36 protein-coding genes (1 of these 36 running past the window's edge) are annotated in these 57,671 nt (G+C 54.9%); 19 read left to right on the top strand and 17 right to left on the bottom strand.

What is annotated here, in order from left to right:
- From Poly41_RS15405 to Poly41_RS35425, 3 genes are all read left to right on the top strand, one after another.
- Window positions 1-335 carry the 3' end of an outer membrane protein assembly factor BamB family protein gene (locus tag Poly41_RS15405; RefSeq protein WP_146527384.1) on the top strand. 979 nt of this gene lie to the left of the window's left edge, so the window shows 335 of its 1,314 coding nt (coding positions 980-1,314); its start codon lies beyond the left edge, outside the window; it ends in the stop codon at window positions 333-335.
- 82 nt (window positions 336-417) lie between these two features.
- A complete protein-coding gene (locus Poly41_RS15400; protein WP_146527382.1) occupies window positions 418-1,743 on the top strand; it encodes a Gfo/Idh/MocA family protein in 1,326 nt (441 codons plus the stop codon).
- 3 nt (window positions 1,744-1,746) lie between these two features.
- Window positions 1,747-1,878, top strand: a complete 132-nt coding sequence (locus Poly41_RS35425; protein ID WP_261344901.1) for a hypothetical protein — start codon at window positions 1,747-1,749, stop codon at window positions 1,876-1,878.
- On the opposite strand, the gene Poly41_RS15395 is transcribed toward Poly41_RS35425, so the two are convergent.
- Entirely contained in the window at window positions 1,875-2,120 is a 246-nt protein-coding gene (locus tag Poly41_RS15395) for a transposase (RefSeq protein ID WP_146527380.1), read from the bottom strand. The two genes, Poly41_RS35425 and Poly41_RS15395, sit on opposite strands and share 4 nt — an antisense overlap.
- The gene (locus tag Poly41_RS15390) at window positions 2,117-2,359 is read right to left on the bottom strand and encodes a transposase (RefSeq protein WP_146527378.1); all 243 of its coding nucleotides are present in this window, start codon (window positions 2,357-2,359) and stop codon (window positions 2,117-2,119) included. Before Poly41_RS15390 ends, Poly41_RS15395 begins: the two co-directional genes overlap by 4 nt.
- Window positions 2,360-2,824: 465 nt before the next feature.
- Between Poly41_RS15390 and Poly41_RS15385 the strand changes: the two genes are divergently transcribed.
- Window positions 2,825-3,613 carry an ABC transporter ATP-binding protein gene (locus Poly41_RS15385; RefSeq protein WP_197231368.1) on the top strand — a complete coding sequence of 263 codons (789 nt, stop codon included), beginning with the start codon at window positions 2,825-2,827 and terminating at the stop codon, window positions 3,611-3,613.
- Window positions 3,614-3,643: 30 nt separating this feature from the next.
- On the opposite strand, the gene Poly41_RS15380 is transcribed toward Poly41_RS15385, so the two are convergent.
- From Poly41_RS15380 to Poly41_RS15370, 3 genes are all read right to left on the bottom strand, one after another.
- Entirely contained in the window at window positions 3,644-3,934 is a 291-nt protein-coding gene (locus tag Poly41_RS15380) for a putative quinol monooxygenase (protein ID WP_146527375.1), read from the bottom strand.
- A gap of 63 nt (window positions 3,935-3,997) precedes the next feature.
- A complete protein-coding gene (locus Poly41_RS15375; RefSeq protein ID WP_146527373.1) occupies window positions 3,998-7,372 on the bottom strand; it encodes an efflux RND transporter permease subunit in 3,375 nt (1,124 codons plus the stop codon).
- Between the two features lie 116 nt (window positions 7,373-7,488).
- Complete coding sequence (locus tag Poly41_RS15370; protein ID WP_146527371.1) at window positions 7,489-8,781, bottom strand: efflux RND transporter periplasmic adaptor subunit; 1,293 nt, start codon at window positions 8,779-8,781, stop codon at window positions 7,489-7,491.
- 290 nt (window positions 8,782-9,071) lie between these two features.
- Between Poly41_RS15370 and Poly41_RS15365 the strand changes: the two genes are divergently transcribed.
- Window positions 9,072-10,943: a family 43 glycosylhydrolase gene (locus tag Poly41_RS15365; RefSeq protein WP_146527369.1), complete on the top strand. Its 1,872-nt coding sequence runs from the start codon at window positions 9,072-9,074 to the stop codon at window positions 10,941-10,943.
- 265 nt (window positions 10,944-11,208) lie between these two features.
- On the opposite strand, the gene Poly41_RS15360 is transcribed toward Poly41_RS15365, so the two are convergent.
- The 4 genes from Poly41_RS15360 to Poly41_RS15345 all read right to left on the bottom strand — a co-directional run bounded on the left by Poly41_RS15360 (window position 11,209) and on the right by Poly41_RS15345 (window position 23,445).
- A complete protein-coding gene (locus Poly41_RS15360) occupies window positions 11,209-13,884 on the bottom strand; it encodes a glycoside hydrolase family 127 protein (protein WP_197231367.1) in 2,676 nt (891 codons plus the stop codon).
- A gap of 239 nt (window positions 13,885-14,123) precedes the next feature.
- Entirely contained in the window at window positions 14,124-15,581 is a 1,458-nt protein-coding gene (locus Poly41_RS15355; protein ID WP_146527367.1) for a multiheme c-type cytochrome, read from the bottom strand.
- Window positions 15,582-15,757: 176 nt separating this feature from the next.
- Window positions 15,758-16,660 (bottom strand): alpha/beta fold hydrolase, encoded by a 903-nt coding sequence (locus Poly41_RS15350; RefSeq protein WP_146527366.1) that lies wholly within the window; start codon window positions 16,658-16,660, stop codon window positions 15,758-15,760.
- A gap of 164 nt (window positions 16,661-16,824) precedes the next feature.
- Window positions 16,825-23,445 carry a right-handed parallel beta-helix repeat-containing protein gene (locus tag Poly41_RS15345; protein WP_197231366.1) on the bottom strand — a complete coding sequence of 2,207 codons (6,621 nt, stop codon included), beginning with the start codon at window positions 23,443-23,445 and terminating at the stop codon, window positions 16,825-16,827.
- A gap of 627 nt (window positions 23,446-24,072) precedes the next feature.
- On the opposite strand from Poly41_RS15345, the gene Poly41_RS15340 reads away from it, so the two are divergent.
- From Poly41_RS15340 to Poly41_RS15325, 4 genes are all read left to right on the top strand, one after another.
- Window positions 24,073-26,532, top strand: a complete 2,460-nt coding sequence (locus Poly41_RS15340; protein WP_146527362.1) for a glycoside hydrolase family 2 TIM barrel-domain containing protein — start codon at window positions 24,073-24,075, stop codon at window positions 26,530-26,532.
- A gap of 555 nt (window positions 26,533-27,087) precedes the next feature.
- Window positions 27,088-27,303, top strand: coding sequence for a hypothetical protein (locus Poly41_RS15335; RefSeq protein WP_197231365.1), 216 nt, complete (start codon window positions 27,088-27,090; stop codon window positions 27,301-27,303).
- Window positions 27,303-27,608, top strand: a complete 306-nt coding sequence (locus Poly41_RS15330) for a type II toxin-antitoxin system RelE/ParE family toxin (RefSeq protein WP_146527360.1) — start codon at window positions 27,303-27,305, stop codon at window positions 27,606-27,608. The genes Poly41_RS15335 and Poly41_RS15330 overlap by 1 nt, the downstream gene beginning before the upstream one ends.
- 1,386 nt (window positions 27,609-28,994) lie before the next feature.
- Window positions 28,995-30,263 carry a glycoside hydrolase family 117 protein gene (locus tag Poly41_RS15325; protein ID WP_146527358.1) on the top strand — a complete coding sequence of 423 codons (1,269 nt, stop codon included), beginning with the start codon at window positions 28,995-28,997 and terminating at the stop codon, window positions 30,261-30,263.
- 53 nt (window positions 30,264-30,316) lie between these two features.
- Here Poly41_RS15325 and Poly41_RS34135 read toward each other — a convergent pair whose 3' ends face one another.
- The gene (locus Poly41_RS34135; protein WP_231615717.1) at window positions 30,317-33,643 is read right to left on the bottom strand and encodes a DUF5060 domain-containing protein; all 3,327 of its coding nucleotides are present in this window, start codon (window positions 33,641-33,643) and stop codon (window positions 30,317-30,319) included.
- A 563-nt stretch (window positions 33,644-34,206) separates the two neighbouring features.
- On the opposite strand from Poly41_RS34135, the gene Poly41_RS15310 reads away from it, so the two are divergent.
- A complete protein-coding gene (locus tag Poly41_RS15310) occupies window positions 34,207-36,459 on the top strand; it encodes an alpha-amylase family protein (RefSeq protein ID WP_197231363.1) in 2,253 nt (750 codons plus the stop codon).
- Between the two features lie 230 nt (window positions 36,460-36,689).
- Complete coding sequence (nadA, locus tag Poly41_RS15305; protein ID WP_231615681.1) at window positions 36,690-37,850, top strand: quinolinate synthase NadA; 1,161 nt, start codon at window positions 36,690-36,692, stop codon at window positions 37,848-37,850.
- Between the two features lie 31 nt (window positions 37,851-37,881).
- Here the strand turns inward: nadA and Poly41_RS15300 are convergent, their stop codons facing one another.
- Window positions 37,882-38,961: a beta-ketoacyl-ACP synthase III gene (locus tag Poly41_RS15300; RefSeq protein ID WP_231615680.1), complete on the bottom strand. Its 1,080-nt coding sequence runs from the start codon at window positions 38,959-38,961 to the stop codon at window positions 37,882-37,884.
- Window positions 38,962-39,213: 252 nt separating this feature from the next.
- On the opposite strand from Poly41_RS15300, the gene Poly41_RS15295 reads away from it, so the two are divergent.
- The 5 genes from Poly41_RS15295 to xseA all read left to right on the top strand — a co-directional run bounded on the left by Poly41_RS15295 (window position 39,214) and on the right by xseA (window position 45,018).
- A complete protein-coding gene (locus Poly41_RS15295; protein ID WP_146527351.1) occupies window positions 39,214-40,395 on the top strand; it encodes a S26 family signal peptidase in 1,182 nt (393 codons plus the stop codon).
- Between the two features lie 370 nt (window positions 40,396-40,765).
- Entirely contained in the window at window positions 40,766-41,050 is a 285-nt protein-coding gene (locus Poly41_RS15290) for a DUF485 domain-containing protein (protein ID WP_146527349.1), read from the top strand.
- On the top strand, window positions 41,047-42,969 hold the full coding sequence (locus Poly41_RS15285) for a sodium/solute symporter (protein WP_146527347.1): 1,923 nt from the start codon (window positions 41,047-41,049) through the stop codon (window positions 42,967-42,969). The genes Poly41_RS15290 and Poly41_RS15285 overlap by 4 nt, the downstream gene beginning before the upstream one ends.
- Before the next feature lie 10 nt (window positions 42,970-42,979).
- A complete protein-coding gene (dapF, locus tag Poly41_RS15280) occupies window positions 42,980-43,825 on the top strand; it encodes a diaminopimelate epimerase (protein WP_146527345.1) in 846 nt (281 codons plus the stop codon).
- Window positions 43,822-45,018 carry an exodeoxyribonuclease VII large subunit gene (xseA, locus tag Poly41_RS15275; RefSeq protein ID WP_231615679.1) on the top strand — a complete coding sequence of 399 codons (1,197 nt, stop codon included), beginning with the start codon at window positions 43,822-43,824 and terminating at the stop codon, window positions 45,016-45,018. The genes dapF and xseA overlap by 4 nt, the downstream gene beginning before the upstream one ends.
- 19 nt (window positions 45,019-45,037) lie before the next feature.
- Here the strand turns inward: xseA and Poly41_RS15270 are convergent, their stop codons facing one another.
- Window positions 45,038-46,813, bottom strand: coding sequence for an esterase/lipase family protein (locus Poly41_RS15270; protein ID WP_146527341.1), 1,776 nt, complete (start codon window positions 46,811-46,813; stop codon window positions 45,038-45,040).
- A 1,418-nt stretch (window positions 46,814-48,231) separates the two neighbouring features.
- Here Poly41_RS15270 and Poly41_RS15265 point away from each other — a divergent pair.
- The gene (locus Poly41_RS15265) at window positions 48,232-49,806 is read left to right on the top strand and encodes a hypothetical protein (protein WP_146527339.1); all 1,575 of its coding nucleotides are present in this window, start codon (window positions 48,232-48,234) and stop codon (window positions 49,804-49,806) included.
- A 25-nt stretch (window positions 49,807-49,831) separates the two neighbouring features.
- On the opposite strand, the gene cysN is transcribed toward Poly41_RS15265, so the two are convergent.
- From cysN to rsmG, 3 genes are all read right to left on the bottom strand, one after another.
- A complete protein-coding gene (cysN, locus tag Poly41_RS15260; RefSeq protein WP_146527337.1) occupies window positions 49,832-51,775 on the bottom strand; it encodes a sulfate adenylyltransferase subunit CysN in 1,944 nt (647 codons plus the stop codon).
- Window positions 51,776-51,876: 101 nt separating this feature from the next.
- A complete protein-coding gene (cysD, locus tag Poly41_RS15255; RefSeq protein ID WP_146527335.1) occupies window positions 51,877-52,788 on the bottom strand; it encodes a sulfate adenylyltransferase subunit CysD in 912 nt (303 codons plus the stop codon).
- Between the two features lie 84 nt (window positions 52,789-52,872).
- Entirely contained in the window at window positions 52,873-53,538 is a 666-nt protein-coding gene (gene rsmG, locus Poly41_RS15250) for a 16S rRNA (guanine(527)-N(7))-methyltransferase RsmG (protein WP_146527901.1), read from the bottom strand.
- Window positions 53,539-53,708: 170 nt separating this feature from the next.
- Between rsmG and Poly41_RS15245 the strand changes: the two genes are divergently transcribed.
- Entirely contained in the window at window positions 53,709-54,122 is a 414-nt protein-coding gene (locus Poly41_RS15245; RefSeq protein WP_231615716.1) for a gamma-glutamylcyclotransferase family protein, read from the top strand.
- Between the two features lie 26 nt (window positions 54,123-54,148).
- Here the strand turns inward: Poly41_RS15245 and Poly41_RS15240 are convergent, their stop codons facing one another.
- Complete coding sequence (locus Poly41_RS15240; RefSeq protein ID WP_146527333.1) at window positions 54,149-55,165, bottom strand: helix-turn-helix transcriptional regulator; 1,017 nt, start codon at window positions 55,163-55,165, stop codon at window positions 54,149-54,151.
- Between the two features lie 287 nt (window positions 55,166-55,452).
- On the opposite strand from Poly41_RS15240, the gene Poly41_RS15235 reads away from it, so the two are divergent.
- Window positions 55,453-56,982, top strand: a complete 1,530-nt coding sequence (locus tag Poly41_RS15235) for a sialate O-acetylesterase (protein WP_146527331.1) — start codon at window positions 55,453-55,455, stop codon at window positions 56,980-56,982.
- A 418-nt stretch (window positions 56,983-57,400) separates the two neighbouring features.
- Here Poly41_RS15235 and Poly41_RS34130 read toward each other — a convergent pair.
- The coding region (locus tag Poly41_RS34130; protein ID WP_197231362.1) for a hypothetical protein at window positions 57,401-57,671 on the bottom strand (271 nt) is incomplete at its 5' end.

Raw genomic sequence — 57,671 nt, 5'->3', positions numbered from 1 at the left:
ACCAAGGCACATCCGACAGTCCGTCGCCAGTGGTTTGGGAGGATTTCGTCTTCTTCATTTCAAACAATGGGATCGCTCGCTGCCTCGACCTCCACACCGGTCAAGAACATTGGAAAGAACGACTTGCAGGCGAGTACCGAGCTTCGCTACTCGCCGCCGACGGAAAGGTTTACTTTTTCAACATGGATGGATTGGCGACCGTCGTGTCTGCGTCAAAGGATTTTCGTCGGTTGTCGGAAAACCAATTGCAGGACCGAACCCTTGCTTCGCCAGCGGTTTCCGACGGAACCATTTTTGTACGAGGGCGGACATCGTTGTATTGTTTGAGCCAATAGTCCTTCTCGCCGGTTGCGTTAAGGTTTTGCGTGATTTGACATCCACCCGCTTGTTGCACCTCCTTTACCCCCGAGTTCTCGAATGACGACGAATGTTACCCGACGCCACATTCTGCAAGCTGGTACACAAACAGCAGCCGTTCTTGCTGCGGCTCAGGCAATGCCAGGAGTGTTTGCCGCAGAAACGTCAAAGCCAGAAACCGTCAACCTTGGCTTGATTGGCTGCGGCAGCATCATGAATCACCACCTGAAAGGATTGGTCAGCCGCAAAGAAGCCGTATCCATTTCGTGGCTGTGTGATGTCGACTCAGCTCAGGTTGATCGTACCGCGAAAAACATGGCTGGGTTTCAGCCCAAGGAAGCAAAGCGGACTGCTGAATTCGAAGACGTTTTGACCGATCCCGACGTCGACGCGGTTGTGGTCGCAACACCCCATCATTGGCATGCGCCGATCGCGATTGCAGCCATGGCCGCTGGCAAAGATGTTTATCTGGAAAAGCCAATCTCGCACGTTTACGACGAAGGACATGCGATCATTCGTGCTGCAAAGAAGTATCAGCGTGTGGTGCAACAGGGCAGCCAAATGCGAAATAGCCCTGTCACGGATCGCGCTGGCAAGCTGCTCGCCGACGGCGTGATCGGTGAGATCAAGATTGCCAAAGCTTGGACCGCAGAGATGCGAAACACGGTCAAGCCAGTCGCCGACTCCGCAGCACCCGAGCAAGTCAACTATGACCGTTGGCTTGGGCCAGCGCCCAAACGCCCGTTTAACCAACACCGTTTCCATGGAACCTGGCGGATGTTTCGCGACTATGCCAATGGAGAAATTGGCGACGATGGCATTCACGACATTGACATGGCATGCTGGGGTCTTGGCGTTGATTCCGCACCGACCCAAATCACGGCTCGTGGTAGCCGGATGATGCTGCATGGTCACGCCAGCGAATACCCGGACAACATGAATGTCAGTTGGCAGTTCGCAGATGGGCGGTTGCTCATCTACGAAAACTACCCGTTTACGTCCTATGGCATTCACGGATTCGACAACGGCAACATTTTCTACGGCACCGAAGGCTACATGATCTTTTCGCGGCGAGGTGCGTTCCGAGTTTTCCTCGGTCCCAAATCAGAACCAGGGCCAACGGAGGGCGATGTCCGCTCGGAACGAGGGTACGCGGAACATATGGCCGAATTCTTGAATGCGGTTCGCACCCGTGACCTCCATACCAAGGCACGTCCCGAAGTGGCCCATCGATCCTGTGCTCTCGTGCATCTTGCCGAAATCGCCTTTCGCACCGAAGGTCGTCTTGATCTCGATCCAGCCACCGAACGCTTCAAGGACTGCGACGAAGCCAACGCGCTGCTGAGCAAGGCTTATCGCGATCCTTACCGATTGCCCTCGGTCTAGCCGATGCTTTTCGTCCCGAGTGACAAGAAGGTTCGCAAAGCGGAAAAGAAACGTGAGCGGGCCAAACGCGATGCGGAAAGGCAGAAACGCCGACAACTTCGCGGCGCGGGTGAACAACAAAATGAGCTTGCTTAGAAGAATCTGTGGGTGAATTTTGGCTCGGGCAGCGCGCCAAGGTTGTGATAGAGCGATGTTTCGTAAGCTTCTGGGGTGCGAAAACCGTTGGATTTTCTGGTAATCCGTTTTAGCTTGTTGTTAAAACCTTCTACAACGGCGGATAACAACGTCCCTCCGGCTCGAGACCAGTTCAGCAGCAATTCGCGTTTCTTGCGGAGCGTCTTAGCAAATTCCTTCATCGGATCGATTTTGCTTCTCATCGCGCGAGTACACCAAGCAACAAGAAACTTACCTGCCGATGCATGATGTGAAAACGGTCCAGGATATGAATCGCGTGAGGCACCTTCTTGGCAATCACCTTCGCATTACAGGTTGCACAGTTCACTCGACGCATCGTCAATTCAATGCTCAGAGTCGAATCATTTTCAGCGAATTGAACATGATCGACGACAAAAGGCTTGTCGTTCGTTACGCGATTGAAGATAGTCTTTAGTTGCATCGAGTTGGCACTTGGTTACTGGAAGGTTTAGTCACCCATACCAATAATCACTTTGCCAGCCTGATGCATTTCCTTTCTTGAAAAATGGTTCGATTGAGCCCCTTCCGCCTCGCCGTCGCTTCGGCCCGCACCCTGCAATGGGTCGAAGCAATGGGTCGAAGCGACGGCGAGACGGTAGGGGCGGCCCCATTCTGCGGAGCCCCGAGCGAGTGTTTGAGCATCTGCAAAGGCACTCCAAATCACCGATCCCGAGTGCCAAATTCTCGGTGGTTTTCACCCACTAATTCGTCCGAGGAACATGTTTTTCCGGGGTTTCTGTTTGGACCTCCGGATCGAATAGCGTTCCTCATGCTCTTTCTGCCCTGAAATGCCTTGATAAAACCGGGAATCAGCATGAAGATGGCAAACCGCTACCCACCAATTCCGTGGGAGAGGCAAAGAATTATGTTCTACCGGAACCCCCTGATGTCGATCCTAGAACTCTCAGAAGTTAGCTACCGTGTTGGAGAGCGGTTCATTTTGGACCGGGTGAGTTGGCAGGTGCGTGCGGGACAGCACTGGGCGATCCTTGGAGCGAACGGTGCGGGCAAGACCACGCTGCTGCGAATCGCGTGTGGGTACCTCTGGTCCAATGCTGGCGGTGAGGTCACACGCTTGGGATGCCCGTTCGTCGATTTGAGTGAGTTGCGGAAGAGCATCGGTTGGGTCACGCTCGATATGCAGGCTAGAATACCTCGTGATGAGCCTGCGCTCGACACGGTCTTGAGCGGTCGTTTCGCGCAGATCGGGCTGCGGCGGAGATTGCTGCGTGACGAACTGCAGCCCCACCTGATCGATGAAGCCCACGGCCAGCTCGCCGCCTTGGATGCCGATGGCCTGGCAACGCAGGCCTTCGCTACGCTCTCACAGGGCGAAAAGCAAAAGGTGCTCATTGCTCGGGCTCGGATGGCCAAACCCTTGGTAATCTTTCTCGACGAACCGTGTAGCGGACTCGACCCCGGCGCTCGGGAAAAGCTGCTTGCCACCCTTGAACAGCTTGCTCAGCAATCGGACGACATTAGTTTGGTGCTCGTCACGCACCACGTCGAGGAAATCATGCCGTCGTTCGCCAACACTTTGGCAATGGCCGATGGTCGCGTTGTTGCCGCAGGCAAGACGTCTGACTTACTGACTGCCGATCTCTTAACCGATCTGTACCAAGTCGCGGCCCCACGGCTGGTTCACAGCGATCGGCGCGTTTGGCCAATCTGGTAGTCGCGGCCACGGTCCTTTTCCGATTTGGAGCTACCCGATTTTCGTCATTTCATTGACCGTGAATTCCTCGACCGCGCCATCGGTTGCAGCCAAGTAGTCCTTCAAAGGCTGCCCACCCATGTGTGCTTGCCACAGATCACGAGTTTCCCAGTTCTCGAAAAACATAAAGTGAGCTGGGTTTTCATGGTCCTGATGCAAGTCATATTGCACGCATCCCTCTTCCGCACGCGTCACGTCGATCAGCTTGAGAAGCTCTGCCTTGACGAGTTCCATTTTGTCGGCTTTGGCCTTGATGTTAGCGACGATTGTTAAGTTTGCCACGTTCTCATTCTCACTTGGGTTGTAAAGGGTAAAAAATACGTTTGTTTGCCGAAGCGGAGCGGGTCAAGGCTCTGCCACAGGCTTATTGCTCCACCACGCCACCACGTCCAGTGCGAGGCTAAACAGCAGCGGAATCACGAGCAGCGTGAAGACGGTTGCAAACGCCAACCCGCCAACAACGACCGATCCGAGGCCGCGATAGAGCTCGCTTCCCGAACCTGGGGCGATCACAAGCGGAAGCATCCCAAACACACTCGTGCAGGTCGTCATGAAGATCGGTCGGATCCGGGTGCGTACGGATTCGCAGATTGCCTGGCGCGGATTCATCGGCGCGACGTCACCTTCCGCTTCGCTGTGGTGGCCTCTCATGAAGTTAAGAGCTTGATGCACAATCAGGATAGCGTTGTTGACAACCACGCCGACCAAAATCACGAAGCCAAGCATGGTCAACACATCGAGCTGCTGAGTGGGATCTTCCCGATGCACGAGCCACAAACCGATAAATCCGCCAACCGTGGCAAGCGGAACCGTGAACATAATCACCAGCGGGTACAGGAAGTTCTCGAACAGCGCGGCCATTAGGAGGTAGGTAATGACCAGGGCTAGGAAAAAACGACTGAGCGCAACGCTGCCCAACGAGTCACGGTTCCAACCGCTCCAATGACCCATCAACGAAGTGCGCACTTCCGATAACCGGTCCGCGTTACCGGACAGAGAGACAAAGATGTCGTTGCCCATTTTTCCCTCGGCGCGAGCCTGTGCAACCACATCGAGGATCGTCGCCTGGGCTTGCTCCAACGCAACATGTTTGGGCGGCGTCACCGTCAACGCGATGGCTCGCTGCTGTTCAACACGACGAATCTCTTGCGAAGCTTCGGCGGGTACAAAATTCGCGATCTGGCCAAGCGGCACCATCACAACCGATCCGTTCGATTCGCGAACCGCGATCGGAAGTTCCGCAATCTCCTCGGGCGAAATTTCAGACGCGGGATCACGGATCAACAGCAAATCGATATTGTCGCCTTCAAAGTCAAAGTCACCGACAAACGAACCGTCAATCATCGATCGTGCTGAAATGGCCAGATCATTCACATTGATCTTCAGCCGCTTGGCGACCTCCTGTTTGATCTGCAGTTGTCGTTCCGGACCTGCTTCGTTGAAGTTGTCGGGTGATGTCCGCACCGAGAATTTGGAAAACTCTTCTTGCAAGCGTTCTTCAAGGAAGGAGCAAGCCGATTTGAGTCGGACCAGATCATTGCTGCTGACTTCAATATCGACCGCATTCGAACTGCCGGCGCCACGTCCAAAAATGGAAGCCTGCGACGTCACTCCCTTGCTCGCCGGAATCACGCTGAACGCCTTGTTGAAAATCGCAGCAACGGGCTCGACATTCGCCGGATCGTCACTGATGCCGATCATGAACACACTGCCGCGAGCGACCACGAAGAAGAATTCCTTCAGCGCCGGAATGTTATGAAACGCTTCGCCGGTACGAACATCGATCACGGGCCCATGTTGCGATGCCTCTGCGGCATTCTTAGCATTCCAAAACGGTTTGAGTTCCTTTTCGATCCGTTGGCCAACGAAAAAGTTTTCCATCACCGAATAACCGGCCGGCGTCGACATGCGACAAAACGTGAAGTTCTTGTTGCCGTTGGGAAGGTAACTGGCCGGGGGCATCAGCATGGCGCTCAGCCCGACCGATGCAGCCATCGTGATGCCAATGATCATAATCCGCAGCCAAGCACTGGAGAAACTACGAAACGTCAGCAGGTGAATCACTGCGGTCCAGCGGTCGCTGAGCCACGCGAACAGACGGGTTAGCCCAAACAGCCCGGCGACCATCCCATCGTCGCGACCCACGTCCACCGTGAGTTCGGAAACGTTGTCCGCGCGTTGCGAAGCCAAGCGACGCGACGCCTTGGCCGAGCCGCGAAGAAACAGAGAGGCAGCGGTTGGAATCACCGTAATCGAAACAACGAAGGATAAGGCGACGGCGGCACAGATGGCCAGAACAAGATCATAGAACAATTGGCCTGCTTCATCTTGAACGGTCAGCACCGGTGCGAAAACGGCGAGTGTCGTCAACGTTGACGCAAGAATGGCACCCCATACTTCGCGAGTTCCATCGTAGGCGGCTGCGCGGGGTCCCGCACCGAGTTTCAAATGACGATCGATGTTCTCTAGCACTACAATGGCGTTGTCGACCACCATGCCTACTGCGAAACTCAGCCCCGCAAGCGAGATCACGTTCAAGTTTCGATCGGCAAACCACATCACCACAAACGTACCAATCACCGAAATCGGAATCGAAACGGCGATGATGAGCGTTGAGCGTACACTGCGCAAAAACAACAAGAGCACCAAAACGGCCAAGCCGCCGCCGATCCACAAGTTTTTTCGAACCAGGCCAATCGCACTGTAGATGTAATGGGAGTCGTCGAACGCCATCCGCAAACGAAGGCCAAAACGATCATTCTTGAAGGATCGCAGCACACCTCCTTTGCCGTTCATTTCGTCCACCACTCGATGAACCTGCTCGATGATGTCAAGCACGTTACTTCCCGTTTTGCGTTTGACAAAGATCGTCATTGAGGTGCGACCTTTACACTGGTCAAAGTGGACCGTTTTCTCGAGCGCAAGCTCCACATGCGCGACGTCGGAAACGCGAACAGGGCTACCCAACTCGTCGTACTTGATGATCGTGTCACGGAGTGGGTCGAGTGAATCATACTGACCGAGTACGCGAAAGCGAACGTCTTGCCGATCGTTTGCCAAATCGCCAGCCGAAGCGTTGACATTGTCAAGCCGAAGAGCCGAATTCAGTTCGGAGATCGTGATGCTTCGCCGGGCCAATGCCTTGGGATCGAAACGCACTTGGACTTGGTGTTGGCGACCGCCTTTGATGTCGATCTCCGCGACGCCTTCGATGCGTTCCAAGCTTGGCTTTAAAAACCGGTCGGCATAGTCGAAGAAGGTCGCCACTTCAAAATCCGGGTCCTCCGCTTGCAATAAAAGATAGGCGATCGCATTGTCACCGGCGGTGTCGGCCAAGTCGATGATGGGGCGATCCACATCCTCAGGATATTCGGGCACTTCGTCGATCTTATTGGATACTTCCTGCAAAATTCGATCGGGTGATGCGCCGACGTTGAATTCCAGCGTGATACTGGCACTGCCTAGACGAGCCAGTGAGGTCATTTTCCACAATCCTTGAACCGATTTGAGCTTTTCCTCCTGTTCGAGAATGATCGACTTTTCAATCTCTTCGGGACTTCGACCGTCCCAATTCGTACGAATGGTGATGACCGGACGATCCACATCGGGTGTGAGTTGTACGGGAATGCGCGCCAGTGCAATCACGCCAAACAACAGCACGAGGATCACCCCGACGGAGGTTTTGACCGGATTCTCGATAGCGAATTTGATGGGGTCCATGGTGGTTGGGTTTGAAAGGGGGGGGGGGGACGTTTTTTGCCTCGGCTGAAGCCGTACCCTTTGGGGTGAGTTCGGGGAGGATCGTCCCCTTCGGCTAACGATTCGATGAGGGCAGTTTATCGCTCGACCTTTTGTTGCCCTGTTCGATAAGTCCCGGGAACCGGAGCTAAGGGCGAACGATCCTCGTCGACGCGGACGATTGCACCGGGAACCAAACGTTCTAACCCCTCGGTGACGACCTGCACACCTGCAGCCACACGCTCGATGTCACTGTCTCGCAGGCAAGCAATCGCGTAAGCATCGCGTGTATGGGATAACACACGGACCGGGACGGGCTGCGCCTCGAACTTCGTTTGTGGGTCTTGCTCGGGTCCGCCACTTTGCAGCGGTTGCAGGATCCAAATCATCGATTCGTCAGGTTTCGTCAAGACGGCATCACGAGGCACTAACAATTCGGTCGACTCTCGCATCATTGGCACGAACACGCTAACCCCCATTCCCGGCAACAGTTTTCCGTTTTGATCGTCTAACTCCACGCGAACTGGAAACGTACGGCTTCCGATCGATCCCTGAGCGTTGATCGAGAAGACTGTTCCCTGAAGTTCCAGCCCAAGGCTGTCGACCATCAAGTCGAGTTGGCTCCCCACTTCCAGCAATGGCAGTGATTCTTCCGGAACCATGATTTGCGCATCAATACGTCCATTCGAAACGATTTCGACGATTTGGCTACCAATCGATACATACTCACCGACCTCGGCAAGCTTTGCCACGACGCTGCCATCAAACGGTGCAAAAATCTCAAGCCGTGCCATGCGTTCTTTGGCTTCTCGAAGCAGGACGTCCAACTGCGACAGCGACGCTTCCAACTCCTCGATCAGCGATCGTTTCTGTTCCGCCTCACTTACTGACACCGCCTTCTGACGCAACATGTCTTCGTATCGCTCGAGGTCGACATTCTCGAACGCCAACGTCGCTTTCTTCTCAGCGATCTGGGTCACGATCTTGTCGACTTCAAGGCTCGTCCAGGTGTCATCGATACGAGCCAGTAGCGTTTTTCCGCCGACGACCTGGGTGCCTTCATCAACCGGCAATTCGATGACCTTGCCAGCCACTTCGGTCGCGATCGTCGCCTTGCGGACCGCGATCATGTCACCAACAAGCGTTCGCACGGGAAGGATCGACTTTTTTTGGATCGTTGAGACGCGAACCAACTGTGGCTGCAGGTCTGTTCCCTTAGCAGCGGGGTCACTTTTCCCCGCTGCGGTAGGCTCTCCGGCGCCGGGTCCAATCTGACGAAGGGCCCAATAGCTGACGACGCCACCGAGCAGAAAGGTGGTCAGGGAGATCGACAGAATCGTTACGAGCGTCTTCTGAGTCATACGCTGCTCACGAGGAGTATTTCGAAGCATCGGATTGAGTAGGGTTGTAGGGTGGGAAGGGTGCTCGATCGGGGCGGATCGTGCGGATGGTCTACCATCAAGGATCGCGATCTGCGTACGGAGGCCTGCGGCGGATGGTTACACGCTCCATCATACTTCCTCTTCCTTGCATTTGTCACTCGACCTTGCCTGCGAGATCCCCAATTCGGCAAAGCGATGTTAAGATAGTATCCGCGAACTCACACGATCTCTCACGCCTTTGTAGCCTTTCCTCTCTTTGTATCAGGTCCGTTTCCTCGCCTTTGTTTTGTGAAATCCTCATGCGCTCCGCCTACTTGTTCTTGCTACTGGTCCTCTCCGTCCAATCCGTGTCTGCGGAACAACACTATCTGTTTAGTTATTTCAAGGGCAACGGAGAAGACGGTTTGCATCTCGCCCATTCAACCGACGGGCTGAGATGGACCGCCTTAAAGCAAGATCATTCGTTTTTGACCCCGACGGTCGGCGAGGATCGCTTGATGCGCGACCCCTCGATCACACAAGGGCCCGAGGGAACATTCCACATGGTCTGGACTTCGGGATGGCAGGATCAAGGCATCGGCGTCGCCCATTCGAAGGACCTGGTCGTTTGGTCCGAACAGGAACGGATTGGTGTCATGGACCACGAGCCAAAATGCCGCAATTGCTGGGCACCGGAGATCTTTTATGATGATGCCAAACAACAATACTTGATCCTTTGGGCTTCCACGATTGAGGGAGAATTTCCCGAAACCGCTGGCTCCTGTGAAAACGAACTGAATCACCGTATCTACTATGTCACCACGAAAGATTTCCTGACCTATTCGGAAACGCGTTTGTTCTTTAATCCCGGATTTGCGGTGATCGATTCGTTCTTGGTCAAAGACGGTGATCGCTATCTGCTTGTCAGCAAGGATGAAACTCGATTTCCTGAGCCGACGAAGAACTTGTTCGTCGCATCAGCGGACCAAGCCGAAGGCCCCTACCAGGTCCTGGCCGAACCGTTTTCGCCCGAGTGGGTCGAAGGTCCCTCGGTCTTGAAAGTGAAGGACCAATGGTTGGTTTGGTTCGATGAATACACTCGCAAACGCTACAACGCAATGCAAACTACCGATTTTGAGACTTGGGGAATGGTGGAGAAGCCAATGGAGTTTCCCGCTCGAATGCGGCATGGGACGGCATTCGCGGTGACGGAAGAGATCGCGAAGCCCCTGCTCGAGATCGTTCCGACAGCGAACTCAGACGACGGCATTTTGGCGGGCGGAGCCGACCCTGCGATTGTGGAGTTACAGCCCCATGAATCGAAGCAGGGCTACATGGTCGCGGCGACCGGACGAGGTATCTCGCTGTCGTACTCACCTGACCTGAAAAAGTGGAAGCGAGTCGGTCGCGTGTTTGAGGTGAGCGTTCCGGCATGGGCCAAACAGGAGGTGCCAAAGTCGAATGGTCTTTGGGCACCCGACCTGAGTTTTCATCAGGGGCTTTACCATCTCTATTACTCGGTTTCCAGTTTCGGAAGTCAACGCTCGGTGATCGGTTTGGCAGTCAATAAATCACTGGACATCGATCATCCGGATTACAACTGGATAGACCGTGGAAAAGTGATCGAATCCTGGCCAGGCAAGGGTGACTTCAACGCGATCGATCCCGCGTTGGTGGTCGATGCCGAGGGCCAATGGTATCTCCTGTTCGGTTCCTTTTGGGGGGGGATTAAAGCGATCCGCATCGATCCGACCACGGGTAAGCCGGTCGAGGATGCGGAGATTTTATCGATCGCATCGCGTCCGAACCATCCGACCCACGCCATCGAAGGTGCTTATGTGATTCACCACGACGACTACTATTACTTGTTCGTTTCCTGGGACCGTTGTTGTGACGGAGCAGACAGTGATTACAAGGTCGCAGTGGGGAGGTCACAAATGGTGACGGGACCCTACGTCGACGCGGATGGCAAGCCGATGCTTGACGGTGGTGGGACGATTGTCTTGCAAGGTGACGACCGTTACCGCGGCCCAGGTCACAACAGCGTCCTGACGACCGATGCCGGCCAGTGGATTGCACATCACACGTACGATATGCAGAACTTGCGGGCACAACGTATTCTGCAGTTGCGGCCATTGTCGTGGAACGAGGAGGGATGGCCTGTTGTTGGCGAACCGCTGGATAGGGAATAGTTCAATTGCTGCGAGCAAAACGCAAAAAAGTTTTCCGCGACGCCACACTAGCCCGGATCATTCATCCGACCAAACCTATTCCCCGTAACCCTTTGTATGTAATCAGCTTACACCGATTGAGTAAATAACAGACTGCGCACGTTGGAGTCGTAGGCTTTAGCCGATTCAACAAGGATCCAGCACGCAATCGGCTAAAGCCTACCACTCCAACGAATCATCCGGGCTAGCGGTCAAATGGGCCCTCGGTTCAACGAAGAAACAACGCCTACGGTTCTTCTTTCAACCAAACGGTAGAACGCGCCGGTCGCGACGCATCTTTGCTGGTCCGATTGTTACGCAGGTAGTAGGGAATCGCAGTCAGCTCGCTGCCGTCTGACCAGGTACCGTGAATGATGGGTAAGTTCCCAACCGATTCACCAAACGGTTCAGCGCTGGAAATCGCCTCCAACGGGGATTTGGCTGAGATCGCTTTACCCATTTCTTGATCGACATCTTCGGCACAATACACCAACGGGCCGCGTCGCAGCGCGACTTGACCTCGAGTCGCCGCAATCTTTTCATCGGCCTTGATCCGCTGAACCGGCATTGGAAGCTCCAGTTCGACCTGATCGCCCGGCTTCCAAACTCGATCGATCACCGCGTATCCCTTTTCGATTGATGGTGTGATCGCTTGTCCGTTCAAGTGAATCGATGTTGCACCATCTGCCTCGGGGGTCGCCGTGTACAACGTACTGATGTCACGTCGGGGCATGCGGATGTGAAGACGCATTGCTTTGGCGGCCGAAGGATTGACTTCAATCACCACATCCCCGCGGAACGGATAGTCGGTCGTTTGAACCAACTGGACATCGATTCCGTCGACATCCTTGACGGTGATGGTGCTACCGACAAACAGATTCACATACAAGTTGGATTCGCTCTTACTGTACATCCACGTCGGCAGCATCAACAACGTTCGTGGAATGTTGCCCACACAGCATGGACAGACGTGCCACGGCGTCCGATTGGTATGGCTGACCAGGGGATTCGGATAATAGAAATGCTTGCCGGCGATATCCAAACTGCCTAGCAGCGCGTTGTACAGTGTTTGCTCGTACAAATCGGCATACTTTGCATCGTGATGTGCCAGGTGCAGTTTGTGCTGCATGAAGATCTCGCCGCAGCTCGAACACGATTCACAATAGGCATTGTGTGGCAACGAGTAATCGGGCCCGAACCCTTCGGACGTTTCACCACTGCCGATCCCGCCGGTCAGGTAGTACTTGCGATTGACCACATTGTCCCACAGCGACATCACCGCAGATTGGTAATCGGTATCATGAGTTTCCATCGCTACATCCGCCATGCCGGCATAGGAATACGATGCCCGCACGGCATGGCCGACAGCGGCGTACTGTTCAGTCACCGGCACGTGACTCTGGTCGTATTCACTGCCGTCGTCGCGACCGTCAAGCAAGAATTTTGCCAAATCGATGTATTTGCTGCCGCGTCCGTTTCCTTCGACATGATTGACGAATCGTCCAAAGCGAACGAGTGCGATCTCCATGGCCTGGTGCCCGTCAAACCATTCTTGTTTGGGTGCCGGTCCAATCTGGTTGCACCAACAATCCGCTAATCGCTTGGCAGCATCGTAGAGCCGCGAATCGTTCTTTTCGGTCATCAAATAGTGGGCGATGCCGGCTTCAAGCAAATAGCCGGCGACGTAGCCTTCGTGAGCATCACGATGCCGAGGCGACCAGTGGGGCAGGTCGTTGAGCGTGAAATAGGTTTGAAGGTAACCATCGGCTTCTTGAGCCGCCAGCACTTTGGGAATCCAATCCTCAAGCGTCTGACGCATCGCGTTTTGTGCTGCGATGATCTCGGTATCCCCTTGTGGATCGATCATTACAGCAACACAAATCGACTCGATCGTATTGTAGATCCAGGCGTTGGAGAAGACATAGCCGCGATGTTTGCCATGTGGCTTGCCAGCCAACTTATTCGCCGCGTCAACCAGGTTATTGATGCCGCCCTCTTTCAAATCCGGGTCGGAGATCCTCTCGATACAGTGCGGAATCCAATTGACGATCAATGCCTTGGCACGATCGTTCCACAGCGGGCTGTTGAGGGTGTAGCTGCGAGTGTCGACCAAGTCGAGATGCTTGGCGGGGGGCGGTTCGATCACTTGTACCGTTACCAACGATGAGTCACTCAAATTGCCCTTCGAACCCGTTAGTTTCAAAACATAGCGGCCCGTTTCCGAGAAGGTGGCGGTCGTTCGGCTCGCAGTCGGATCGGCGAACGTCACGTCCCCCTGTCCCGATGCCTTACTCCATTTCATGGTGACCAGGGGTTTCGAACCGTTCAAAGCTTTAGCCTGGCCGCGAAGATAGGTCTTGCCGCCGAGCACCACGACGCGGTCGATACCAGCCGAAACGGTCGGCGGGAAATCAGGCGATTTGCCCGAGTCGAGTACTTGCCATTCAAGGATCCCGGTTGAAAAATCATCTTCGCCATCCATTTCCAATCGCAATTGATCGGTTTGCACTTCATCGAAGGTCGTCGTGTTGTACTCACTCGCCTTGACGCCGAGACCCTCGGGGTTCGAGACCGGGACGAACTTGTCGCCGTCCCAATACTTCACTCGGCATGCGGCAGGCAAGCGAACACCGCGGTGATCGTCCCACCAGAAAACCCTCACTTTCTTGGTGCTGATCGGTTGGCTCCATTGGTACTGGACCCACTGTGTGCCGTGCGTGGGCCAATTGCCGTAGGAGCCTCGTCCACGTTGGTGAGACGTTTCGGGGACCGAAGCATCATTCAGTGCGGTAAGGGAGGTGTCACCGGACACATGAGACGTGGTCGCTTTGCCAACCAACGCCAAATTGACGTCCTCGGCCGTTGCGATCGAACAAATCAGACCGGTCGTAAGCAGAACGGCCCAGTGGAAGAGGTTGGTCATCGAAAAGGTTGCTGACGGAGGGAGGGAGGTGGGAACCGACACTCGATCAGCTTACCTCGGTCTGGCCTAAACGGAAACTCAACAACTGCGCAAAACAAAATCAGTTTTGCGCACGCGGCAACCGCGACGTGCTTCGTGTCGGCACCGTGGTGACCGTGGCCGACTGGGGCAACAAAGCTCGCTCTCCCTTTGGTTCATGGCCCTTTGGTTCATGGCCCTTTGGTTCATGGCCCTTTGGTTCATGGCCCGTGTACCGCAGCGTCCTCCTTGTCTTGGACGCTGCGGTTTTGCTTTTCCAGAAATTCGTCGGTTGCCTGTTGATCGATTTGGATCAAATGATCACGTAGTGGCGGGGAAACATCTCCCGCGACCGATTGCATCACGAACCCCGACGACGGTCGATACGTCATGTGGCAGTCGATACAGTTTTTGGCAAGATCGAAGTCAACCTGCTCGTACATCCCGCATGCCTGAGGCTCGTGGCACTTGATGCATCGTTCGGAATAGAGTGCGGTGTTTCCGTGTTCGTTGCAGTGCGGATTATGGCAATCCACACAACTCATCTCCGATTGGACAAAGCACTCGCTTTGCCGCAATCGTGCGAGTTGGTTGGCGCCGTGGACCGCGCCGGCACCGTCGGTATTTATGTCACCGTTTTCGTAATAGTCAAAGAACTCGTCGCCAGGTCGAAAGCGAAACGCTCGTCCACTCGGAATGTACCGTCCAAGATGGCACTGACCACAGACTTCAACCTGTTTGTCGCGCGGAAGATCAGCGATCTTGACGATCGCATAGGGGGTCTTTTCGTCAGGGTGTTTCTCGTGATACTCGATGTGCTCTGCCCCAGGACCGTGACAACGCTCGCAAGTCACGCCAAAGATAAATTGGTCGGGAGTGAAATGGTTGGGGAATTCCCGGTAATCGTGATAGCTGCCATGGCAACTCAGGCAGTGTGGTCCAATGGGACGAGCAAAGGATGCGTCGCCATCGGTGTACCCTGGGCTGTTGACCCATACGTTGCCTTCATCGACGTGAGTCATGTTCGCCTGGTAGAGCTGGTCTCCGTGCCAATACAAGTAGGATTGGCCGATAATGGATGCCCCAACTGAAATGTCCATTGGCACATCAAAATGCCAGTCATAGAAGTGCGTGCGCTGATAATAGCGGTCTCCTCTCTTAATCATTTCGAACGAGACGCCATCATGTTTCGTCTTAAACACATTCTTGCCTGGCTCAAACCGTCCCTTGAGGACTGTGTCGGTTGTGATTCCTCGCGACGTGTTGTAGTGCATCGTCAAAAGGGCCGTGTTGTGATGCTCAGGATGGCATTTTTGACACGCCTGTGGGCCGACAAAACCGGGATTGGCGTTAACGGGTTCGAGATCAGGTGCAGGCTTTGGGAACTGACCCGGAGCAAACGGTATTTCAACACCTCCGCCGTCTTCATCCTTACCGACAAACCAATACTTGTGGGACGCGACCCAACCCGCGACCAAATCGTCCGGTAACGGCATGCCAACGCCGCGCTCGGTCAGTGCGTCCAGCTCTTTCCCCGGATTTGCGGCCACCGTTGCCGCTTCTCGTTTCGCAAGCTGACTCGCGATCTCGTCGCTGTGTGTATCCTGTCTTGATGACAGGACGCACCACCCCAATACAGCTAAAGCCAATGCGCCGAGCGCAACCCATTTGATGTTCACAGATCAGATTCCGACGAAGACTCATTCAATAGAGTCGGCAGGAGAAGGAGTCATTTCGATAGTGGCAGTATCGACTATCGCGTTCCAATTCGCAATCGATCAAGGGAGCGTGGCAAAAAGTCGCACTGCTGACTGCAATCGCTTCCTCATTGCAAGGCCGACCTTCCTTTCTCGGTTCACTCTTTGGAAGAGCTTCTCGGCGTCGCATTCTTGCGTTCGTGCTCGTAGTGGTGCAAAATCAATTCGATGACCGGCGCAGGGTCATCGAGTCCATGCGGGTGATGATCGCCACCCGGTTTTCGAAACACGGTGATATCACCGCCGAGAGCTTCATACCGCCGCTGGACGATCTCGGTGTTTTCTTCCATCGGAACCGTCCGGTCGGAATCGCCAGTCACATGAATCAGCGGAATCTTCGCATCGGCCAGTGGTTGCAGGCTGTCGACGGGGTTATGTGGCCAGGCCAGTGCTTCGGCATCGCCCGGGAAACGATAGCACTTCTTTAGCTCCTCCCAGTTCTGCTTGTTGCCCATGCCTTTGCCCATTTTGCCGCCAGGCCAGCTTTTGAAATCGCACACCGCAGCGTCGGCATAGATGCAAAGGGTCTTCTCCGCGTTTTGTCTCGCCCAGCCATAAGCATAGAGTCCACCTCGGCTGAGGGCGCTGAGCGTGACACGTTTTGAGAGACCACGGTCGGTCAAGAAAGCATAGAAGGCATCGCAATGTTCAAGGGCATCGGGACACCCGAAACGGTTTTGGGTGTCGATGTATGCGTAATAGAACCCTTTGCCCAACAACGCATGTGCCGGTACCCGTCTGTAAAAACTATCTGGAAACATCATCGACCAGATCCACGGATTGCCCAGCATTGGTTCCTTTGGCTCAACAACAAATGCCGGACATCCGTCAACCACAAACGAGTGACGTCGATAACCATGCCAATCGTCTACCAAAACCTCGGGCCCTTCTGGGATTTCAAACGCCCTACCGGCCGGCACACGTTCACCCGCCCCCACAAACGACGGAACCGAAAAGAACGCCACCCCGGCAAAGAAGCAGTTGAAATACTTGTTAAGCATCGTCTCCAATTCCTGTTTGCACGGTTATAGGACCGGCGTCAATCGCATGCCCTCGATGCAACGACGAAACAATCAGTATCGCACACGGCACGGGATGTCGCCAGACTTACGGGGTTGAAGGATCTTGGGTGAGATGCATGACGCCCTTGGTGGATGGTCCGCTGCTAAGTTGTAGAGAGTTCAGAAAACCAGTGTTGGGAGACGTCCTTTGCCAAAGTCGAGAGCATTTCGTCGAAGACGGGCTGTTCCGTCTCGCTCTCGCTCTTGCTTTCCATTAGTGGGGCCCGTTCGAACAATCGATCCCGCGTAGTCTTCGTGTAACGTTGCCATTCGCTAGAAAGTTGCCAGCTCGCGACACGAGGGATTTCCGCGATAGACGACTCTGACCTCTTGACGTCGATCCGGCGATCAACCGTAGGTGTCAGGATTCCCGCAACTGTGGCAAGAGCGACCGATTCTGCTGAGACTTGGGACGGATCGACGAGTGGAATGGAAAGCTCGTTGATTACACGAAGTGCATCCAGCGCCGTCAACTTTCCATCGGGTTCCACGTCGTAGTAACGATCGTGATAGCCTTCGGGACGAAGCGGTATGAGAAGTTCCGTTTCACGGTCGTGAACGAGACTGTCCGACAACTCGTTAATGACGAGGAGTGCGTCATAGGCAGTCACATCACCGCTGTTGTCAACATCGAAGGGATTGGTCGGGTTTCTCCATGCACCAATCATCACGAGCGTTCTTGCATCCGCATTCGTTGGCGCCACCTCGACATTTCCGACACGGTCTTGGGCAACACTTGCAAAACCATAGGTGTTACCCGACTCGCCGGTGAACGTGCGACTTGTCTCGGTGGAACTCATCCAAAGCGGCTCAAAGGGTCCATCGTTTTGAGAAACATAGATGTCATACGTTGCTATCCCTGAACCGTCTCCGACGTCACTTCCGCCCCATTGTACGGTGAAGCTTGCCGTTCCAAATGCCTCGGGCAACACCGAAACAGAACTCTCCGGCCCGACATCATCGACTGTATTCGTCACCGTGTTCGTGATGATCGGGTCGTTGGTGTCGAAAACAATGGCTGCTGTATTCTGAATTTGATCTCGATCGACAAGGGTTTGTTTTGGCCGAATGGTAAATGTAACAAAACCCTCACCTTGACGTGATGCGTCATTGACCGGAAGAAAACCGGCAAATGGGTCTGCCGGATAGAGTTGCGTCTGCTCATCAAATGATTGCATCCGCCAAGTCAAGAGCCCCGTTTCGGTATCAAAGTCTACATTGATGTGTACGGGGTAGGGATCCGCGGAAACAGACGTATTGCCCTGGTAGCTTGATTGCCCCGCTTCGAGAGGGACCACCGTGTCGCCAAATCCGATGGAGCCGAGTTCCAAACTGGACCAATCCAAGTTTGTTGACAAGTGATCCGTGACCACGACTTCCTGCGCAGGCAGGGTCAATTCAGGCGGCAGGTTGGGGTCAGGAAGGTTCTCAAAGTGAATGGTGTACGTGATCGGTTGGTTCGATGAGATCCAGCCCATCGTTTCATCATTGATCGTGGAAGATGCCTTATCATTCGGGTCGCGTGGTCGCCCGGATTGTCCGCGAAATTCGATGTTTCCTCCGGTGATTCGCTCAAACAATGTCGGGGCATCGTCTTCGAGTTCATCCTCGATTTCGTCCTTGGACTCTCCGGCGGGATCGTATAGGACGACATCTGGCGCGTCCGCGTTTATTTTGGGGTTCTGATACGGGGCAAACCAGCCTCCGACGTTCTTGCCAACGCCTTTCAACGCTTCTTTCACGGAGACCCTGCCATCTGAATTTCCTCCGCGGCTGGCCCGATCATTTTCAAGATCCAGAAGCTCCTCTAAGAACTTACTGGTGAAGAATCCACCGGTTCCCGTACGCGATTGTGACATCTGTCCCTGGTCACTCGCGGTGACAATTGTGATTCGCTTCTCGACGTCTTCGGGCACGTCCGTGTAATACTCCAAGCGACGAATCAGCGCGTGTGCGTAGCATGCGTCCACGACGATGACAATGTTCTTTGCCTTGGCCCCAGCCAGGCTTTTTAGCAGGTCTTCATAAAAGAAGGTTCCGCTATTCGTCACCAGACCGCTGCTGCGGTTGTTGGGGTCGGCTTGGTCCACGCCGTGCATGCTGAAGAACAGAAGCAGTTGATCGTCGGTTTGGCTGCTGTCGGCAAGCGACTTGACGGCTGCCTCCAACTGTTGAGCTGTGATGGTCGTCTCGCGTGGTGGTGGAGCCGATAAGGCATCCGAATAGAACTGGAAGTTGCTTTCCGAGATTTCCGGTGTGGACCGAAAGAAGCTACGGATGTTGGACATGTCCTTCTTTGTGCTCAGCAAGTTCGGCTCTTTTCCCTTGTAATCCTGCAGCGTTACCACAAGCCCACGTACTTGGCCCGGTCGTGAGGCTGCCTCGCCAGCAACTCGGTCCGCAAGTTGTCCAAGAGCGGTATCGGTCGGCGTCCAACCGAGTGCCTCGTACGCCTTGCCAATCTCCACAAGTAACCCGGGGCGAAGGTCGATCCCCGGCTTCAGAGTCGCGACCGTTCCGGCCGGTTGCTGTAGTATCTGCAAGGAGTTGTCTGCAACGATCTGAAGCATTGATGCCCAAGTTGCTCCGAGTTGAGCACGCAATTGTTCAAATAATTGGCTCCAATGCAGCTCCGTCAATGAAGGTGGTTTTGCAACTGAGGAAATACGATCCCAATCGATTTGCACTGCGAGAAGCTCCGTCGCGGTGATGGGGATCGTTCGAAGTCGAAGACTAAAATCACCTGGCTCACTGGTTGAGGCATAGACTTTGAATGACTGTTCGTTTCCTGGTGGGATCACTGAGGCTAAGGAATCTGGCGACATCGCCAAAAACATGTGGCCGCCGTCAATTTGCGGGCCGCCCGGAGTCAGGCTTAGGCTGGAGACGCCTGTCGTCTCGAAGTACGCCAAATGGACAGGGGCGTCAACGGTTCCACGATTGCCCCATGTCACAGTGAATTCATTCTGGCGGTCGACTCGCATGAAGCTGGGGCCGGTGATTCGCGAGAAATAGCCAGCGTCGCCTCCATCTTGTACCGTGAACGCGTCTGCCAACTCTTTTTCAATGCCGCCGCTGATCAACTTCAATTCGGCAGGACCGGACATCGCGGCACTGAGATCAAAGGTCGCCATGATCTGAGAGGAGTCGATCCAATGAGTGGCGACCGAATCGATGACGTGACCGCGGGCATCGATCAATTGCGCCGTCGTATCACTCGGGATTGCGTTCCCCGCGATTTTGACGGTAACGTTTCCCGTATTGCCACCGCGGGTGGGGTTCACATGATCCACGGCAAAGTCGAGTAATTCCGCCGAGAGTTCAAACGCAATGGGACCCTCGGTAAACGATGTCTCTTGTGCTAAAACGTAATAATTGCCAGCAGCTGCGTTTCCAATATCAAGATTTGCATCCGGCCCTCCAAAGCGATTGCTAGCGATATCGAAACTGTCACGATTCGGCGCATATTCATGCCCAACGAACAGTTCCGTCCTCCCCAAGGCTCCCTCTCGATCGAGCGTCACACGTAGGTTCTGGCCGGCGGTCACGGGAATGCGGAACCACTGTTGATTCCCTTCCGTCGTGAAGGCTGAGGATATCGTTTGCCCTACGAGCAACTCGGGAACGTCGAGTGCGACGATCGATGATTCCACAACATTGTTCTGTTCTTGTTGCGCCTCAAATACCTGATACCTCGCGTCGGTGGATACTCTCCAAATGTAGTCACCCGACCAGAAGCCCGGCACCATGATGGTGGCCTGTTTCGTATAGCTCTGGCCAACGCCAAGCCCATCGGCGTGCACAACTTCCAGCACCCGGCGGGCCGGTTGACCGGTTGGGGTACCGATCAAGTCGATCGAATCGATCCAAGAATGCGTGACCGTATTGGGGCCAAGATTGGATACCTTCCACGTCAACGTAACTTCTTCACCGGACATAACGTTAGAGGGTGCTGCCATCAGCTGGATCTGTAAATCAGCCTCTGGGTCAGAGACCATCTGTCGCTCGAACGCGCCAATGTCATAGTACTTTACGAGCCCTTCACCAACATTCGGCTCGATTCCAGGATCATCGTAACGTGGATTGCCAGAATGGTCGGTTGCCGGTGGAGTGACCCCAAAGGCATTTCCAGTGCTGAGACCAGCATCGATCAGGGGGGATCCCGCAAATGGCCGATAGTCCCCCGTGCGACCGCGGCTAAAAAAGAGTGGGTCGCGTGAGAGATTGCCGTTCACGTCGATCGGATCCTCGGCGCCAATCACGTTGGTTGAGGCAGGATTGTAAATGTTGTTGTACGCCATCACCACACCAGCACCTGAATCAACCGCAACCCCGCAAACGCGATGGTAAGTGATCACATTATTGAAGAGTTCGATACTGCTGCCCGTTTCACTTGAAACCGCTCCATAAGAATTGCCGTCAAGGGTGTTGTTGATCGCTTTGATATGAGACTGAGAGGTAGCGAGGATCCCTCGGTTCGTGTTGTTGACCAGGACATTGTTGGTCAGTTCGGCACTCGCTCCGCCACTCGAGCGAACGGCATCGGATGCAGAATGGCTCAACCACGACCGACTCACCTCAACGGATGCGTTGTCGATGGTCAACATCCCGCCGTAATAGTAGCCTCCATATTCGAACACCGCATTATCAATCACATGGTCGCCGCTCCCCGAGCGAATATCGATCCGAGCCCAGTTGCCGGGCGCCGGTGCCGACGCGTCGCCGTCTCCATTGGTATCGCCGCCGCGAGAGTCATCGGCAAACGAGGTGAAGACGACCGGTGCCGCCTCGGTTCCGTTGATCGCCAAGCTTCCATTGACATGCAGTTCGACATTGGCATTGGACGGTTTGACGATTTGGCCCGCGCCGATCTCTAGCGACATGCCAACCGGGACGAAGATATCATTATCGAGCCAATAGACGATGTCCGGATCGTCCCAAACGAGATCCTTCGTCAGCGATCCGCCGTTCACCTGCAGCCCGTTGATCCGATTTCCCGAAAGCGTCACCCCGTCAATATCGGGGTTTGAACTGAGATCCATGCTGACCGCAGCGTCGCCATTATCGAGAAAGGCATTGCTGTTCAGAATCGCGTCGGTCGCTTCCAGTCGCACCGCACCAGATTGTGAAGTGGTAAAGGTGCTGTTGGAGATCGCCAGATCGGTTGCTGCCGCTCGCAGCGTATGCCCGTAATAGTAGCCACCATAGTGAGCCTCGAAGTAGTTGAGGGTGTTGCCGGCACTTTCATCAAGCATTTGAATCCGAGCCCAGTTGCCGGGCGCCGGTGCCGACGTGTCGCCGTCTCCGTTGGTATCGCCGCCACGAGTGTCATCGGCAAACGAGGTGAAGACGACCGGTGCCGCCTCGGTTCCGTTGATCGCCAAACTTCCATTGACATGCAATTCGGCATTGGCATTGGACGGCTTGACGATCTGTCCCGCGCCGATCTCTAGCGACATGCCGACGGGAACGGAGATGTCATCATCGAGCCAATAGACGATGTCCGGATCGTCCCACGCCAAGCTTCTTTTCAATACCCCCGCATCGACTTGCAATCCATTGATGCCGTTTACGGTCAGTGCAACGCCGTTGATGGTCGGATTTGAATTCAAGTCCATACTCATCGCGGCATCGGCATTCGTCGTGAAGGCATTGTTGGTCAACGTTGCGTCGGTGCCTTCTAGTCGTACTGCATCGTGTTGCGAACGGGTAAAGGTGCTGTTGGAGATCATGAGCCCGGTTTGGACCGCTCGCAAAGCATGCCCGTAATAGTAGCCACCATAGTGAGCCTCGAAGTAGTTGACGGTGTTGCCGGCACTTTCATCAAGCACTTGAATCCGAGCCCAGTTGCCAGGCGCCGGCACCGAGGTGTCGCCGTCACCATTGGTATCGCCGCCGCGAGAGTCATCGGCAAACGAGGTGAAGACGACCGGTGCCGCCTCGGTTCCGTTGATCGCCAATCGTCCATTGACATGCAATTCGGCATTGGCGTTGGACGGTTTGACAATTTGCCCTGCGCCGATCTCTAACGACATGCCGACGGGGACGGAGATGTCATCATCGAGCCAATAGACGATGTCCGGATCGTCCCACGCCAAGCTTCTTTTCAATACCCCCGCATCGACTTGCAATCCATTGATGCCGTTCGCGGTCAGTGCAACGCCGTTCATGGTCGGATTTGAATTCAAGTCCATACTTATCGCAGCATCGGCATTGGCCGTAAAGGAATTGTTGACTAACGTCGCGTCGGTGCCTTCCAAACGTAGTGCATCGAAGGCACTGTGGCTGAGCGAGCTGCTGGATAAGGTCAAATCACCATTCTTGCCAAGCACCATCGCACCATAGTAATATCCACCGTATCGAACGTCGGTATTTGAGATGACTGCAGACCCGTTGACGACAATTCTTGCCCAATTGCCTGCCGCAGGCGCCGTCTCATTTCCATTGGCGTTCGTATCTTCGCCGACATCGTCATGGATTGATGTGAAGACAATTGGTGCGGTTGGCGTCCCCTCGGCATGAAGCGTTCCGTCAACAAACAGCTCGACGTTGGCATGCCGGAACTTGACGATGGCGCCGGGCGCGATGGTCAGCGTTACGTCTGCTGCCACTTGGAGGTCGTCGGTAATTTGATGAACCTCGCCATTGGTCCACGTGGTGTCTGAGGTCAGTGTTCCCGACCAACTTGCAAGCAGTGCGCGTTCTTCGAGGTGTTCTTGCAGCATCCGGCGAAAAGGGGTCCGCCGAAGCTGGCGTGACTGAGCGCGTCTGGCCTTGTTGGCACTTCTTCTGCTTTTCAGTAGCCTGCGAAATCTCATGGCACAATCCCCAGCGATGGTTCACTGGTGTGCGGAATCGCGCACCCATGGCAGTTTTTCGCACACACAGCCGCGTAGTCTGTACTCCTGTTAAGGCAAATGCTCCTGCACTTCTTGATGCCAACCTACGAACAAACCTCGTGCCAAGTCGCGGCGGAAATGCCTGGACTCGCAAGAAGATTTGCTTTCCCTCATTCAGGTCCGGAGCGGCGTCAACTTGTTTTGTTTGGCAGGATGGGGAGCGATCTTCCGAGATGCGAAGGCTGTTTCGCAATCGCGGGGATGGTTGTCGATGCGTCCCCGTCGCCGCGATGAGCGCCTTGTTGGTATGATATTGAGGACGTTTCGAGTAAGCATTGTGCGAGAAAGAGGGGTCGGATCCCTCATTAGGAGCGGTAAGGTGCAAGCCGCCGGTTTTGTGCCAGAAAAACTGGTTCTCGTTCACCGGTGGCCAGCGGCATTCCGCTCACCGATCTCCCGTACGTTGCCAAGAACACAGATGCAAGGGATCCGAGAATGAAGGGGACGATATTGATGAAGCGCATCACGACGGTGCTTTTCCTGGTGCTGGCGGTTGCCGTTCACGCGACGGCGGCCGATTCACGGCAGACTTTCCGAACGTCCTTCAACGACGGTTGGAAGTTTCATAAGGGCGATGTTGCTGGAGCCGAGACGCCTGAGTTTGACGACTCGCAATGGCGTTCCCTGGATTTACCGCACGATTGGGCCATCGAAGGTCCCTTTGATGTGAAGTACAATGCGCGTTGCGGCGGGCTGCCCTTTCATGGAACCGGCTGGTATCGAAAATCGTTCGAAGTTCCCGCCGAAGCGTCGGGCAAGGCGATTTCGGTGACCTTTGACGGCGCGATGTACGATGCGCACGTCTGGGTCAACGGACACTTTGTGGGTCATCGTCCTTATGGTTACATCGAGTTTCAATACGATATCAGCAACTTGCTGAACTATAACGGCTCCAACGCGATTGCGGTCAAGCTCGCCCCAGAGGACCTTTCGACGCGTTGGTATCCCGGTGCCGGGATCTACCGAAATGTCTGGCTCGATATCCGTGACCCCGTCCACGTCGCGCAGTGGGGGACCTTCGTCACCACGCCAAAGGTCAAGGATCGTACGGCGACGGTATCGATTGAGACAACGCTTGAGGGGGATCTCACGGAGAAGAGCATTCAGTTGAAGTATGAGGTTTTTGACCCGATGGGAAAGTCGGTGAGCTCGTCGACGATTCCTGGCCAGATCAAGACGGCGACGAAGTTGAGTGTTTCGAATCCGCTGCTTTGGACTCTCGAATCACCTCAGCTCTATGTTTTGAAGACTACGGTGTTGGGTGCAGGCAGAACGCTGGATGTCGTTCAAACTCGGTTCGGCATTCGGACACTGGAGTTCTCAAAAACCGAAGGTTTCTCCTTGAACGGCAATCCTACTCGCATTCAAGGCGTGTGTTTGCACCACGACAACGGGCCGCTCGGGGCCGCGATCCATCGCCGCGCCATCGAACGCAAACTACAAATCATGAAACAGATGGGCGTCAACTCGGTGCGCACCAGCCATAACCCACCATCGAATGAACTGCTTGACCTATGTGACGAGTTGGGCATCCTGGTACAGGTGGAAGCCTTTGATGTCTGGTTAAAAGCCAAGGTGCCGAATGGCTACAACAAGTTTTTTGAGGAGTGGGGCGAGCGCGACATCAAGGATATGGTTCGACGCGATCGCAACCACCCCTCCGTCTTCATGTGGAGCATTGGAAACGAGATTCTTGAGCAAGGAAATAAGGAGGATGGAAATCGGATTGCCAAACAGTTGAATGGTTATGTGAAGTCGCTTGACACCACGCGACCGACAACCTGTGGTTTCAATTACTTCCCTGGACCGTATCAAAGCGGGATGGCCGGGCAAATTGATATTGCCGGCATGAATTACAAGCCGCTCGCCTATGGCGATCCTGTTGACGAGTTTCTTCCGAACAACCCCGTTGTCGCTTCGGAGACTTCTTCCTGTACGAGCAGCCGTGGCGTCTATCATCTGCCGATTGAAAAATATCAAACTCACCCATCGAAACAGGTCACCAGCTACGATCTGATCGGTCCGCCTTGGGCCTATCCGCCCGATGTTGAATTTGATGCGTTGGAAACGCACCCAGAGATTCTTGGCGAATATGTCTGGACTGGGTTTGATTACCTGGGTGAGCCGACTCCCTACGGAGGCAAGGACAACAGCACGAACGGTTATTGGAATGCGGATTGGCCATCGCGCAGTTCGTACTTTGGTGCCGTCGACTTGTGTGGCTTCCCCAAAGATCGTTTCTACCTGTACCAGAGCCAATGGACTCAGGAGCCCATGGTCCATGTCTTGCCTCATTGGAATTGGCAGAACAGTTCCCACAAAACAATCCCCATTGTCGCTTACACCAATTGCGAGGAAGTCGAACTGCTGGTGAACGGAAAGTCGATGGGCCGCAAGGTCAAAGGTAAAGATTTGACGAAGATCCCTGTCAAGTTCAACCGTTACGACAAGGATCATTTCATGTCGAAATACCGTTTGTCGTGGGAGGTGCCCTATTCACCCGGCTCGCTTCGCGTTGTGGGCTACCGTAATGGCAAGCCGGTCGCGGAGAAGGAGATTCGGACCGCTGGCGAGCCGGCACAAGTGAAGTTGGTCGCGGATAGGAGAGAGCTGATTGCCGATCAAAGCGATTTGTCTTATGTCACCGTCCGTATCGAAGATCGCGAGGGCAACCTTTGTCCGCTGGCTTCTAACTTAGTTCGGTTCTCGGTTGACGGCGCAGGAACGATTGCAGCGGTGGGAAATGGAAATGCCGCGACGACCGCACCCTTCATCGCCGACGAGCGAGAAGCTTTCAACGGTCTGTGCATGCTGATTGTCAAAGCGGGAAAGCAGACCGGCGGGATTACGATCAGAGCAGAATCCGAGGGGTTGCGCAGCGATAGCGCTTCGCTGGACGTCAAGCGTCCGTAACGCGGCGTGGCAGCAATTGCGAAGCTTTCGCTCGCAGACAGAATCGCCACGCAATAACAAGAATGCGCGCAATTGCGGATGTCGGGCAGAGGCCGGCGATTCGTTCCCGGAACCATGACCAAAGGCCTTCGATGTTGGTAGAAAGACTTCAGATAATTGCTTGAGAACCTACTCGAGAAGATAGAGGTAGGGCCATGAGATCGCGTTGGACGATTGGGCTCGGTTCTGTCGCAGGGTCGGTGCGCACTGACCTGCCACGTCTTGCACTCGGGTTAGAGTCGGACTCAATTATTTGCACGGAATCGCCCCGTCTCCCCTGCTGGCCGAAGCGGTTCCCTCGTTTGTTTGACGTTGCTCAGTGGATCGTAAAGAAGCAATCGGGCGAGGGTTCGCGGGTCACCGAAGGGACCGAAGGTCCAACCGGCGATAACGCCCCCGTGATGGGCTTACCTCTGCCCCAACTGGGGATAATTACTTCGTTCTGCCATCAAACTTGTCGCGTTTGTTGGCATTGTTGCGTTAGGCTAGAATGGATGCACCAACAAGGAGACTGACGTGGCCGATTCACCATTGCCTGTACGCGACACATTGACCGAGATTGCTCGATTGCTCCCAACCGACGCATCCTTGGAAGACGTCCAATATCACCTGTATGTACGACAGCAAGTCGAGGCTGGACTAGCTGATGAGGAAGCGGGGCGACTCATCAGTACGCACGAAATGCGGAAACGTCTTGCCACACACAAGAGTGCAAGAGAAAACCGTGGCTGATGGACATTCGATGGACTGAAAAGGCTTCTGCGGATGCAATTGGTATCTTCGATTACATTGCGGATCAGTCTCCCGCCTATGCGGAGTCAGTTTACGAACGCATTCTTGAACGCCCTGAGCAACTCACCGTGCATCCCATGTCAGGATCCGTCGTGCCCGAACTGGGACGTGACGATATTCGTGAGCTTTTCGTCCATTCGTTTCGATTGATTTATCGAATCGCGGAAGACGAGATTCGTGTTCTTACTGTAATCCATGGCAGCCGAAAATTGGTTCCCGGGATGGTTGGAGAGGCAGAACAATGAAATGCACGCGAGAACGGGAGTCACGTTCATTTGTCTGCTTGCAAGTCGTTCGCCCGTCCCGCATGATTTCTAACGTTCGCCGACTGAAGAATTCGGAAGTCCGTAATCTCAACGACCATCGACTCAACTTCAATCAAGAAGAACGCACGATCGATGCATGCACGTCCCGTGCCTCCATAGATCGCAATTCATTACCGAAGTTCTCATGCCAAAAGCGAAACGCTCGACAAAAGCTGTAATCGCTGTAGCGAGTATGGCGGCGCTGACTTTCGCGGCTTGGCATGCCTTTCGGACGCTCACTGCGTACGTGGTACTCCTTTCTTTCAGCGAGTTGGCAGACGAGGGGCCATTGTTTGACCTCGAGCACCGTTCCGTAGAAACTATTGGAGAGTTCACCGACTCGGACGCTCAGTCGCATTACAATTTCGTTACGGGCGGAACCGGGATTTCATTTCCTGATGGGACTGTGGCTGATCAATACGATGATTCATGGGAGCAAGTTTCATGCTGCTTCCAACTTCAATTTGACTCCGAATTGCCTAGCTTTTTACCCAGTCGTTTCGTCGAGTCGTCGCTAGCCAAAGGTGAAACAATAATGTTTCCAGGGCTAACGGAAGCGAATCGAAACGTTCCTCCATCGGCCAAGAGGTACGAAGCGCCAAGCCTCGTCAACTCGCATAGGGTAACCTTGTATGTGCATGCCGAATCGAAAAGAATTTGGGTAAACCACAGATACCCATCTCCTATGGACTAAAGCTTCGGACAATCAAGAAGGCTTTGACTTCGCGAGGTACGAACCGAAGGTCAAGGCCTCTCTTCAAGAAGCACGGAGAAGTGATTCGTCGCGTCGTTCATGGGTATTGCTTCGGTGGCGTAACTGCATGATGCCGCTCCCGACACCGCCGATGTCATGGATCGTGCAGTTGCCGGGAGAAACGGAGTGGAGCTCTGCAGAGGTGCAACTTGACAAGGGACATCCCGGTCGACGGTGCGCCAAGGGTGCTACCGGTTCCCGGCGGACGACCGTCCGACGGGCACTCTTTTCTAAGAGATCATTGGACACCGGAGCCATACCTCCAAAAAACCTCGAGTCTGGGTTCCGCACGCTTCCGTCGGATGAGCCATGCTTTTTTGGGTTCCTAAAGCTACTGCCATTTGATCGCGTAGAAAGCGAGAGCGATTTAAAAAGCAAATCGATCGAGTGGTTCATTCTGGGTAACTCGGTTCGGATTTTGTTCGACTTCTAACGATGCGGCCTCTTCAATCGTCCCGTCGGAATCCAAGCCAATCCTGCTTTCGTGTAGGATAATTGGTTCCTCGTGTCAGCGGTGGCGAACGCCATGCTGCTGACTTCTTTCTCCGATGCTGCCAAGAAGGTGCTCCTCTATGAATTCTCGTTTAATTTTCGTTGCTGTTGCAATGCTCGCTTGGACATCGCTAGGGAGCTCACAGCAGCTCCGGGTGTTTCCGTATGGGATGGTTCCGGAAACGAAACCCGACATGCCGCTGAGTCAGGCAATGAATCGAGTCTATGAGGGAACTTATGCAGGACGAGACTGTGCCCGCAACGAGTTGTTCACGAACTTCAAATACACGCCACTGGAGGGTTTTGATTATCACGGCCACGACGGCACGGTTTCACGTCGTGATTCAACGAAGGTCATTCGGGCAGGCGGAAAGTACTACGTTTGGTACACGCATCGCGAAACGCCGACGCCGCCCAACTACGACGGAGGAGCGAACGAAACGATCCCATCACGCGACTGGGACTTGGCCGAGATTTGGTATGCGACGAGTGAAGACGGGTTTGTGTGGCAGGAACAAGGTGTCGCCGTCGAGCGAATGGAAAAACCGCATGCCGGTTGGCGATCGGTTTCCACGCCCGACATTTTGGTCTGGAAAGGCAAGTACTACCTCTACTATCAAGCCTACCTGGACATGCCCGGCAGCCGAACCTCGAGTGCAACCAACGGTGACGATTGTCCGGTCTCGGTCTCGGTCGCAGACACACCGGATGGCCCCTGGACTCCATCCAATAAGATCGTGGTCGAAAATGGACCGCCCGGATCGTGGGATCAGTACGTCATTCATGATCCCTACCCGCTGGTCTTCAACGGCAAAATCTATCTCTACTACAAAGGTGAAATGGGAGGCAGCCCTGCTGTTCGGGCGCAAGGTTTGGCGATCGCCGAGCACCCGTTGGGCCCCTTCAAGAAACACCCGCTGAATCCAGTCATCAATTCCGGCCACGAAACTTGCCTGTTTCCGTTCAAAACCGGTTTAGCAGCACTCGTGAGTCGACATGGGTTGGAGCACAACACGATTCAGTATTCACCCGATGGTGTGAACTTCGAGATCGCGGCCATCACGGGGCTGATGCCAATTGCGCCGGGCGCGCATGTCCCGGATGCTTTTACAGGAACCAAGGACGGACGCGGTATCACATGGGGACTCTGTCACTTTCGTAACCTCAAGCGAGACGAAGGCAAGAGCCACAGCATGTTGGCACGATTCGATTGTGACCTCAGCCTCGATGTTCATGACATCGAGATGAAGGAAAGCGATATTTTCAATGACCCGGAAATCAACTTCAAATTTGGCCTGAGCGAACAGCAGCGAAGCAGGATCGAAGCAGCCGCCAACAAGCTTGACTAGTTCGAGCGGTCATAAATGACTGGCCCTACCGAGGCGGGTCTTTTGCTCGACAACTAACGCTCCAACGAACGCGTTGGGCTAGCTTGCGGTCCGCTATCGAGCGATTTGCTCTCCATCGGCTTTTGCTCTTGTGTGAGCATGAACTTGTCAAATTCGAAACCATCTTCACGCATTGAAAACATGATCGTGTGCAGACCGGGCTCGTCAATGTCGAGCCAGATTTGTCCCAAAACGCCACTATGAGCACTTTCCGTTCGTTGCCGCGAGTCCCACTGCCACTGGCCGTGCTGGCCAGTGAACTGCAACCGGGCACCGGACTCGGGCCAAACGCCGTCGATGCCGACGTGTAATCCGTTGTCTTCGGATCCGGTGCAACACATCCGCACCCAAACATAGTAGCGGCCCGGGGTGTCGATGATGACGGGATAGTAAAGCACGCTGCATTGGCCAGGTACATTGGAGAAGCTTACACCGTTGACTAACGGGTCGCCGTGTGTGACTCGAGTATCGGGCAAGATTTCGAGATAGGCACCGCCGCTGGCAGTCTCGGCATGATTCGGATCGGGATCCGGCTTGATGTTCGGCGTTTCATCGGCTGTTGTCAGGTACCATTTACGATGATCGTTGTGATCCGCCGCATCAAAAGCTTCTGCTTCGACGACGACAATGCCACCATTCTGTTTGTGCACTTTCTTTGCTTGAGCCTGGTCGTAGGTGTACTCGAAATCGGTCACGGCCGACAGCACCGAGGCGTCTTCCTCCGCAGGCTGGCCGAACGCATCATAGCGTCCATCGGCATCTTCAAAAGTGATCTGAAGCTCGGGGCCGGCTCCGCTTCCGGTCGCGACAAACCAGATGTCATCGCCTCCTTCATCGAGCGTCACGACGAACGTATACGTGCCATCCCCGTTGATCATCGGCAAGACGGGAATCGAAATCACATCACCAGGCCCCACGTTCACGGACTGCTTCGCGATAAGCTCACTCGCAGTCGGGGCCGACGCTTTGGTAAGCGCCGATCCAGTCCAGTCAGAATGAGATCCACGAAAGACCCGAAGCGTTCCGCCTCCCCCATCGCTGCTTCCTGTCAACCGCAGACGAGCGTCCAAAATGTTTGGCGGAAGACCTTGAACGTCGAACTTGATCAGCGTGGTCCGCCGCTTGCCTTCGACTTTGAGGTATTGATTGCTAAAGGCACTGGTGCCTTCCAGAAATGCGTCGTCCATCGCATACAAGGTCCGCGTCACTTTGGCCTCGAAGGGCTCGACGATCACGTTCAGCGAGGATTCAGCGTTTTGCTTGCCATCACTTGCCGTCAGCGTCAATCGATACTCGCCGGCACCGCTTAACGTGACCTTCGTGTTTTGAGACGTTGCGTCCTCAAAGTCGGCGTTGCCGGGACCACGGCTCTTGGTCCACTTCGAGGTCAGCGCGCTGCCGGGTTTTCCATCATCGCTCACCTTTCCGGCAAGTGCCACGGTTACCGTGTTGCCAGACCGAGGCAGCATGATCGTCACGTCCGGACCCGCACTGACGCCGGGTGGATAGTCTCGTTTGGGATCGCCAGGCCGCACAACGGCCAACCAGTCTTGATCCGAGTCGTTTGGTGGATCGCCGATCATGGCCTTCCCGCCAGCGCTGACCACCTGCGTTGAGCCTTGTTGGAGAGCCCCCCCTGTGCGCGGGTTGAACCACAGGACTTCGAACAATCCGGTTGCAGCGGAAAGATCAAGCGTTGTTTGTTCGGCCTGTTTTCGATAGACCAGATACAACTTCCCAGGATCGCATAGACAGTAGGCATTCTTGCTGCCGAGTAAGTTGTCTGCGTTCGTCATGTTCCAGAACGGGATCTTTTGATTTGCAAAGAATGCAAGGGCAATACGGCATTGCTCCCACATCTTTTCTCGCACACGATAGTCTTGGCAGGTCAGGTCACTATGCGGGTGTTTGTATCCGAAGTACCACTCAACACCTGCACCGCCAGCCATAAGATTTCCCCACAGGGCATTTTTGCGTGCATTGTCATGCGTCGGGTCTTCGGCGTCGGTGATCAATGAATGTTGGGCATCGCCGGGCTCATCGCATGCTACGACCCAAGGCTTGCCCGCTTCGACGGAGCGTCGGAGGTAATTGAGGGTGCTGCCATGCACGTTAGAAAAGTCGGGCCTGTTCGTCTGCAACGAGAATCCCGTCAGTTCGGATTCAACACCGAGCAGGTCGAAGTGGTTGTTTCCGTTGTGGATCACGATGTGATGTTGATACGGATCGTGCGTCCAGAGGTACTTGGCCCAGTCCTTCTTCTTTTTCGTGCTAACCTCGTGCCCCAAGCCAACCTCTTCGCCGAGGTTCCAGTTGAGCGCCAGGTGGTGAGCGAAGCGTGCAATCAATTCGCGATAATAGAGTTTTCGCTGTGGGCCCATCTGGCCATCGTCGAGCAGGTTCACGTTTTCAGCCTCCTGCGTTTTGAAATGCAGGTACATGCCAAGGTTGGTTCCGTGGGCAAAGACCGTTTCCCATTGATCCATGCGGGAACAATCGATTCGTTCACGCTCGTCATAAGTGGTGTAAGGAAAGACGTTGCGATCATCACCAATGATGTTAAGCGTCAGAAAAGAAAAGGAGTTCAGCCCTTGCGATGCAAGATAGTTGATTGCCCCGATCATGCCCTTTCCTCGCGTCGTCTGCCACGTCGGATCGCCGGGTTTCCAATCTTGGACGTGGGGTCCCCAATCCTTGATGAGGTTGTCCTTTTGGCCATCGGTCTTAAAGTCGCCATCAAAGTCGACGTAAGCGAGGAAATTCTCGGGCGCGTCCGCGCCGGCCTTGAGAAAGAACTCGCCGGTCCCCGCAAATTGCAGGTGATGTTTGCCAACATAATTCAGCCGGCCCTTGGCTCGGAAGTCCCGTCCAGTCTTGTCTGACGCTGCTATGGAAAAGGTACCCTTCAAGCCATCAACGGAATCGACGGGCGTTCCCGCATCGGGGGCATCCGAAATCGCAACACTCGGTCCTTGTCGGAAGGAAACGTCGTAGGTCCACTCGCCCGCATGATCGGGGGCAAGGTGGACTCGCCACTTGTTCCCCGCGGTGGCCGAAGTATTCGCCGCGTCACCGTCCGCTGCAAAGTAGCCGGGTACGTTGTACGTCAATCCGGTCGCAGAGTGATGGAACGTGACCTGCATTCGATAGTCGAGAAACGGATTCGGAGTCCCGCCTTCGGACGCTTCAGGCCCGTCGATCGTGAGCGTCACCTTATGCCACTGCTGAAGTTCACCTGAAAGGGTGACCCCTGCTTGATTCTCCGGGTTCGCACCGGTTACTTCCGCTGGGTTCGCGACAAGCAACATAACTCCAACGAAACAGATTCCCAATCCGATCATGCGTGTCACTGTTTTTTCCTCTGGTTGTTCGGGTGTAGCTTCTTGAAAGAGTGTCTCTGCGCGCTACCGCTCGGTACCGTTACAGCTTGTTGATTCTTAGGCGGGTTGCGCGGATCTGGTGGTGGGGAGCAGTAAGCTCTGGAACCCCGGGCGGATGCTGGATGACAAAGAGATCCTCCACAGCACCGAAGTGTCCGTGTCGTGATTGTACAGGGTGTTTGCATTAGCAGACTACCACCCCCCCCTATGAATCCCCAGATTGGATGGGTGGAAGTGTCGACGTCCATTCGCTCGACACTTGATAGGGCGATGTATAGGCAGCTTGTTCACGAATGCTTGAACGCCCGTGATCTGTGATGTCTAATCATTGTCCAAGTGTTTTACTTGTCGGGTGTTCATCGAACTCAATGTAGGGTGGAATCGGAACGCCTCGTTGACGCCACCGACCCTGCTTCTTGGGCCCCTTCGTGATGTGCTTTCCTTCGGATGCCTGGCGCCTAGGCTGTCGCGCCGTCGCTTTGTTTGCGTTTTGTTGCTGCTGGCTCCTTGCCGAGGGCGCTCCGTTGACGCCCCCTCACGTCGACGGAAGCCGAGAGCAGGCAACACGGACCCAGACGGCTCGAAAGAAACTTGAAAGCCTCTCGGCATTGATCCATCGTGCAGACCATGCCGGTCTTGATACGTTAAAGGAGAAGATGACCGTGCGAACGGCTGAGGTCTTTCTCAGCTATGCGGATTGGGATGAAGCGAACAAAGAGATCAACTCCCAGCATTTTGAAAGAGCGGCAAGATACAAGCAAAACGCTGCGGAAATGGCGGAATCCTTGCCGGACTTTGAACGTCGAGACATTATCACGATGTTGGAGGAAGCGACAACCTTCCTCGACGATCTGATTGCCGGCAACGTCGTCCGCAGGCCTACGCCGGATGTGGATTGGGCGAACGTCTCTCATGATGGTGATCAATTAACGTTTCAAGGCCGTCCGGTGTTCCTAACCGACTGGACTTGGAAGCCTGAGATGGACGAATTGAACGAGTACCATGGTGCCCAAGACGGGTTCTTTTTGATGCATCCCTACGTCATCAACCGAAGCGGAGAAATTCTACCGAGGATTGCCCGTGAACTGGATACAAAACCGAGCGGACGACTCGGATTCATCTTCTTGAACCACAAGAACGCTCCGCAATGGGCAGCCCGCGACTATGGCAGTGGGTTTGTGATGCGTCAGGACACTTACACCGCCTATGACATTGATCACCCAGGTGCTCGAGAAATGAATCGTCTGTTGTTGTCGGGGACCATTCCCAAGATGGCGGGAAAAAAGTACACCGAACTGGGATACATGCTTTGCAATGAACCCCATTTCTTTACCACCGAAGGTGTCTGGGCCACGGGGCCTGTTTCCAATTACACGATGGATAAATTTCGACGTTGGCTCGAAGAGAAACATCGTACCATCGAGCGTCTGAATGGACTTTGGGAGACTCACTTTGCAAACTTTGCCGAGGTCACCCTCGCCATGCCGATTGCAGCACAGCGTCAGGGAACCCCACCGTGGTATGACTGGGTTTCCTTTAATCGCGATCGCGTTACAGATTGGTATGCCTTTTTGAAGGGAGAAATCCGTAAGCACGACCCGGCGGCGAAGGTCCACTTAAAGATCATTCCTAACCTTTGGACGGACAATGCAAGGAACCACGGTATCGATTTTGAATCGCTCACACGGATGAGTGAAATCATCGGCAACGACGCGGGTGCGTCCTACAGTCCGATGTGGGGAGAGGCGGATTGGCAAGATCACTATGCGTTTGAGTGGCGTGAGATGTCGATGGGGCACGATTTCCAAAAATCGGTCAGTCCCAGGAAAATCATGTACAACACCGAATCTCATTTTCTTTCCACCGTTCGCTCTCGCGATCTGCACATGGATCCGGCTTACGCGCGTGCGACCTTTTGGTTGGCGCATACCCAAGGGCTGACGGTTAGCCAGAACTGGTTCTGGGCCAGAAGAGAAGACGGTTCGATTCGAAAAGGGCTTGTGAAGGGATACGCCGGATCGAACAATCAGCAACCGCGTGTCGTCAACGAAGTCCACTCGACCCTCATGGACCTCAACGCTCACGCCGAGGAAATCATGGCGATGCAACGGCAAGCAAGGCCGATCCGCATCTTTTACAGTGAGGCATCTGCGACCAATAAAGCGAAGCACATGGACGACGTCTTCGAGTTATATGAATCCTTGTTCTTCGAAGGCGTGCCCTTGGGATTTGTCACCCAAGACATTCTCACTCGCCAGAGTCATGAGGATTGGGATACGCTACTGGTTCATCAAACGCCTTTCGTGACACGCCAGGATTTTGCGTCGATTCAAGACTATGTTGCCGGCGGCGGCCACGTGATCCTCGACGACGTGAGTCTGAGCAAGGACGAGTACGGTCGTGATTTGCCAAAATTGGCGGATTTGCCAAACATTCGTCGAGTGAAATCACTCGACGAAATGAAGACCGCAGCCTTGCGTTTTCTGAAACTAAAAGGACATGCACCGGCAGTAATCGTGAAGGAACAGAGCGATGGAGAAAGAAAGGGCTGCACTTGGAAGTGCGTGGAAAACCGCGCTGGCAATCCGGTGCTGTCGATCGTTAACGTTGGCAAGCATCGGGCAACACTGACATTGACGCTGCGCAACGGCAATGCGGGAACTCGTTGTCAGGACCTGTTAACCGGGAAGAGCGTCTCGAGCAATCCAACACTCCGTCCCTACGAGGTGCTGTTTGTTGAGTTGACCCCTTTCCCTTCTCAACCCTCGACGCCGTAAGACGTTCAACCGAAGACGGACAACGGATCCTTATCAATCCGGCCGGTGACAGCTATAATGGCCATTGACGCTGTGCGGTGAATTCCGTTGCGGCAATTCCGTTGCTGCCGATTCTCGATCTACTTGCGACGATTTGCAAACGAGCGGCACAGCGTTCCTTGAAGCTTTCATGCTTTACGTGATATTCGGACCCCCAAAACCCGTTCGTAGCCACTCCTGGAATCTATCCGTTGAACGTCTCTTCTAACGTCACTGAGAAACAACTTGACTCGAAAGCGGTCCATCCGCTTGCGCCTTACAAAACGCTCGAGGCTGAAGCATTGCAGTCCCGAATCGAAGCGGTGCGGTCCTCCTTTGGTGATTCCCTGTTGATCCTTGGTCACCATTATCAACAAGACGAAGTGATCGAGCACACCGACCTGCGTGGTGATAGCTACAAGTTGAGTGAGATGGCGGCGGCGAGCCAAGCGTGTGAGACGATCGTTTTTTGCGGCGTTCATTTTATGGCGGAAACCGCGGACATTTTAGCCAACCGAGCTGAGAAGTTGGCTCAGCGGGCGGGTCGCCGTGTCACGGTAACGCTGCCCGACATGGCTGCCGGTTGCTCGATGGCTGACATGGCTGCCATCAAGCAGGTCGAAGCGGCTTGGGACGACATGTCGGAAGTGATCGATACCGAGCGAATCATCCCTGTAACCTATATCAACAGTGCCGCCAGCTTGAAGGCTTTTTGTGGCCGACACGGCGGAATCGTCTGCACCAGCAGCAATGCCAGGGCGGTGTTGGAGTGGGCGTTCGAGCGAGGTGACCGCGTCTTCTTCTTCCCCGATCAGCATCTCGGTCGCAATACCGCCCTCGCGATGGGTGTCGACGAGTCACAGATGCCAGTTTGGGATCCCTACGCATTGGAACTTGGCGGCAACACCGAAGCCGCGCTCGAAAAGAGCCGAGTGATCTTGTGGAAAGGTCACTGCAGTGTGCATCAGATGTTTCGACCTGAGCATGTCGAAGGATTCCGCAACAAATATCCTGGGATCAAGATTCTCGTTCACCCGGAATGTCCACGGGAAGTGAACGATCTGGCGGACGTGTCCGGCAGTACAGCGAAGATCATCGAGACCGTGAAGCAGAGCCCAGCCGGAACCCAGTGGGCGATTGGAACCGAACTGCATTTGGTCAACCGATTGAAGGCCGAGTTTCCCGAGCAAGCGATCCACTTTTTAAGTCCGGTCGTGTGCATGTGTGCCACGATGTACCGGATCGATTTGCCCCATCTTTGCTGGACGTTGGAAAATCTCCGCGATGGAGCGGTGGTGAATGAAATTCGGGTGGAAGAAGAAACCGCGAAGTGGAGCCTGGTGGCACTCGAACGCATGTTGGCGGTGAAATAAGCAGTCCCTCGATTGCCTTGTCAGCTGAGTCCTACCAGCGCACCAGCGCGGTCCCCCACGACAATCCGGCGCCAAAACCACATAGCAGCACCAGGTCGCCGCGTTCGATCCGGCCGGCCTGCATCGCTTCGTCGAGCACCAAGGGGATGCTTGCCGCCGAAGTGTTGCCGTAACGATCCAAATTCATCAACACCTTTTCCGACGGCAGCTTCAATCCGGCAACCGCCGAATCGATGATCCGTTCGTTCGCTTGGTGCATGACCACCAACTTGATCTCTTCCGCCGCAACCCCCGCATCAGCCAGCACTTGTTCGATACTCTCGTCGATCACTCGCACCGCCCACTTGAAAACGCCGCGACCGTCCATCGACATATACTGCTCACCGGCCAGATAGGCTTCGGGCGTCAGCGGTCGTCGTGTCCCGCCTGCGGCGATCCGCAGCATGTCGGCCCCCGAACCTTCGCTGCACAGCTGATACGAAATCACTTCGGAAGATTCGCCCTGTGGCGTGGGTGACAGGATCACCGCGCCAGCACCGTCACCAAAAAGCGGGAAGGTTTTGACGTCGGTCGGGTCAACCGAGCGGCTCATCAAGTCGGCGCCGACGACCAACGCACATTGGCTGTTCCCCGACGATACGAATTGACCCGCGGTCAACATGCCATACATGAACCCAGCACATGCGGCACTAATGTCCATGGCCGGCGCGATTGCGCCAAGTCGATTTTGTAAGTAACACGCGGTTGAGGGCGAGGGATAGTCGGGCGTCATCGTGGCAACAATGACGAGGTCGACATCCGCGGCCGAACGCCCCGCAGATTCGAGGCAACGTTTTGCAGCGAAATAGCACATGTCACTGGTGACTTGATCTTTGGCGGCATGCCGTCGCTCGCGGATTCCCGTACGGCGAACGATCCACTCACTGTCGCAACCCAACGCCGCCAAATCCTCGTTGGTGACAATATTCTCAGGAACATAGGTCCCGATGCCGGTGACTTGGACCCCTGAGATGCTTCCCATTCGCCCACGGGTGGCGAGTTCAGCCTTTTTCCGGGGGGCCGGCGAGGTGACAAGAGGCGATTGGCTTTGCAGCGGATTCGAGTCAGGCATTCAATTTCAACTAGGAAAGACTCCCGCAGCGGCGGGCGTTTCGTTAGATTCGTTGTGAAACAAAGGGGTGGATCGAACAGGAGCGGTTCGCTCCGTCCAATAAAATACAAAATCCGCGATTTTGTCGCGATAGCGTTTCACCCAATGCGGTGTGATTATAGCCGCTGACCCCCATTTGCGTTAGACGTCCCAAATCGGCAATCGCGAGCTTGGATTGACGGTTGACTCGCGGTCCGTTTTCCAAACATGCCAATGAAACAACGTACCACCGCAGCGATATTAGCCTCCGCAGTGGCAGCCGCGATGGTCGCGGGACTCTGGCCTTTGATGTCGTCTCCCTGTTCCAAATCGGCACCGGATTCGGTTTACCAAATCACGGGAGTGTCGATGTACCCCGCTTTGGTGTGCAGCCATCGACGAATCCCCTGTCCGCATTGTGGTGCTGTCGCACCGGTCCCCGTCTCATTGCCAACTACAAGCTCTGCCTGCTGGCACTGCGGCGACGCACTTGACGTGGCCCAGTTGCTTGCGGGTTCGGCTCAGCCCCGTGCGATCCTCGTCCCTGCCAATTTGGTCCATGTTGAGCCCGTGGGATGGACGCGGCCGGCGACGGATGGGGTCACCGTCGGGGACTTGGTTGCCCTTCTGATCGATGGGCGACTTCGCGTGAAGCGGATTCTAGCAACGCCGGACGACACCGTCACGGTTGACCGCCTGAGATTGAGGGTGAATGGCCGACGGTTGGAGGACGTCATGGCTGACTTGGGAACCGAAACCCAGACGATGATTCCTGTGGATCACGATCCGCTGCGTACCGAATCACGATGGAAACCGCATCACGACACGACCTCATGGATACGGCGCAGTCAAAATTGGCACACCGATTCAGCCAACGATGATTCCTGGCTGGTCTATCATCACCGCGCCGTTTACGACCAATCGCAATCGTCCGCGGTGTTCGACGACTATCCAATCAACCTTCATGTGACTCGCCAAATGGCCCCGATTGATCGATTGGCCCTAAGACTCTGCTTCCCGGAAACGGAGGACACAGCGGGTGAAAACACGGTATCGGTCCGCGTTGCGTTCTGGACTCCTAGGGGCACGCAAGAGGTATCGGTCGCGGTGCCACGAAACCGTTCTACGACGATTCGTTGCTATGACGCCACCGAACCCAGTCAACTGGTTCTTACACCCGAGACACCGATTGGGATTTCGACGAGCAATTCGACCGCCACGTTCTCCGATTTGTCGGTCATGCGGTTTGTCGAATATCGGCTCAATCGGCGAGATGACCGGATCCCCTATCCAATGCGTTTGGGAGCGAATCAGTACTTCGTGGTCGGCGACAACGTGCCCGTTTCCATCGACAGCCGTCAATTTGGAGCGATTTCAGCGGATCAGATCGTGGGGAAAGTGACGCGATTGCCGTGAACTGCGCCAAATCCAAGTCTTGGGATACTTGTTCGCTCCATCCACAATCCCTAACCTGATAACGTGAATGGTCCCTGGGCGGAGTGCCGCCCCGCTGTATTCTTGTCTGCCTCTTGTCCTTCTCCTCCGCAAAACAACGCAGCATGTGTCGCGAACGCATGGTGCCATTTCCTTCAAAAGGAGCATCAAGATGCTCGTTCACAATTCCGCGGATTATCGCCGTGTGGCTTGGTTGTTGGTGGCGATGGGCTTGGTCGTTGCGCAAGACGCAAACCCTTCACTTGTCGTTTAACGAGCGTCAATCCGTTGCTACCTGGCGGTCTCGCTTGGCACCGTCTCACAAAACCCAATCACCGGCCCACCTTGAATCATGACGAATCCTTCTCCACCCCGTGATCCCGAGGTGCAGGCCTACAATCTGCGAGTCGGGTTAATACTCTTTTTCGTCTACTCTTTGCTGTACGTCGGATTTGTGCTGCTCAATGCAATCAAGCCGTCGATCATGGAAACGATTGTGCTGGCGGGATTGAATCTTGCGATTGTTTACGGTTTCGGCTTGATCCTTGCCGCGATTGTCATGGCGCTACTCTACGGCTTCCTCTGTCGAACGGAATCCTCCGTATCCGCCTCGCAATCGGAGGTGTCTGACGAATGATTTACGAACCCTCATGGATTGCCGTGATCGTCTTTCTCGGCTTTGTCTTTTTAACCGTTGGGCTCAGCTTTTTCCTTGGTCGAAAGGCGACGACGTCGCAGGGCTATTTCGCTGCTCATGGGCAAATCCCCTGGGCCGTCAACGGACTTGCGTTCGCCGGTGACTATTTGTCGGCCGCATCCTTTCTTGGGATTTGCGGAATGATCGCCGCCTACGGGTACGACGGTTTTCTGTATTCGATCGGCTACCTTGCGGGTTGGATTGTCGCGTTGTTCGTGATTGCCGAGCCGATGAAGCGACTCGGGCGATTCACCTTCGCCGATGCATTGGACGTCCAGTTCAACTCGCGGGGCATCAAGTTGGCTGCAGGCATCAGCACCTTGGCGGTGAGTGTTTTCTATTTGATCCCGCAGATGGTCGGCGCGGGTGCATTGATTCAGCCGCTGCTGGGATTTCCACATTGGGTCGGGGTCGTGTTGGTCGGTTTCGTCGTCATCACGATCGTCGTCTCGGCTGGCATGGTGTCCACAACATGGGTTCAGTTTCTAAAAGGCTCTTTGCTCGTCATCTTTTCCGCGATCCTCGTCGTCATTGTCTTGAATCGTGGCTTCAGCACGAGTGATGGGATGCTCGAGACGATCGGGCCGATCGACAAGGGTTCGCTCGTCGCCAATCAAATCTCGGGCCGAAAACGATTGTTGGCGACCAACGGATGGATGGATCATCCGGAATTCGTTCGTTTGGAGGAACCCGACGGTGGGTTCAAAATATTCAAAGTCGAAGATTCGAGTAGCAATCCTGACGAAAGGATCCTGCAGCAGGCTCAGTCGGTGACCACGTTGGAGGATGGAGCCAAGTTCGTGGATGGGTTGCCGTTTGGAGATGGGGAAGGCCAGCGGCAGTTGTTGCCCGTCGGCCATTTGACCAAGCTGCCAAGTGACTATGTTCCGTCGGATCCGGTGGGGCCGATATCGTTCTTCAATGTGCTCCGTGATAGCGAGGTTGTCTTATGGGGAAGCACCGTCGTGCGTCATCCGGACGGTGCGACGACCAAAGTGTTTTTTCAGAAGCCCACATCGGGCAATCGCGTGCTGCGTCCAGGAGAGCACCCGCGATTTGCCGGAATCCGCAGTGGCAGTTCCGTGGACCGAATCAACTTCTTGTCTTTGATGCTTGCCCTGTTTTGTGGGACCGCCTCGCTGCCCCATATTTTGATTCGTTACTATACGGTCAAGGATGCATCCGCTGCACGAAAAAGTACGATCGTGGGGATTGCCAGTATTGGATTCTTCTATGTGTTGACGCTCTACCTTGGCCTTGGAGCGATGACCAGCGGATCGTTGGATTTGACCGATTCGAACATGGCCGCACCGTTGCTTGCCCGTAGCATCAGTCCGTGGTTGTTTGCGATCATCTCGGCGATTGCGTTTACCACAGTATTGGGGACCGTCAGCGGTTTGATTTTGGCCAGCAGCGGCGCTGTGGCGCACGATTTGATCATGGGCGTGATGGGCATCGAGTTGACCGAACACAAGCAGGTTCGTGTCGCCAAGATCGCAGCCGTCGCGGTCGGTGTCATTGCGATCGTGTTGGGAATCGCATTCAAGGAAATGAACGTCAGCTACTTGGTCGGCTGGGCTTTCAGCGTTGCCGCGAGTGCCAATTTGCCGGCACTGGTGATGCTGTTGTTTTGGAAAAAGACGACAAAGGAGGGGATCATCGCTAGCGTGATTGTCGGGATGGTCAGTTCGCTGGGGTGGATTCTGCTCTCCGCTGACACCTACCAAAAAGTATACGGATGGGACGGGGCGGACGCGATCGTACCGTTCAGCCAGCCAGGGATCATTACGATTCCGCTGGCATTTGCTACACTGATTGCTGTTTCGTTGGTAACGAGAAGATCTGAACCCCTGAGTTAGCAAGAGAAGCATGCGATTCACAAAGATGCATGGCGCCGGCAACGACTATGTCTATGTTGATTGCTTTGCCGAGAACGTTGACCAACTTGATTTGCCTGAATTGGCGAAACGCATCTCGCATCGCCACTACGGTGTCGGCGGCGATGGGCTGATTTTGATTCGGCCCAGCGCGGTTGCGGATGCGAAGATGCAAATGTTCAATGCTGATGGCAGCGAGAGTGAGATGTGCGGTAATGGCATCCGCTGTGTCGCAAAGTATGTCTATGACCATCGCATCGCATGCAAAGAACAAATGCGAATCGAAACGGGCGCGGGTGTTCTGGATTTGTCACTGTCCATCGGTGCGGATGAAAAAACGGAGTCGGTGACGGTCGATATGGGTGTCCCGATTCTCGAGGCTGCCTCGATTCCGACTCGCTTGGTTAGCAACGGAAAGGTTGTCGACCATGAAGTCGAATTCGCGGGGCAACACCACCGGGTGTCTTGTGTCTCGATGGGGAATCCTCATTGCGTCTTGTTCGTACCCGAAGCAACGGATGAGTTGGTGCTCGGACTGGGCCCCCTTGTCGAAGTCGATCCTCGATTTCCCAATCGAACGAACGTGGAGTTCGTGCAAGTTCTTTCGCGGCGTGAAGTCCGGCAGCGCACTTGGGAACGAGGCAGCGGCGAAACGTGGGCCTGTGGCACCGGAGCCTCAGCCGTGTGTGTCGCGGGTGTGCTGACGGGAAGAACCGATCGAACCATTTTAAATCATTTGCTCGGTGGCGACCTGACGATGACGTGGGACGAGTCGACGAGTCATGTGAGGATGACCGGCGGAGCTGTCGAGGTTTTTTCGGGACAATGGAACGAATGAATCAGGATCCTCGCCAAGCCATCTCGGTCGCGGAATTAACCGGACACATCAAGGCGGTGGTGGAACAAACGTTTCCATCCTTGTGGATCTCGGGTGAATTGTCGGATTTGGTGCGCCCACGTAGCGGTCATTTGTACTTCACCTTAAAAGGGGACGGAGCTCAAATTCGCGGAGTGATGTGGAAAAGCACCGCAGCGAGAATGAAGCACGAAATCGAAGACGGCCAGGCGGTGCTGTGCTTTGGCGACGTCGAGGTTTACGGCCCACGCGGGACCTATCAATTGGTGGTCCGCAAGATGGAACCACAAGGCGTGGGGGCCTTGCAGTTGGCCTTTCAGCAGTTGCAAGCCAAACTACAGCTTGAGGGTTTGTTTTCAGCCGATCGCAAGCGGCCGATTCCAACGCTGCCGCGACGTATTGGCATCGTCACCAGTCCGTCGGGTGCGGCGGTGCGGGACTTCTTGAAGGCCGCGTCCAACCGGTACCGGGGGGCAGAAATCGTTGTGATCCCTTCGTTGGTCCAAGGCGAAGGGGCGTCGCGATCGTTGGTCCAGGCCATTGCCGCGGCTCAGCGGCTCATGCCCGCCTTGGATGTATTGGTCGTTTCTCGGGGCGGTGGCAGCTTGGAGGATCTCTGGTGTTTCAACGAAGAACCGGTGGTGCGCGCAGTTGCGGAATCCGCGATTCCGACTATTTCCGCTGTCGGCCACGAAATTGACGTGACCTTGTGTGACCTCGTGGCGGATCTGCGAGCCTTGACGCCCACGGATGCTGCCACGCGTGTGTTACCCGATAGCCGATCGCACGATTCCGCGATCAAGGGATTGCGACAGCGACTCGACCACTCGGCTCGTCAATCCATTGCACGGCGGCAAGTCGCGGTCGATTCGCTTCGTCAACGGCCGATTCTGAGAAAACCGATGGAAATCGTGCAAATGCGGTGGAGGATGCTGGACGAGTACGACGCACGAAGCCGTCGAGCCGTGATGGCAAACCTTAGCACGGCGCGGGGGGGCGTTGCCGAGTGGGCGGCCGCCTTAGCAGCTCTCTCGCCATTGGCCGTGCTCGCGCGCGGCTACAGCGTCACGCTGGGACCGGACGGGCAAGCCGTGACCGACGCCCAACAGCTAAGCCGCGGAGATCAAATCGAGACCAAACTGAACCGGGGCACGATCACTTCGACCGTTTTGTAGGTTGCATGGGTTTCCAGGGTCACTCGGCAGTAGACAGTGAGAGTGGATTTGCGGCAACCTCCAAAATGGCCTGTTCAACTTGCATACATCTCGAGGATTCGAGATGCAACTGAAGTATGGCTAGGATCTCCTCAACCGAATCCGGATGGCTTTTCAGCTTCGAGTGCGTTGCATTGACGATCCGTTCGCTGACGGCGCGAGGATCTCGAGCACTTTCGACGGGGACGACACCATCCGATCGTCCCAACTTGAACGTCAGGCAATGGTTCCCGACCAACGAATGGATCTGGACCTTCGGGTTGACCGGCAATGCATCAATGGCTTGCAGCAACGGGCTACGAGGTTCAAGCAGATCGATGCTGGTTGGGATTCTGCGCTCGATTTCGTCGCTAAACACTCCAGGGTTATTTCGAATCATTGCTTCATATTCCTGTTTGCGTTGCTGAGACACCGAGACGAAGGAGGAAGCAAGCCTACCGACACACCGATTGGCGGCAGCAGCGCCTCGGTGGGGCGTCCCGATAAAGACGACGCGAGACACGCAGGATGACGGCTCGAAGTAGAACAATTCCGCTAGATTTTGCCGCTCCTCTTCCGACAGCAACAGTTCCTCGAGTGGCCGATTGGCAGCGGATTGCCAGAGTTGATCGCCGCTGGACGTGATTTGAAGCTGCGTGACAAGGCCTCCCAAGCTATGGCCGATCATCACCATATTCCTCAGCTGCGGATCTTGTTGGTGGGGATCCAACGTTTGTTGCGCGAGCCTGAGTTGCTGGCGCAGACTTGCAGCGTCTCTTAGGAAGGCCCGACCGGTAGGATACTCAAACAGCCAGAGCTGAAAATGATCCATAAACCCCGGCTGAGAGATCAGCTCGTTGATCAGGTCGACCCACGTGAACGGATTCGACAACAACCCGTGAACCAGCACCACGGGGACCTTTCCGGGCTGGTAGGGTTCGATCATGTATAGCTGATCCTCGTTCACGGCATCATCAGGGGCAATGAAGTCATCGATAATCGTGCTCCTCTCGTCTCGGAGCGCGAAAGCAATGGGCGCAGAAAGATCCCTGGCGATGTTCACGGGACCCCGCGGCGTCCAGACCGTATCGACTCTCATCGGATCGTACATCTCAAAGTGCACATCGGGAAAGGCTTCGGTTGGATCACATTCAAGCGGGCCTTCGTATTTCAAACGTATGGTCGCTGAGAAGGTGGACTGTTTTCGTAAAAAGGGACGTTGCCCGGTACCGCAGCGTGAAACCACCAACGGGATGCCCAACCCTGGACGCCGATAGTGATTTTGCAAGGCATTCGTTTGATAGTCGCCCACGGGGGTCAGCAGATGGAAATCATCCGGTCGCCATGCGAATCCATGGTAAGCAATCGGAAGCACCTCCGTTTGGCCGTTCCGATGAATTGTGAATCCTTCGCCCGAGTCAAATCGGCCAAATTTTTGGCACGTGATAACCAGCTTGCGGAGTGCACGCTTGTGCAAGGCAGAAACACAACACTGCTGGCACGCTTGAGAGTCATCGTCTGCCGTCAACAGCACGACCTCGAAATAGGAATCGACACAGGCGTCGAGACACTGCTCCTCTTGCTCAGACGCAATCTCATAAACTTGTTCTGCCGCTGCAACTTGTTCACTCGGTTTGCCGCAACGACAGCGATGCGGAAGATCGTCGTTGGGTTCGATCCATTTGACTCGAGTCATCAAGCAGCCCGAACTGCTCAACACCCAAACGGCGAACGCAACCACGAGGACGTGGGTTCGATAGAGACGTTGGGCGAGCACGGCGGTGGATCTGCTTAGCAAAAAAGCAAGACGTCCCTGTTCGATTGACTCAAGCGAGACCCTCCGCCCGCATGGATTGTTTCATCGGTACGGTCACCGTGACCGATACAGGTTTTGTTCATGGCGACTCAGAACCGTTGTAACTCGTACGTTCGTTAAACCTACCTCAAAACAGATTCGGGTCTTCATGCGACAAAGGACCGGGGTTGTCATCCACCTCAGCCCGTAGCGTTGATCGAACGAATCGAAGCCACTTAGGTGCGGTGCGATGCACCCCCTCATCCCCAGTGCTTCTCCCCCGAAAAGATGTCGTCCGGTATTTAAGTTGTGACGAACACAGTGTTTCGGTATCCAACCACCCCTGCCCGCGCAGCGTTCGTTGTACCCCACATCCTAATCCGGTGATATTCTTTTGGCTCCTGGTCCGAATGTGTTCCATGCGTTGGACAGGTCGTGGCAGCGTTACATTCCGATCCACAAGGACTACGTCGCTTGTCCGATTTTTGCGAAGGTGTAAGCTTGCTGAGGCTCTTGCGCACATAGGTTTTTCGGCTCATCCGGCGGAAGCGTGCGCAGGAGGTTTTCGAGGCATCTCTCCGGTGTCCCATGATTGCTGGCAGGAGCTATTTTCACTTGTTATCGTGCAGTTGCCGGGTAGAAACGGAGTCGAGCTCTGCAGAGTTGCAACTTGACAAGGGATATCCCGGTCGACGGTGCGCCAAGGGTGCTACCGGTTCCCGGCGGACGACCGACCGTCGGGGACTCTTTTCTAAGAGATCATTGGACACCGGAGCCATACCTCCAAAAAACCTTGAGTCTGGGTTCCGCGCGCTTCGGTCGGATGAGCCGGTTTTTTGACCGAGGAGTCCGAGAGCCACCGCACCCATGAACCGCACCTCCGTGCAACAGGCTTTCCCATGTTCGCAGCACCAGCGCGAACCGCAAGGCAACAATCATTCGCAGCGGTTTGTCGAAGGTCCAAAGCTAAATCTCGTCACCTACCCCGCAGATGTATTAGACACCACCCGAGATGCGCGATACAACGAGCCGCGCAGCGAGGGGGAGGGCCGGAATAGAAACAGTGCTGGAGTTCCCTGCTGTAATCGCAGCCCGATTTCCCTCTCCCTCGCTTAGGCTCGACCTCTGCCCGAGGAAGAGGTAAATCGTGTAAGTCTTTTTCAGTCAACAACTTAAACACTGCACGACCGTAAAAAATGAGGGGGGCTTGTTGGGTGTACTCAGGGAAATCGGGGAAACCGAGATGGTTTTCACCGGATTTGCCAACTGCGTCTCGCAGTCGCAGGGTTGGTTGTACATTTGTGCCTGCGACAATTGTTAACCTTGTTGCTCGAGGCTGAAAGGGGCACACTCGTAAGCCCTCCCACCGTTTCCCTCCACGCTCGAAAGCGCCCCTAGCGATGGACCCTACTACGCTCCGCCGAATTCGTCCCCTTCTGACCCTGCTCAATCTTCTTGTTGGCTGGCACTTGCTCTACGAAGGAGTCGCAAAACTACTTGATTCCAATTGGACCTCCGCGGGCTATCTAGCCAACGCACAAGGTCCCCTGGCGAACGTCTTTCACGGTCTTGCCGAGTCTCCGCTGCTTTTAACAGTAACCGACTACCTCAACATTGCGGCATTGACGCTGATTGGCCTGTGCATCATGACCGGGGTCTTCACACGGGCTGCCGCGATCGCCGGCGCGGTGTTGATTGGCCTGTACTATCTTGCCAATCCACCTTTAATGGGAACCAGTGTCGGATATGCAAGCGAGGGACACTATTTGATCGTCAACAAGAATCTGATTGAGATCGTGGTTTTGTGTGTGATCGCAGCGATTCCGGCCTCCTGTTATTACGGGCTCGGCAAGCTGTTGCCAGCATTCTCATGGAGTTGGTTCAAGCGAGTGGACGTCCCAGCGGAGATGAACCATACACCGGCGGATTCGTTGATCCAAAGGCGCGCCTTGATGAAGAACCTCGTCTCGCTGCCTGTCCTTGGCGGATTTGCTTTTGCCGTTGCGAAGAGCCACGGCTGGAGCAGTTTCGAAGAGGCTGACCTGGCAAGTGCTGTGGACGGCACGAGTGCACCGACGATCGTTGTCAAAGATGCAGTCGATTTGTCAAAGCTTGCCAAACCCATTCCGATGGGACGACTCGGTACAGGAAAGCTTGGCGACGTTGAAATTGGACGAATGATTTGTGGAGGAAATTTGATTAGCGGTTTTGCGCACAGCCGTGATTTGATCTACATCTCGCAGTTCCTCAAAAACTACTTCACCGAAACGAAGGTGATGGATACATTTTGGCTGTGCGAACAATCGGGAATCAATGCCACTGCCGTCAGCGCACGGCCCGAGCCGGTGGCGATGCTGAACAAGTATTGGAAGAGCGGCGGCAAGATGAAGTGGGTTGCGCCAACTTATCCAAAGGAAGATGACTACCGCACGAACATTGACTTTGCCATCGACAACGGTGCCAGTGCGGCGATGATCATGGGCAATGTGGGAGATGAATGGGCGCGAGCGGGGAAATTCGAGTTGATCGGCGAGGTGCTTGACTACATCAAGAGCAAAGGGGTCCCGGCCGGATTGGCGGGCCATGAGTTGTCGACGGTTCAAGGTGCCGAGCAGCATCAAGTCGGCGCTGACTTTTACATGAAGACGCTACACAGTCGTGATTACTGGTCGTGGAAACCCGAGCAGGAAAAGGACAAGATGATTATCGACAACTACTCGGTGGATAATTATTGGGAGCGCACACCGGAACAGACGATTGCTTACATGGAAACGCTGGACAAACCTTGGATCGCGTTCAAGACGTTGGCCGCAGGGGCCGTCCATCCGAAGCAGGGATTCCGATACGCCTTTGAAAACGGTGCCGATTTCATTTGTGTCGGAATGTTCGACTATCAAGTGGTCGAAAACGCGAATTTGCTGACGGGCATTTTGGACGATCCCGATTTCACTCGAAAACGCGATTGGGTCGCCTGAGCAAACGCCGCGGTAACGCAAGCCGCTAGCGGATGACTTGTTTTGACTTCAACAAATCCATTACCGCTTCGGCACACTGATCCACCGATTGAGAGCCGGAGTCGATCACCAAATCAGGGTTCACGGGCGGTTCATAAGCAGCCGTCACGCCCGGGAAATTCAACAATTCACCCCGATCGGCTTTCGCGTATTGGCCCTTCGTGTCTCGTTGCCGGCAAACGTCGACGGGGGTGGCGACATGGACGACCAAGAAGTGTTGCTCCCCAATCAGTTTCGCCGCTCGGTTTCGCACTTGTTCAGATGGTGCGACGAACGATGCGATGCAAATCATTCCGGCTTGGTTTAGCGTGTGAGCCAAATGGGCACTCCGGCGCAAGTTCTCACTTCGGTCGGCAACGGAAAACCCTAGATCGAGACTCAAGCCACGACGGACAACCTCGCCATCGATCATTGCGACCGCCCGACCGGAATCAAACAGTTTTCGCTCGACGGCGTGTGCGATCGCCGTTTTGCCACTCCCGGTTAAACCTGTCAGCAGAACGGTGGTCGGTTGTTGGCCGAAGCGAGCAGCGCGTTCCTCTGCGGTGACGGCCGAGACTTCGGTGTCGTCGCCCGCCGCGTTTCCTGCCAACTCATCGTCCCACACGGATCGCGCATTTTCATCGCCTGATTTGTCCAGAATCATTCCCGCGGCAACGGTTGCATTCGTGATTCGGTCGATCACGATGAACGCTCCGGTGTTGCGGTTGCGTCGATAAGCATCGAAATGCATCGGAGCACTGAGCGAAATGCTGACTCGTCCAATTTCGTTCAATTCCAATTGGGGCGCCGGTTCGCGGTGAAGCGTGTTGACATCCACACGATATTTCAAAGTATCGATCGTGCCGGGCAACGTTTGCGTGGTGTGTTTGAACAAATAGGTCTTGCCAGGAACCATTTGCGTGCCATCCATCCAAACCAGCATGGCATCGATATGATCTCGACTCTTCGGCAGGTTCCCCGGCCTGACGATCATGTCGCCACGACTGGCGTCGATTTCGTCCTCCAAGGTCAAGGTCACCGATAGCGGTGTGAACGCTTCATCGAGATTGCCTTCGTAAGTCACGATCTCTTTGATCTTGGATTTCTGGCGACTGGGCAGCACCATGATTTCTTCGCCGGGTCGAATGATCCCCGAAGCGATGGTGCCGCAAAAACCGCGGAAATTCAGGTTCGGGCGATTGACGAATTGAACGGGCATGCGGAAGTCTTGGAAGTTCCGATCGCTGCCGATGTAAACGGTTTCGAGGAAGTTCATCAACGTGCTGCCGCTATACCAAGGCATCTGCTCGCTGCGGTCGACCAAGTTATCGCCGTTCAATGCGCTAATGGGGATGAAGTGCAAATCCGGCAGGTCGAGACGTGTCGCGAAAGACCGGTAATCATCACAAATCTCGTTGTATCGATCCTCGCTGTAATCGGCCAAGTCCATCTTGTTGATGGCGACGACAACATGACGAATTCCAAGCAGCGAAACGATAAAACTATGACGTCGCGTCTGAGTCAACACGCCATGACGCGCGTCGATCAGAATCACCGCCAAGTCCGCGGTACTGCCCCCGGTCGCCATGTTACGCGTGTATTGTTCGTGACCGGGCGTGTCGGCAATGATGAATTTGCGTTTCGCGGTGCTAAAGTAGCGGTACGCGACGTCGATCGTGATCCCTTGTTCGCGTTCGGCCTTCAACCCATCGGTCAACAAGGCGGGATCGAAGTTGCCACCGGTGGTACCCACTTTTTTCGAATCGGCTTCAAGCTGCGACAATTGATCTTCGTAGATCATCTTACTGTCGTACAACAATCGGCCGATGAGCGTGCTTTTGCCATCATCGACGCTGCCACAGGTAATGAACCGAAGCAATTGCTTGTGTTCATGCTGTTTCAGGTAAGCTTCGATATCGGTTGCGATGAGTTCAGATTTGTGAGACATATCAGAAGGGTTGATGGGTGAAGGGTGAAGGATGCAAGCTGAGGGCGAAAGGGCGAAGTCACGATCCCATTTCCTACTTCGCTCTGCTAACGTCACCCTTCCTAAAAGTATCCGCGGCGTTTCTTTTCTTCCATTCCGGCGCCGCCTTCATCCTGGTCGATGATTCGGCCCTGGCGTTCGCTGGTGGTCGCCAACAACATTTCTTGGATCACTTCTGGCAACGTGGTCGCTTCGCTCTCGACCGCTCCCGACAAGGGATAGCAACCGAGGGTCCGGAAACGAACCATCTTGGTCTCTTCCTTTTCACCCGGAAGCAGCGGCATCCGGTCATCGTTCCGCATCAGCCAGATGCCGCCTCGGTTGACGACCTGGCGGGGCGCCGACAAATAGAGCGGAACGATGGGGATCTTTTCCAAGTGAATGTATTGCCATACATCCAATTCGGTCCAATTGCTCATTGGGAACACGCGGATCGATTCCCCTTTGTTGACACGGCCGTTGTATAAATTCCACAGCTCAGGACGTTGGTTCTTGGGGTCCCAGCGATGCGACTTATCACGAAAGCTGAAAACGCGTTCTTTCGCCCGACTCTTTTCTTCGTCACGTCGCGCGCCGCCGAATGCCGCATCGAAACCGTACTTATCCAGAGCCGCTTTGAGCGCGTCGGTCTTCATCAATTCGGTATGCCGTTCACTATCTTCCCACGGCTTGATGTCGTGCTTTAAGCCTTCTTCGTTGGTGTGGACCAACAGTTCCAACCCCAGCTCCTTGCGGACGTAGTTTTCACGAAACTCGATCATCTCATGAAACTTCCACGTCGTATCGACATGCAGCAGTGGAAAGGGAATTTTGGCGGGATGAAACGCCTTGAGTGCTAATTGCAGTAACACCGCCGAGTCTTTACCGATCGAATAGAGCATGACCGGTTTGTCGAATTCCGCGACCACTTCACGAATGATGTGGATGCTCTCGGCTTCGAGCTGTTTCAGATGGGTGAGGTTGTAGTCCGACATCGCAGCAATGAATCATGCAGTTGAGGGAAAAGAAATCGACCATTCGTCGAAGAACCAAGAGTATAGACGTAGTCCGGGCGATGGCTAGGCGAATCGTGCTCCACGAGGTCCAGCCGGCCAGATCTGCAAGATGACACCTTCACTCGACTCGTCATCTCCCAACGGATAGGTAGCGACTCGACGAAGTTGCAGGTTAGCTAACGATCCGATATGCCTCGCTTCGGCGCGTTCTTCGACCCATTTTGGCCCCTTAATCAGCAGCAAACGATCGACGCTGCTCCAATGAGGCTCGACCCATCGACAGAACTTTGAAATGCTGCCGACCGCTCGGCTGACAATCGTCGAAAAGCGAAAATCCTCGAGCAAATCTTCCCCGCGGGCTCCGTAGACCGGAACGGGCAGTCCCAATTCGCCAACGATTTCACCCAGCGCTCCGGCGCGTTTGGCAACCGATTCGGCGAGGGAAACCTCAATATCGGCACGCAAAATCGATAACGGAATCCCAGGGATCCCGTTTCCACTCCCCAAATCAAGGACCTCCTCGCCCGCTTCGAGCAGCGGTGCGAGTTGCAAGCAATCACGCAAGTCACGGCCAACAAACAGGTCCCAGGTCGTGTGCCGAGTTAGGTTCAATTGTTCGTTCCAGCGCCACATGACTTGGACAAACTGCTGCAACCGGATGGCAATCGATTCATCGATCTCCATCGAGTGCTTCGCAAGGGCAGCGGCAAATTCAGGATCCAAGGACATGGCCATCCGGTTTCGTTTGTAGGTTTGGGTCGGTTCGCCAGTCGATTGAAGTGGCGCCCCGTGCCCAATATCATGATGCACCGAAGGTGGATTGTGAACCAGATGTGTCGCTGGCTCGAAATCCCGCTGAATCGGCTTGTCGCATGACGAAAAGGGTGAGGGTGGATAGAGTGTTGTCGGTCTTTGTTTACGGTACGCTGATGCGTGGCCAATGTCGCCAATCTCTGTGGCCACGCGTGCCCGCATCGGTCGACGCCGGTTGGGTGTTCGGATCACTTTTTGACCGGGAAGACTACCCCGCGATGAGGAGTGGCCCCGATCGGGTGCTCGGTGAGTGCTGGACCTTTGCAGCGGACGACATGAAGGCGGTCTTACGTGCGCTGGATGAGATCGAAGCTGCCAGCGACCCGCCGTGCGAAGGTGATCTGTACCACCGTGTACTTATCGAGGTGTTCAGCCACGCCGATCAATCACTGGGAACGGCGTTCGCCTATCATTACGCGACCGATCCAGTGGAGGATGGTTTTGCCCCAATTGTCCCGGACTCCCCATCCGCCTTTGTCCGTTGGCCGCTTCCGCGGTGAACTCGTTGGCCGCTTCCGCGGTGAGCTTACGCCGAAAAATACTTGGCAGCCATCTGCTGGACCGCCTCTGCAACGGCATCGCGGAACTCGGCGGGCTCGATCACTTCCGCCTCGGTGCCCAGCGAAAGGACCTTTGGCAACACTTCGCGTGGATGCGATGTGGGCACGGTCAGGATGGAATACCCATCGTCCCCGGCTTCAATCTGTTGCTCGGGATGCCAAGGGTCTTCGCCAACCCAAGCTGCCGCACGCTGCCCCAATCGAATTTTGACGAGCGTTGGCGATTCTCCTGAGAAAATACCGATGCTCCGGCCGAGTCGATCCGACAGATCGATCTCGGGGTCCGGCTTGAAGTACTCATCGAGCGCGACGACGTGGCGGAAGCGATCGAGTTTCCAATTCCGCAACCGCTGCGACGGTTCCGTGACCTCAGGAGCAGCTGCGACGACATAGATGCTGCTTTGATAGACGGCCAACCCATAGGGTTCGATCCTTCGAGTGGATGGGGGCTTACCAATCGGTGCATACGTGATCTCCAAGATACGGTGATCGAGAATCGCGCGGTTGATCGTCTTCAGCATCCCTTCGTGGTGCTCGTACGATTTGCTCGGTGAGCCAAAAACGTAAAGTGTTTTGCGGTAACGATCGTAGTGCTCAAAGACGCCATCGGGAATCACGTCCTTGACCTTATTCCAAAACGTTTCGATCCCGCGCCAATACTGCGTTCCCATCAACGGGTAAAGCAATTCACGGCCAATCGACAACGAGATCAGTTCGGTCGCCGAGATGCCAATCTCATGAACTCCCTTGCTGGTGCGACCCAGCTTGTAAACCTTGCCTCGTTCGACGTTGTCCGTCTGGATCGCAAACCCAGCGGCTTGCAACGCTTCGAGATCTCGGCGTACCGTTCGTCCGTGAAGTCTCGTTAAACCGAGGTCGTTGACCAACTCGGCCCGCAACTCATCGATCGTGCGGCCGAACCGATTGTATTCCAGCAATTGCAGGATCTTGTGCTGTCGAATCAGTTGCTCGTTGCGTGCCATTCGGCGTCCCCATCCGTGTCGGAAATGAACCTGCTTGGATTGTTGCCGCGATAAGGGAGCCTGGGAAGGGCAGAGGAAGGGAGGCCGATGCTGGTGACAAACCACAACGGAAACGAGGCGTCGAACGTGCAAAAAAAAGAACCGTACGCACCGATTGCGGCGTGGAATCGGTTAAAGTAGTCGGTTCGAAGCTTGCGGTTTTGGCTCAAGGACCTGCAACCGTATGACGAAAGCCGCTCGACCGACCTGTTTCCCTCCTGCTTTCCTCCTACCGAAGAGACAAATTGATGATCACTCGACTTCTACTCCTGATCCCGCTCCTGTTGGCGTTGCCATCCTTTGCATCGGCCGAACTGCGAACCTCGTCAATCTTTGGCGATTCGATGGTGCTGCAACGTGACAAGCCGATCCATGTTTGGGGCTGGACCACACCCGCACAGAAGGTGACTGCGGAAATTGCGGGGCATACCGCAGAGACGACCGCAACGGATTCCGGTCGTTTTGATCTTGAGCTTGATCCGCTTCCGGCCGGCGGCCCCCACGAATTGACGATCACCGCCGACGATTCAAAGACGTTCCGCGATGTCTTGGTTGGCGAAGTCTGGTTGTGCTCGGGACAATCTAACATGGGATTCGACGTTTCCCGTGCCAACGATCCTGACCTCGAATCCTTGGCAGCCAACTACCCCAACCTTCGACTGATTTCGGTCCCTCAAGTCGGCACGCAAGAGCCTCAGGATGACTTTGATGGACAATGGGAGCCGTGCACCTCCGAGTCGGTCAAGTCGTTCTCGGCCGTTGGCTATTTCTTTGGTCGCCAATTGCACCAAACGCTCGATATTCCGATCGGGTTGATCGACGACGCCTGGGGAGGATCCGCAGCCGAAGCTTGGGTCTCTCGCGATGTGCTAGAGAATGCGGGCGGGTTCGACGAATTGTTAGCCAAATGGGATGAGACGGCGAAGACCTACGACCACGAAGCTGCGATGGCGAATTACCAGGAAAGACTTGCCAAGTGGACGAAGGAAAAGAAAGGCTCGCGACCCCAAGCACCTCGGAATGTTTTGGTGGGTCAACATCGTCCGGCGAACCTCTACAACGGTGTGCTCAAGCCGACCATCGGTTACACGATGCGCGGAGCGATTTGGTACCAAGGGGAATCGAATGCGGGTCGCGCATACCAATACCGCGATTTGTTCTCGTTGATGATCCAAAGCTGGCGCGATGAATGGGGCCAAGGCGACTTCCCGTTTTACTGGGTTCAACTTGCGGATTATCGAAACGAGGTGGATTCGCCGGGCAATAGCGATTGGGCCGAGTTGCGTGAAGCCCAGACGATGACCATGGACCGATTGCCCAACACAGGCGAAGCGGTGATCTTGAATCTTGGGGAAGCGTCCGACATCCATCCACGAAACAAACAGGATGTCGCGAAACGATTGGCTCGTTGGGCGTTGGCCAAAGATTATGGCTATGACATCGTCTACCAAAGCCCTCGTTACCGAGCGATGGAAAAGGACGGCGACGCCATCGTGCTGAGGTTCGACCACGTTGGCGGTGGACTCGACACATTTGATGTGAACGTACCGATTGGGTTTACGATTGCAGGGGAAGACGAGCAATTTGTAAAAGCCGAGGCTGAGATCGTTGGCAAGAACCAAGTCCGCGTCTCCGCCGAAGGGCTCGAGAACCCCGTCGCCGTCCGATACGCGTGGAGCGATAACCCCGTTTGCAACATGCAAAGTGTCGAAGGGTTACCGATGACGCCGTTCCGCACCGACGATTGGCAAGGCATCACACAGGGTGTTGTCAAGTAGCAGTCGAACCGCGGATGCGCTCGCGCCACCCGGGGCGAATGGACCGTCAAGTTGAAAACTGCGAGTGGGGCGTCGTGGACTTCGTCAGAAGTCCCTGAGGATACATGACAGGGCAAAAAGAAAGCCGGTGGAGGATCCCGCACCTTGGATGGCTCTTCTCCGTTCTATTCTGTCTTGCCCAGAGAATCGGTGGGGGTTTGGAGACCGATGGAAAGTATCACCGATTCGAAAGGGGGCGTAGGGAGCAAGTCAATTGGGAGCCAAGAAACCCTCTCCCTCGCTGCGCTCGACCTCTCCCAAAGGGCGAGGTACACCACCGCTCTCCCTCGCTGCGCTCGACCTCTCCCAAGTGAAGAGGCAAACTGCCCCTCCCACTTGCGGAGGTCGTCCGGTATTTAAGTTGTGACGAACACAGTGTTCAGGTATCCAACCACCCCTGCCCGCGCAGCGCTCGTTGTACCCCACATCCTAATCCGGTGATATTCTTTTGGCTCCTGGTCCGAATGTGTTCCATGCGTTGGACAGGTCGTGGCAGCGTTGCATTCCGATCCACAAGGTCCTCGTCGGTATCGATCGGTAAGGTGGTCACCAGCATCCAGCAAATCGGATCCTCCCCTTCGGGTACATTGACCTCTTCGCACAGCACCACGTTGACGCGGACGCTCGGGGGAAGATCCTTCGAGCCAACG

It is taken from the genome of Novipirellula artificiosorum, assembly GCF_007860135.1.
GTDB lineage: Bacteria > Planctomycetota > Planctomycetia > Pirellulales > Pirellulaceae > Novipirellula_A > Novipirellula_A artificiosorum.
The sequence above is the reverse complement of the archived record's forward strand: the minus strand, read 5'-3'. Positions and strand labels throughout refer to the sequence as shown.

Coding starts and splice junctions, on each gene's coding strand:
- Poly41_RS15345 (WP_197231366.1), bottom strand. CDS start 23,445: ATGCTGCAAGAACACCTCGAAGAACGCGCACTGCTTGCAAGTTGGTCG.
- dapF (WP_146527345.1), top strand. CDS start 42,980: ATGCGATTCACAAAGATGCATGGCGCCGGCAACGACTATGTCTATGTT.
- Poly41_RS15330 (WP_146527360.1), top strand. CDS start 27,303: ATGGACATTCGATGGACTGAAAAGGCTTCTGCGGATGCAATTGGTATC.
- Poly41_RS15400 (WP_146527382.1), top strand. CDS start 418: ATGACGACGAATGTTACCCGACGCCACATTCTGCAAGCTGGTACACAA.
- Poly41_RS15375 (WP_146527373.1), bottom strand. CDS start 7,372: ATGGACCCCATCAAATTCGCTATCGAGAATCCGGTCAAAACCTCCGTC.
- Poly41_RS15285 (WP_146527347.1), top strand. CDS start 41,047: ATGATTTACGAACCCTCATGGATTGCCGTGATCGTCTTTCTCGGCTTT.
- Poly41_RS34135 (WP_231615717.1), bottom strand. CDS start 33,643: ATGATCGGATTGGGAATCTGTTTCGTTGGAGTTATGTTGCTTGTCGCG.
- Poly41_RS15240 (WP_146527333.1), bottom strand. CDS start 55,165: ATGGCACGCAACGAGCAACTGATTCGACAGCACAAGATCCTGCAATTG.
- Poly41_RS15325 (WP_146527358.1), top strand. CDS start 28,995: ATGAATTCTCGTTTAATTTTCGTTGCTGTTGCAATGCTCGCTTGGACA.
- rsmG (WP_146527901.1), bottom strand. CDS start 53,538: ATGTCCTTGGATCCTGAATTTGCCGCTGCCCTTGCGAAGCACTCGATG.
- Poly41_RS15265 (WP_146527339.1), top strand. CDS start 48,232: ATGGACCCTACTACGCTCCGCCGAATTCGTCCCCTTCTGACCCTGCTC.
- Poly41_RS15365 (WP_146527369.1), top strand. CDS start 9,072: ATGCGCTCCGCCTACTTGTTCTTGCTACTGGTCCTCTCCGTCCAATCC.
- Poly41_RS35425 (WP_261344901.1), top strand. CDS start 1,747: ATGCTTTTCGTCCCGAGTGACAAGAAGGTTCGCAAAGCGGAAAAGAAA.
- Poly41_RS15300 (WP_231615680.1), bottom strand. CDS start 38,961: ATGCCTGACTCGAATCCGCTGCAAAGCCAATCGCCTCTTGTCACCTCG.
- Poly41_RS15235 (WP_146527331.1), top strand. CDS start 55,453: ATGATCACTCGACTTCTACTCCTGATCCCGCTCCTGTTGGCGTTGCCA.
- Poly41_RS15385 (WP_197231368.1), top strand. CDS start 2,825: ATGTCGATCCTAGAACTCTCAGAAGTTAGCTACCGTGTTGGAGAGCGG.
- cysD (WP_146527335.1), bottom strand. CDS start 52,788: ATGTCGGACTACAACCTCACCCATCTGAAACAGCTCGAAGCCGAGAGC.
- Poly41_RS15390 (WP_146527378.1), bottom strand. CDS start 2,359: ATGCAACTAAAGACTATCTTCAATCGCGTAACGAACGACAAGCCTTTT.
- cysN (WP_146527337.1), bottom strand. CDS start 51,775: ATGTCTCACAAATCTGAACTCATCGCAACCGATATCGAAGCTTACCTG.
- Poly41_RS15360 (WP_197231367.1), bottom strand. CDS start 13,884: ATGACCAACCTCTTCCACTGGGCCGTTCTGCTTACGACCGGTCTGATT.
- Poly41_RS15350 (WP_146527366.1), bottom strand. CDS start 16,660: ATGCTTAACAAGTATTTCAACTGCTTCTTTGCCGGGGTGGCGTTCTTT.
- Poly41_RS15295 (WP_146527351.1), top strand. CDS start 39,214: ATGAAACAACGTACCACCGCAGCGATATTAGCCTCCGCAGTGGCAGCC.
- Poly41_RS15340 (WP_146527362.1), top strand. CDS start 24,073: ATGAAGCGCATCACGACGGTGCTTTTCCTGGTGCTGGCGGTTGCCGTT.
- Poly41_RS15290 (WP_146527349.1), top strand. CDS start 40,766: ATGACGAATCCTTCTCCACCCCGTGATCCCGAGGTGCAGGCCTACAAT.
- Poly41_RS15395 (WP_146527380.1), bottom strand. CDS start 2,120: ATGAGAAGCAAAATCGATCCGATGAAGGAATTTGCTAAGACGCTCCGC.
- Poly41_RS15370 (WP_146527371.1), bottom strand. CDS start 8,781: ATGCTTCGAAATACTCCTCGTGAGCAGCGTATGACTCAGAAGACGCTC.
- xseA (WP_231615679.1), top strand. CDS start 43,822: ATGAATCAGGATCCTCGCCAAGCCATCTCGGTCGCGGAATTAACCGGA.